Origin of the sequence: Streptomyces sp. NPDC001407 (assembly GCF_042895325.1) — a bacterium.
Taxonomy (GTDB): Bacteria; Actinomycetota; Actinomycetes; order Streptomycetales; family Streptomycetaceae; genus Streptomyces.
The window spans coordinates 1-55081 of the sequence record NZ_JBIAWF010000014.1 but is presented as its reverse complement, the minus strand read 5'-3'; the positions used below and the strand labels follow the sequence as shown (position 1 = coordinate 55081).

General features: G+C 70.6%; 61 protein-coding genes and 2 pseudogenes (1 of these 63 cut by a window edge). 4 read left to right on the top strand and 59 right to left on the bottom strand.

Translation table 11 applies throughout. From position 1 onward, the window contains the following. From ACFY1P_RS20115 to ACFY1P_RS20055, 13 genes are all read right to left on the bottom strand, one after another. Positions 1–1309 carry the 5' portion of a LysM peptidoglycan-binding domain-containing protein gene (locus ACFY1P_RS20115; RefSeq protein WP_390751362.1) on the bottom strand. Its footprint begins 2612 nt before the window's first position, so the window shows 1309 of its 3921 coding nt (coding positions 1–1309); the start codon lies at positions 1307–1309; its stop codon lies off the left edge, out of view. A 3-nt stretch (positions 1310–1312) separates the two neighbouring features. After that, entirely contained in the window at positions 1313–1759 is a 447-nt protein-coding gene (locus ACFY1P_RS20110; RefSeq protein WP_390751361.1) for a pilus assembly protein TadG-related protein, read from the bottom strand. A gap of 8 nt (positions 1760–1767) precedes the next feature. Beyond that, positions 1768–2223 carry a TadE/TadG family type IV pilus assembly protein gene (locus ACFY1P_RS20105; RefSeq protein ID WP_390751360.1) on the bottom strand — a complete coding sequence of 152 codons (456 nt, stop codon included), beginning with the start codon at positions 2221–2223 and terminating at the stop codon, positions 1768–1770. Beyond that, on the bottom strand, positions 2220–2633 hold the full coding sequence (locus ACFY1P_RS20100; protein WP_390751359.1) for a TadE/TadG family type IV pilus assembly protein: 414 nt from the start codon (positions 2631–2633) through the stop codon (positions 2220–2222). The genes ACFY1P_RS20105 and ACFY1P_RS20100 overlap by 4 nt, the downstream gene beginning before the upstream one ends. Then, complete coding sequence (locus ACFY1P_RS20095; RefSeq protein WP_390751358.1) at positions 2630–2830, bottom strand: hypothetical protein; 201 nt, start codon at positions 2828–2830, stop codon at positions 2630–2632. The genes ACFY1P_RS20100 and ACFY1P_RS20095 overlap by 4 nt, the downstream gene beginning before the upstream one ends. Positions 2831–2857: 27 nt before the next feature. Continuing rightward, positions 2858–3757 (bottom strand): type II secretion system F family protein, encoded by a 900-nt coding sequence (locus tag ACFY1P_RS20090; protein ID WP_390751357.1) that lies wholly within the window; start codon positions 3755–3757, stop codon positions 2858–2860. After that, positions 3754–4686 carry a type II secretion system F family protein gene (locus ACFY1P_RS20085; RefSeq protein ID WP_390751356.1) on the bottom strand — a complete coding sequence of 311 codons (933 nt, stop codon included), beginning with the start codon at positions 4684–4686 and terminating at the stop codon, positions 3754–3756. Before ACFY1P_RS20085 ends, ACFY1P_RS20090 begins: the two co-directional genes overlap by 4 nt. Further along, complete coding sequence (locus ACFY1P_RS20080) at positions 4683–6260, bottom strand: CpaF family protein (RefSeq protein WP_390751355.1); 1578 nt, start codon at positions 6258–6260, stop codon at positions 4683–4685. The genes ACFY1P_RS20085 and ACFY1P_RS20080 overlap by 4 nt, the downstream gene beginning before the upstream one ends. An 11-nt stretch (positions 6261–6271) precedes the next feature. Beyond that, entirely contained in the window at positions 6272–7078 is an 807-nt protein-coding gene (locus tag ACFY1P_RS20075; RefSeq protein WP_390751354.1) for a hypothetical protein, read from the bottom strand. A 1-nt stretch (position 7079) separates the two neighbouring features. After that, entirely contained in the window at positions 7080–7787 is a 708-nt protein-coding gene (locus tag ACFY1P_RS20070; RefSeq protein ID WP_390751353.1) for an SAF domain-containing protein, read from the bottom strand. Between the two features lie 17 nt (positions 7788–7804). Further along, positions 7805–8767: an ATP-binding protein gene (locus tag ACFY1P_RS20065; RefSeq protein ID WP_390751352.1), complete on the bottom strand. Its 963-nt coding sequence runs from the start codon at positions 8765–8767 to the stop codon at positions 7805–7807. Beyond that, the gene (locus ACFY1P_RS20060) at positions 8761–9387 is read right to left on the bottom strand and encodes a hypothetical protein (protein WP_390751351.1); all 627 of its coding nucleotides are present in this window, start codon (positions 9385–9387) and stop codon (positions 8761–8763) included. Before ACFY1P_RS20060 ends, ACFY1P_RS20065 begins: the two co-directional genes overlap by 7 nt. A gap of 163 nt (positions 9388–9550) precedes the next feature. Continuing rightward, entirely contained in the window at positions 9551–10003 is a 453-nt protein-coding gene (locus tag ACFY1P_RS20055; protein ID WP_390751350.1) for a helix-turn-helix domain-containing protein, read from the bottom strand. Between the two features lie 1220 nt (positions 10004–11223). On the opposite strand from ACFY1P_RS20055, the gene ACFY1P_RS20050 reads away from it, so the two are divergent. Continuing rightward, complete coding sequence (locus tag ACFY1P_RS20050) at positions 11224–11580, top strand: SH3 domain-containing protein (protein WP_390751349.1); 357 nt, start codon at positions 11224–11226, stop codon at positions 11578–11580. 221 nt (positions 11581–11801) lie between these two features. On the opposite strand, the gene ACFY1P_RS20045 is transcribed toward ACFY1P_RS20050, so the two are convergent. The 15 genes from ACFY1P_RS20045 to ACFY1P_RS19975 all read right to left on the bottom strand — a co-directional run bounded on the left by ACFY1P_RS20045 (position 11802) and on the right by ACFY1P_RS19975 (position 27370). Beyond that, entirely contained in the window at positions 11802–12119 is a 318-nt protein-coding gene (locus ACFY1P_RS20045) for a hypothetical protein (protein ID WP_390751348.1), read from the bottom strand. Next, positions 12109–13131: a hypothetical protein gene (locus ACFY1P_RS20040; RefSeq protein ID WP_390751347.1), complete on the bottom strand. Its 1023-nt coding sequence runs from the start codon at positions 13129–13131 to the stop codon at positions 12109–12111. Before ACFY1P_RS20040 ends, ACFY1P_RS20045 begins: the two co-directional genes overlap by 11 nt. After that, on the bottom strand, positions 13128–13853 hold the full coding sequence (locus ACFY1P_RS20035) for an HNH endonuclease family protein (RefSeq protein WP_390751346.1): 726 nt from the start codon (positions 13851–13853) through the stop codon (positions 13128–13130). The genes ACFY1P_RS20040 and ACFY1P_RS20035 overlap by 4 nt, the downstream gene beginning before the upstream one ends. A 306-nt stretch (positions 13854–14159) precedes the next feature. Further along, positions 14160–15152 (bottom strand): hypothetical protein, encoded by a 993-nt coding sequence (locus ACFY1P_RS20030; RefSeq protein WP_390751345.1) that lies wholly within the window; start codon positions 15150–15152, stop codon positions 14160–14162. A gap of 652 nt (positions 15153–15804) precedes the next feature. Then, a complete protein-coding gene (locus ACFY1P_RS20025; protein ID WP_390751344.1) occupies positions 15805–16785 on the bottom strand; it encodes a hypothetical protein in 981 nt (326 codons plus the stop codon). Positions 16786–16945: 160 nt separating this feature from the next. Further along, a complete protein-coding gene (locus ACFY1P_RS20020; protein ID WP_390751343.1) occupies positions 16946–17578 on the bottom strand; it encodes a TetR/AcrR family transcriptional regulator in 633 nt (210 codons plus the stop codon). A 181-nt stretch (positions 17579–17759) separates the two neighbouring features. Next, entirely contained in the window at positions 17760–19802 is a 2043-nt protein-coding gene (locus ACFY1P_RS20015) for a hypothetical protein (RefSeq protein WP_390751342.1), read from the bottom strand. Positions 19803–20072: 270 nt separating this feature from the next. Beyond that, positions 20073–20471: a hypothetical protein gene (locus ACFY1P_RS20010; protein WP_390751341.1), complete on the bottom strand. Its 399-nt coding sequence runs from the start codon at positions 20469–20471 to the stop codon at positions 20073–20075. A 220-nt stretch (positions 20472–20691) separates the two neighbouring features. Next, positions 20692–22419 (bottom strand): hypothetical protein, encoded by a 1728-nt coding sequence (locus tag ACFY1P_RS20005; RefSeq protein ID WP_390751340.1) that lies wholly within the window; start codon positions 22417–22419, stop codon positions 20692–20694. 352 nt (positions 22420–22771) lie between these two features. Continuing rightward, on the bottom strand, positions 22772–23659 hold the full coding sequence (locus ACFY1P_RS20000; RefSeq protein ID WP_390751339.1) for a hypothetical protein: 888 nt from the start codon (positions 23657–23659) through the stop codon (positions 22772–22774). Further along, positions 23656–24219 carry a hypothetical protein gene (locus ACFY1P_RS19995; RefSeq protein ID WP_390751338.1) on the bottom strand — a complete coding sequence of 188 codons (564 nt, stop codon included), beginning with the start codon at positions 24217–24219 and terminating at the stop codon, positions 23656–23658. Before ACFY1P_RS19995 ends, ACFY1P_RS20000 begins: the two co-directional genes overlap by 4 nt. 52 nt (positions 24220–24271) lie before the next feature. Further along, positions 24272–24637 carry a hypothetical protein gene (locus tag ACFY1P_RS19990; protein ID WP_390751337.1) on the bottom strand — a complete coding sequence of 122 codons (366 nt, stop codon included), beginning with the start codon at positions 24635–24637 and terminating at the stop codon, positions 24272–24274. A gap of 112 nt (positions 24638–24749) precedes the next feature. Next, complete coding sequence (locus tag ACFY1P_RS19985) at positions 24750–25676, bottom strand: hypothetical protein (protein ID WP_390751336.1); 927 nt, start codon at positions 25674–25676, stop codon at positions 24750–24752. A 14-nt stretch (positions 25677–25690) separates the two neighbouring features. Next, positions 25691–26488 (bottom strand): hypothetical protein, encoded by a 798-nt coding sequence (locus tag ACFY1P_RS19980; protein ID WP_390751335.1) that lies wholly within the window; start codon positions 26486–26488, stop codon positions 25691–25693. 141 nt (positions 26489–26629) lie between these two features. Continuing rightward, positions 26630–27370 carry a hypothetical protein gene (locus ACFY1P_RS19975; protein WP_390751334.1) on the bottom strand — a complete coding sequence of 247 codons (741 nt, stop codon included), beginning with the start codon at positions 27368–27370 and terminating at the stop codon, positions 26630–26632. A 293-nt stretch (positions 27371–27663) separates the two neighbouring features. On the opposite strand from ACFY1P_RS19975, the gene ACFY1P_RS19970 reads away from it, so the two are divergent. Beyond that, entirely contained in the window at positions 27664–28161 is a 498-nt protein-coding gene (locus ACFY1P_RS19970; RefSeq protein ID WP_390751333.1) for a hypothetical protein, read from the top strand. A 204-nt stretch (positions 28162–28365) separates the two neighbouring features. On the opposite strand, the gene ACFY1P_RS19965 is transcribed toward ACFY1P_RS19970, so the two are convergent. The 21 genes and pseudogenes from ACFY1P_RS19965 to ACFY1P_RS19865 form a co-directional block, all read right to left on the bottom strand. Then, on the bottom strand, positions 28366–29142 hold the full coding sequence (locus ACFY1P_RS19965; protein ID WP_390751332.1) for a hypothetical protein: 777 nt from the start codon (positions 29140–29142) through the stop codon (positions 28366–28368). Then, positions 29139–29768, bottom strand: coding sequence for a hypothetical protein (locus tag ACFY1P_RS19960; RefSeq protein ID WP_390751331.1), 630 nt, complete (start codon positions 29766–29768; stop codon positions 29139–29141). The genes ACFY1P_RS19965 and ACFY1P_RS19960 overlap by 4 nt, the downstream gene beginning before the upstream one ends. Before the next feature lie 131 nt (positions 29769–29899). Next, positions 29900–30049, bottom strand: coding sequence for a hypothetical protein (locus ACFY1P_RS19955; protein ID WP_390751330.1), 150 nt, complete (start codon positions 30047–30049; stop codon positions 29900–29902). Between the two features lie 20 nt (positions 30050–30069). Next, positions 30070–30564: a nucleoside 2-deoxyribosyltransferase domain-containing protein gene (locus ACFY1P_RS19950; protein WP_390751329.1), complete on the bottom strand. Its 495-nt coding sequence runs from the start codon at positions 30562–30564 to the stop codon at positions 30070–30072. Continuing rightward, positions 30561–30938, bottom strand: a complete 378-nt coding sequence (locus tag ACFY1P_RS19945) for an HIT family protein (protein ID WP_390751328.1) — start codon at positions 30936–30938, stop codon at positions 30561–30563. Before ACFY1P_RS19945 ends, ACFY1P_RS19950 begins: the two co-directional genes overlap by 4 nt. 1 nt (position 30939) lies before the next feature. Continuing rightward, on the bottom strand, positions 30940–31251 hold the full coding sequence (locus tag ACFY1P_RS19940) for an ATPase (protein WP_390751327.1): 312 nt from the start codon (positions 31249–31251) through the stop codon (positions 30940–30942). Positions 31252–31325: 74 nt separating this feature from the next. Continuing rightward, positions 31326–31607, bottom strand: coding sequence for a hypothetical protein (locus tag ACFY1P_RS19935; RefSeq protein WP_390751326.1), 282 nt, complete (start codon positions 31605–31607; stop codon positions 31326–31328). A gap of 9 nt (positions 31608–31616) precedes the next feature. Beyond that, positions 31617–32123, bottom strand: a complete 507-nt coding sequence (locus ACFY1P_RS19930; protein WP_390751325.1) for a hypothetical protein — start codon at positions 32121–32123, stop codon at positions 31617–31619. A gap of 41 nt (positions 32124–32164) precedes the next feature. Then, on the bottom strand, positions 32165–32806 hold the full coding sequence (locus tag ACFY1P_RS19925; protein ID WP_390751324.1) for a hypothetical protein: 642 nt from the start codon (positions 32804–32806) through the stop codon (positions 32165–32167). Positions 32807–32980: 174 nt separating this feature from the next. After that, positions 32981–33424: an NUDIX domain-containing protein gene (locus ACFY1P_RS19920; RefSeq protein WP_390751323.1), complete on the bottom strand. Its 444-nt coding sequence runs from the start codon at positions 33422–33424 to the stop codon at positions 32981–32983. A gap of 51 nt (positions 33425–33475) precedes the next feature. Further along, the gene (locus ACFY1P_RS19915) at positions 33476–33952 is read right to left on the bottom strand and encodes a transcriptional regulator (RefSeq protein WP_390751322.1); all 477 of its coding nucleotides are present in this window, start codon (positions 33950–33952) and stop codon (positions 33476–33478) included. A gap of 118 nt (positions 33953–34070) precedes the next feature. Then, positions 34071–35216 carry a hypothetical protein gene (locus tag ACFY1P_RS19910; protein ID WP_390751321.1) on the bottom strand — a complete coding sequence of 382 codons (1146 nt, stop codon included), beginning with the start codon at positions 35214–35216 and terminating at the stop codon, positions 34071–34073. Between the two features lie 314 nt (positions 35217–35530). Continuing rightward, positions 35531–36526: a DUF4007 family protein gene (locus tag ACFY1P_RS19905; protein ID WP_390751320.1), complete on the bottom strand. Its 996-nt coding sequence runs from the start codon at positions 36524–36526 to the stop codon at positions 35531–35533. Between the two features lie 302 nt (positions 36527–36828). After that, the gene (locus tag ACFY1P_RS19900; RefSeq protein WP_390751504.1) at positions 36829–37218 is read right to left on the bottom strand and encodes a PH domain-containing protein; all 390 of its coding nucleotides are present in this window, start codon (positions 37216–37218) and stop codon (positions 36829–36831) included. Positions 37219–37739: 521 nt separating this feature from the next. Beyond that, positions 37740–37949, bottom strand: a pseudogene (locus tag ACFY1P_RS19895) (PH domain-containing protein); the annotation flags it as partial. Between the two features lie 209 nt (positions 37950–38158). Beyond that, entirely contained in the window at positions 38159–38683 is a 525-nt protein-coding gene (locus ACFY1P_RS19890) for a PH domain-containing protein (protein ID WP_390751319.1), read from the bottom strand. Between the two features lie 216 nt (positions 38684–38899). Continuing rightward, positions 38900–39202, bottom strand: a complete 303-nt coding sequence (locus ACFY1P_RS19885; RefSeq protein WP_390751318.1) for a hypothetical protein — start codon at positions 39200–39202, stop codon at positions 38900–38902. Between the two features lie 100 nt (positions 39203–39302). Continuing rightward, entirely contained in the window at positions 39303–39767 is a 465-nt protein-coding gene (locus ACFY1P_RS19880; RefSeq protein WP_390751317.1) for a hypothetical protein, read from the bottom strand. Positions 39768–39921: 154 nt separating this feature from the next. Beyond that, on the bottom strand, positions 39922–41952 hold the full coding sequence (locus tag ACFY1P_RS19875) for a hypothetical protein (RefSeq protein ID WP_390751316.1): 2031 nt from the start codon (positions 41950–41952) through the stop codon (positions 39922–39924). Further along, the gene (locus ACFY1P_RS19870; protein WP_390751315.1) at positions 41949–43109 is read right to left on the bottom strand and encodes a hypothetical protein; all 1161 of its coding nucleotides are present in this window, start codon (positions 43107–43109) and stop codon (positions 41949–41951) included. The genes ACFY1P_RS19875 and ACFY1P_RS19870 overlap by 4 nt, the downstream gene beginning before the upstream one ends. Continuing rightward, complete coding sequence (locus tag ACFY1P_RS19865) at positions 43106–43318, bottom strand: hypothetical protein (RefSeq protein ID WP_390751314.1); 213 nt, start codon at positions 43316–43318, stop codon at positions 43106–43108. The genes ACFY1P_RS19870 and ACFY1P_RS19865 overlap by 4 nt, the downstream gene beginning before the upstream one ends. A 208-nt stretch (positions 43319–43526) precedes the next feature. Between ACFY1P_RS19865 and ACFY1P_RS19860 the strand changes: the two genes are divergently transcribed. Then, a complete protein-coding gene (locus ACFY1P_RS19860) occupies positions 43527–44849 on the top strand; it encodes a tetratricopeptide repeat protein (RefSeq protein WP_390751313.1) in 1323 nt (440 codons plus the stop codon). Positions 44850–45032: 183 nt separating this feature from the next. On the opposite strand, the gene ACFY1P_RS19855 is transcribed toward ACFY1P_RS19860, so the two are convergent. From ACFY1P_RS19855 to ACFY1P_RS19815, 9 genes and pseudogenes are all read right to left on the bottom strand, one after another. Continuing rightward, complete coding sequence (locus ACFY1P_RS19855; protein WP_390751312.1) at positions 45033–45542, bottom strand: hypothetical protein; 510 nt, start codon at positions 45540–45542, stop codon at positions 45033–45035. A gap of 109 nt (positions 45543–45651) precedes the next feature. Next, positions 45652–46116, bottom strand: a complete 465-nt coding sequence (locus tag ACFY1P_RS19850) for a hypothetical protein (protein WP_390751311.1) — start codon at positions 46114–46116, stop codon at positions 45652–45654. Next, entirely contained in the window at positions 46113–47093 is a 981-nt protein-coding gene (locus ACFY1P_RS19845) for a hypothetical protein (RefSeq protein WP_390751310.1), read from the bottom strand. The genes ACFY1P_RS19850 and ACFY1P_RS19845 overlap by 4 nt, the downstream gene beginning before the upstream one ends. A gap of 100 nt (positions 47094–47193) precedes the next feature. Further along, positions 47194–47355 (bottom strand): hypothetical protein, encoded by a 162-nt coding sequence (locus ACFY1P_RS19840; protein WP_390751309.1) that lies wholly within the window; start codon positions 47353–47355, stop codon positions 47194–47196. 437 nt (positions 47356–47792) lie between these two features. Continuing rightward, complete coding sequence (locus tag ACFY1P_RS19835; protein ID WP_390751308.1) at positions 47793–48320, bottom strand: hypothetical protein; 528 nt, start codon at positions 48318–48320, stop codon at positions 47793–47795. A 174-nt stretch (positions 48321–48494) separates the two neighbouring features. Then, the gene (locus ACFY1P_RS19830) at positions 48495–49277 is read right to left on the bottom strand and encodes a hypothetical protein (RefSeq protein ID WP_390751307.1); all 783 of its coding nucleotides are present in this window, start codon (positions 49275–49277) and stop codon (positions 48495–48497) included. A 40-nt stretch (positions 49278–49317) separates the two neighbouring features. Beyond that, entirely contained in the window at positions 49318–50145 is an 828-nt protein-coding gene (locus ACFY1P_RS19825) for a hypothetical protein (RefSeq protein WP_390751306.1), read from the bottom strand. A gap of 103 nt (positions 50146–50248) precedes the next feature. Further along, positions 50249–50602 (bottom strand): annotated as a pseudogene (locus ACFY1P_RS19820) (HU family DNA-binding protein); the annotation flags it as partial. Positions 50603–50674: 72 nt separating this feature from the next. Continuing rightward, positions 50675–51433: an RNA ligase family protein gene (locus ACFY1P_RS19815; RefSeq protein WP_390751305.1), complete on the bottom strand. Its 759-nt coding sequence runs from the start codon at positions 51431–51433 to the stop codon at positions 50675–50677. 290 nt (positions 51434–51723) lie between these two features. On the opposite strand from ACFY1P_RS19815, the gene ACFY1P_RS19810 reads away from it, so the two are divergent. Continuing rightward, positions 51724–53328 (top strand): ADP-ribosylglycohydrolase family protein, encoded by a 1605-nt coding sequence (locus ACFY1P_RS19810; protein ID WP_390751304.1) that lies wholly within the window; start codon positions 51724–51726, stop codon positions 53326–53328. A gap of 76 nt (positions 53329–53404) precedes the next feature. Here the strand turns inward: ACFY1P_RS19810 and ACFY1P_RS19805 are convergent, their stop codons facing one another. Beyond that, on the bottom strand, positions 53405–54748 hold the full coding sequence (locus ACFY1P_RS19805; protein WP_390751303.1) for a helix-turn-helix domain-containing protein: 1344 nt from the start codon (positions 54746–54748) through the stop codon (positions 53405–53407). Between the last annotated feature and the right edge of the window lie 333 nt (positions 54749–55081).

Sequence of the window (55081 nt, the reverse complement as noted above, 5' to 3'; positions counted from 1 at the left end):
CCAGGATGCTTCCGGCCGCCGCGGCCGTCTTCACGCTCTGATTGCTGCCCTCGGACGTCTCCTTCTGGGCGGGTGCCTGCTGGGCGGGTGCGCTGGTGGCCGGGGACTCATCGGGTGTGTGGGGCGCCGGTGTTGACGGCTGTTCGGCGGGCGTCTGCGGCCGGGCCGTCTGATCGCCGGTGCCGTCGGGTCCGTCTTCCTTGCCCTTGTCCTTGTTTTTGTCCTGGTCGTGCTGCTTGTCCGGGGCCGGGGTCTGGGTCCGGTCGTGCTGCTGGTCCTGCTGGCGCCCGTCGTGCTGTGGCTTCGGCGCGGGCTTCTCCTGCGACGGGGTCTTCGCGTCGCTCCGGTCGCTGCTGCCGTGCGCGGCCGGGAGCTTGAGCTGCCAGCCGGGGTAGATCTCGTCCGGATCGGTCAGCGCGCGGCCGTCACTCTGCTGCTTGTCCTTGTTGAGCTGGGCGATCTCCTGGTACGCGCCCGCGTCGCCGAGTTCGTCCTGGGCGATGGACGACAGGGACTCCCCCTCCTTGACGGTGTGGGAGCCATGCGGGGCAGCGGGGGCGTCGGCCGGCTTGGCCGCGAGCTGGGTGTGCGCGCCACCGGACTCGGCCGCGGCCGGGGCTGGGGCGGGCTTGGCGTCGGAGGGCAGGCGCAGCGTCCAGCCGGGCTGGAGGAACGCGGTGTCGGCGCTGATGACCGTGCCGTCGGCCTGGGGGATGCCTTCGTTGGCCGTGACGATGTCGTGCCAGCGGGTGCCCGAGCCCAGGCGCTGCTCGGCGATCTCCCACAGCGAATCGCCCTGCTTCACCTCGTGGACCGGTCCCGTGTAGGGGGTGGCGGCCTTCGTGGCGGTGGCGGACTGGGCCGTGGCGGAGGCGGCGGGGGTGCCGGTGGTCTGCGGGGCGGTCACGGCGGTGCTGGCGGCGGTGGCCGGGGTGGTGGCGGCGAACGCGGCGGAGGTGGGCAGGAGCAGGATGATGCCGCCGACGAGGGTGCCGGCCAGGCGCTGGGTGCCGCCGAGGACCTTGATGCGGGGTGCGCTGCGGTGGCGCAGGGCGGAGAAGAGCTCCAGGAGCACCGACGCGGCGAACGACACGTAGCCGTACCAGCCGATGAGGGTGATCGCGCCCAGGAACAGGGTGCCGTTGTCCGGGCTGGTCAACGCGGTGGTGACCTCGTCGAGCGACGGCACGTGGTGGGGCAGGACGCCGACCTGCCACAGCAGGACGGGCACGAGGACGAGCAGGGCGACGAGCACGGCGAGGCATATCAGCCCGCGCAGGATGGCGGCCGCTGTGGAGCGTGTTTTCATCGGCTATCCCCGGTAGACCAGATCGGCGCTGGCCCGGCCGGAGACGGACCAGTCTCCACCGGGCAGGAACTTGGGGCTGTATGTCTCGGACACGGTGACTTTCAGGGACGCCCCGTCGTCGCTGACCGTGACGGTGCCGCTGGCACCGGCGGCGGAGAGGTAGGAACGGGCCGCGGCCACAGCCGCGTTGCGGTCGACCGTGATGCCCTGGCCGGAGATGGCCTTGCCCGCGTCGATGGCCTGACCGCCAGCCCGGGCCGCTTCCTGGGCCACGCCTTCGGCGTGGCTGAGCGCGCGCAGCTTGCCGCCGCCGTCGATGACGAGCGCGGCAACAGCGAAGAGCCCGACGATGGTGACCAGGACGAAGAGCGACATCGCGCCGTCGTCACGCCGGGCGGCGGCAAGTACGCCCCGCAGACGGGACGGCACGGGAGGGCGGGCGTCGGTCATAGAGGTCCTCAGTTGCGCTGGCGGTACGTGTCAATGGGCGAGGTGAAGTTCGCCGTGATCGTCTTGCTCCCGGGCAGCCCCGGCATGCCGATGTCGGACAGGCGGACCGTGCAGCTGACCGTGGCGGTGGTGACCGACGGGTCGCCCAGGCGGGCGGAGAACCCGCCGGTGGAGATGCTGGTGGACACCGACGTGCACGGCAGGCCCTGCTGGCTCAGGACGTCCTGGGCCACCCTCTCCCCGGCGGCGCTCCCCGCCCCGCCGCTGCGCTCCAGGGAGGCGGCGCGGGCGGCGTTGCGGGCGGCGGTGTCCACCACGTTCCCGGCAGCCTGGATCCGCCCGAACGCGATGATCAGGCAGAGCACCAGGATCAGCACGGGGAAGAGGATGAGGGCCTCGAGCGAGAGGGACCCCTCGTCGCGGGCGGCGTGCTCGCGCCAGCGGAGCAGGTGTGGGTGGTTCACGGCGTGGTGATCCGTTCGGTTGCGGCCTCGGCGTGCTGGCTGACGGGCAAGGTCAGCCCGGGCACGACGGTGGCGACGTGCCCGGTGACCTCGATCCGCACGGTCTGGCCCCGGCTTCCGCTGACGTGGGTGCCGGAGATGCTCCCGCCCGCCCGCTCAAGAAAGCTCTGCGCCTCGGCCGTGCCGGCGCCGAGGCTGGCGCCGCGCACCCGCGCGCGCTCCACCCCTTGCTGGGCGGCGGCGAGCGCGACGTTGCGCGCGTGCCACCACAGCCCCACGTGGACGGCGATGAGGATCAGCATCAGGATGACCGGGAAGATCACCATGAGCTCGAGGCTCAGCGCGCCGCGGTCCCGCTCCCGGGCCGCACGGGCCAGGGAGCGGGACCAGCGGCGCAGCGCCGGCGTCACTTGATGGCGTCCTTCTTCTCATTGACCTTCGCGACCAGGAATGCCGCCGCGATGACGGCGCCGGCGACCAGGGCGCCGACGATGATCATCGTCTCGATGCTCACGGCTCCGCGGTCTTCCTCGCGGGCCTTCTTCAGCCGGGCCACCAGGTCCTGGGTGTGCACCGAAAGCACCGTCCAGATGGGGTCGTTGAACATGGTCTGCCTCTCTTGGGGTGGGTGGATTTAGCTGGCCATGATGCGCGTGAGCGCGGGATAGCCGATGTACGCCGTCATGAGCACGACCAGCATGGACACCGGCATGATCATGCGCTCCGAGGCGTCGTTCGCCTTGGCCTTCGCGGCGGTCAACAACGCACCACTTAGCGAGCGGGCCTGCGCGCCGAGGGTCTCGCCGACCGCGGCGCCTTCCTCGCCGGCGATCGAGATGATGTCGGCCGGTGCGCCGAGCTCGGGGACGTCCAGCTCGATGGAGAGCCGCTTGAGGCCTTCCCAGGGGCTGAGGCCTTCGAGTTCGGCGCGGGTGATCGCGTCGCGGATCTTGGAGAACACCCAGCCTTCCCCGACTTCGGCGGCGCGCTTGAGCGCCTGGGTGGGCGCGGCGTCCGCGGCCCGCTCCAGCTGGACCAGCCGCAGGTAGGCCTTGATGGCGAACCGGAAGTCCGCGCGCACCTCCGTGGCGCGCTGCTTGGCGTGGATGTCGGGGACGAACCAGAACAGGACGCCGAGGACCAGGCCGAGGGCCGCGGGCACGGGCAGCGGCAGCGGATAGCCGCCCAGCGCGGCCGCCGAGACCGCGAGGGTGGGCAGCAGCAGACCGTACAGGGCCAGCGCGACTTTCATCCCCACGTGCTTGGTGGGGGTGCGGCCGATCAGCTCGAGCTCCTGGCGCGGCAGGCGCAAGGTGCCCTCGCCGGCCGCGCGCAGCAGGGCCGCGCCGACGCGCTCGAGTCCGGTGGCCGGGGACCCGTCGGTGCGTACCGGCTGGAGGTTTTCCAGACGGGAGGCGTCCATGCGGGCCAGGACGTCGGTGACGTCCGGGCGGCCGGGCCGTATGCCCCGGTAGAAGATGACCAGGCCGAGTCCGACGGCGGCGCCGCCGATGACGGCGTACGGGGAGATCACCGTCCGGCCTCCTTCTCGGTGGGGGTGCGGTCGGCAGAGGAAAGGAACCGTGGCGAGGGCTCGATGACCGCCATCCGCCGCATCCAGATCTTGACCAGCACGAAGGCGATGCCCAGGCCGACGAGCACCAGCTGTCCCATGGGGGTGGTGTAGGGCTCCACGTAGGCTCCGGAGAGCATGCTCACCGCGAAGATGACGAGGCAGAAGATCGTCACCCAGCGGTCGTTGGTCCGTGGCTTCTGCCGGTCCGCCTCCACCTCACGGCGGGAGAGGACCTCACTCGAAAGCGCTGCGGCGAGGTCGTTCAGGGCCCGGCCCAGGCCGGCACCGCGGTCCTCGACGTGCAGGATCAGCAGGGCCGCGACCTCGTCGCAGATCGCGTCGTTCATCTCGTCGGCGAACGCCCGGTAGGCGTCCTGCGGCAGCCATCCGGCCTGCAACCGCGAGACCAGGCGCGTGACTTCACCGGCGATCGGCTTGGGCACCGTCTGCAGACTGCGCTGGATGCTCTGCTCCAGGCTCACACCCACGGTGTGGATGTCGGAGAGCCGTCGCACCCACTCCTCGACCGCCTCCAGACGCGCGATCTGCTCCTGCGCACCAGAGCCGGAGTTGAGCAGCCACGGCAGCCCGGCCACGATCACCGCGGCCACCACACCGCCCATCAGCCACCCGCTGAACAGCCACACCCCCAACCCGAGCACCAGCGCGCCGCCGAGACGGGAGCTGCGCCTGGCCCACCAGGTGGTCGGCTGGGAGGAGTTGGTCCCGCCGAGGCCGAGGGAGGCGCGCAGGCGCTGCTCGAGGCGGCTGCGGCGCCGGGGCGGCCCCGGTGCCCAGCCGATGCCGCCGGCCACGGCCATGACCAGCCCGGCGACCACCGCGACGGCGGCCACGGCGGCGACCAGGGACGAAAGGGTCATCGTCATACCGGCACCACCGTGCTCAGCGGTCCGGTCCACGCGCCCCACGGCTGCATCAGCAGGCCCCGGTCGAAGCCCACGCGCTCGATGTCGGCGAGGTAGGTACTGGACGGCATCATCTGCGGGACGGCCCGTGGTTCGCGGTGGCCGTCCTGCTCGCGCGGCGCGAAGATCATCTGGTGGGAGGGGCGGCCGTTCTCGCCGATCCCGGTGATCTCCATGACATGGGAGACGAACCGGTGCTTGCGGCCCGGCTTCCCGCTGGAGTCCACGAGTTCGGTCTCGTCGACCAGCCGGATGAAGACGACCAGATCGACGGCCTGGGCGATCAGGCGGAGCGCCAGCTGCTCGGACATGCCGATGCCCGCCTCCAGGCACAGCGTGGTCAGACGCTCGATGCTCAGCACCGCGCTGCGGGCGTGGAGCGTGCACATGCTTCCGCCTTCGCCTTCGTTCATCGCGTGCAGCATCGGCACGACTTCTTTCGACCGGACCTCGCCGACGATGATGCGGCGCAGCGACATACGCAGCAGCTGCGGGAACAGGTCGGAGAGGGTCAGCTCGCCCATCATCCGGCCGTCCGGGCCGCGTTCGCCGTTGGACTCGCGCCCCTCGTAGGCCACGACTTCGGGGCCGTCGGGGTCCTCGTGCAGGTACAGCTCGTACTCGGACTCCAGCGTGCCGACCCGCTCGGTGCGCGGGATCTCGCGGGCCATGGCGCGCAGGAGCGAGGTCTTGCCCACGCCCTGGGAGCCCACGATCACTATGTTCTTGCGGGCCTTGACCGAGGCCTTCAAGAACGCGGCGAGGGTGGAGTCGATCGAGCCCAGCTTCACGAGGTCGTCCAGGCCCTGGCCGCGGGTGCGGTGGCGTCGGATGACGACCTGCGGCCGCGGCGTGATCATGTACGACGCCGCGAGACGGGACCCGTCCCCCAGCCGCATGTTCAGGTTCGGGGTCGCCGGGGTCAGCGCGCGTTCCCCCTGGCCGCCCATCCGGGCGATGTGGTTGATCAGCCGCACCAGCTCGGGGTCGCTCGGGGCGATCGGCTCCCACATCTGCGACGGCCGGTCCGAATAGTCCACGCGGACCCGGTCCCCGTTGATCAGGATGTTCTCAACATTCGGGTCATCCAGCAGCGGCTGCAAGCGGCCGGCGCGGAAGAGTTCGTCGAAGACGGCTCGCCGCAGGATGGTCTCCTGCTCGACGGTCAGCGGCGGCTTTCCCTGTGCGGCGTACTTGATCGCCCACTCGCTGACGGTCTCGCTGATGACCTTGATGCCGTGCTGGCGGCGGTCCGCGTCGCTCATCGTGCCGTCGGCGGCGGAGGCTTGGCTGACTTTCAGGCTCGCCTGGTGCCGCAGCTCGGCGACGTCCGCGTAGTCCACCGGGAGCGTGCTGAAGTATCCGCCGGCCGCCGGTGCCTGCGTGGTGTCCGCGGCCGCGGGGGCCACGGGGGCGGGCACCGCCGTGGGCGAGGCCGCGCCGGGTGCCACCGTGCGGCTGCTCAGCGCCCTCGCGAACGCTGCGTCGATGTCGGTCGGATCGGGCAGGCCAGGGGCTGCCGTGCTCTGGGTCATGGTTCCTTCCTTCAGCCCTGGACCGGTGCGGGCCGCGCGAGATGGATACGCCGCCGGGTGACGATCTCGTTGATCCGGTCATGCGCGGAGCGCGCCGAGCGCAGCAGGCCCCTCCCGGACTTCTTGAACTGCCCGTGGGTGAGCACGTCCGCGGTGTCGGGGTCCCACTCCAGCGCCGCGTAGGCCGGGACCTGAAGACCCTGCTGGATGTGGCTGGACGTCAGCGAGCCCTCCTCCACGATCAGCAGCCCGAGGGCATCAGCACCGGTCCCGTTCTGCGCGAGCTCCTCCCGCAGCACCCGCACCGCCGGCGCCGCCGAGAGCACCGAGGCCTGCGTCGAGCGCACCACGAGCAGGACCACGTCGGCGGCGCGCAGCAGCGGCGCCGGGTAGACCGCGGTGCTCAGCCGCGTCTCGGACTGGGGCACGATCCGTCCGGCGTCGATGATGACGTCGTAGCCGTGCCCGTCCATGACGGCGATCAGCTCGGCGAGCGCATCCCAGGTCCGGGCCATCGACGGGGCCTGCGCCGGGTCGGTCAGCCCGGGCAGCAGCATGCGCTTGCCGGAGTGTTCCTGGTCCAGGGCGACCCAGTGGTGGCGGAACTCGCGGGCGAGCGTGCCCTGCCGGTCGGCCGCGGCCAGGCGGTGCAGCCCGACCTGAGCGGAGCCTTCGCCCTGCAGGTAGCCGGCCCTGATCGTGCCGCCGGCCGGGTCGGCCTCGATCAGCAGCGACGGGCGGGGCGAGGACAGCGTCAGGGCCAGGGCGGAGCAGGTCACACCGCTGGACTTTCCGGAGGCCAGAGCGATAACGGACATATCAGTGCTTCGCCTTCAGCACGATCGAGGCACTGTTGGTGGCCGCCCACGCCGCAAGCGTCGTGCTGGCGCCACCGGTGGTGGCGACGTCCACGACGCGCGCCCCGTTGGCGTCCGCATCTCCCACCCGGGTCACCACGGCCGGCTGGCTGTCGGGCCCGTTGTTCTTGCCATTGGCGCCCTGGGCCTGCGCGTTGCCATTGCCGCCGGTCGGGGTGTAGACGACGGTCACCTCGTCGCCCGGCTCCAGCGGCCGCGAGGGCAGCTGGCCGGGCTTGGCGAGGATGCCGGTGATGTCCTTGCCCTGGGTCAGGCTCGAGGTGTCCCGCACGGAGTCCTTGGTCACCAGGATCCCCGCCGGGATGTCCGCGGCCGCCGCCTTGCCGATGATCTTCGCCTTCTGCGACACCGGAACCGGGTGCAGCGCGGCATCGCGGGACACGTGAGCGATGACCAGGTCCGACGGCTTGATCACGGCACCGGCGGGTATCGCCTTCGCCGTGGCGATCACACTCACGCGGTCGCCGGCGTCGTTCACCATCCACACCGCGATCAGCGCACCCACAGCCGACAGGGCCAGCCCCGCGCCCATCACGACCGGACGGCGCCGCCGGCGCGGCGCATCCTGGGTGATCGGCAGCGGACCGGCAGGAGCCTCGGCGGCACCCCCGCCGGCCTTCTCACGCTTCGCGAACTTCGTCGTCGCCATGTCCCTTTGTTCCTTGCTTAGTTGACGACCTGCAGCTCGCCGACGCGCGCCTGGGTCTGTGCCGATCGGGTCTGATTGGGCAGCGACCCGGTCTCGCCGTTCGTCGCCGTCCACGTCACCACCCACGTCGTGGTGGCCGTGACCTGGTACTCGCCGACCTTCGTGTACCGGTAGCCGCAGTCCGGGCTGTCCTTCTTGCCCATGCTCGGGTCGTACGGCGTGCCCGGGCTGGTGCAGTTGACGGTGTTTCCGTCGCCCATGTTCCAGGTGATGCCGGTGACTTTCGCTGTCGCGGTGACCGACAGCCCGCCGGCCGATGCCGTCGTCGACTGCGGGCCCCACGTCGTCTCTGACTTCTCCACCCACATCCACACCGGCATCCCGATCAAACCCTTTGACCCGGGCGGCGGGGCACTGCCGAGCTTCGGCACGTCCAGCTTCATCTTGCTGAAGGCCTGCTGGGCGAGCTCGGCCGCCGTCGGCATCCGCGGAACTCCCGGGGGCGGGTTCTTCATCCAGATCGCCCCGGTACGGGAGTTGTCGTTCGGGAAGCCCGGCGTGGTGCCGTCGCCGCCGCAGTTGCGTTCGTAGATCGCGCCGTCGCCCGGCGAGTTCCCTTCCCAGGCCGGGTCGCCGGCGGGGGGCTGAGGGGAGGCCAGCTGGATGTAGCAGCCCTGGTAGTAGTCACCGGCGCCATCGATGTGGCACTTGGGTGTCGACGTCGTGGGGTTCTCGTCCGAGCAGTCGGTCCTCCGCGAGGAACCGTCACTGCTGTGCGAACTCGAGTCCCCGCTGTCCCCGGAGTTACCGCTGTGGGAGCTGTTCCCGTGGGTCTCCACCTTCGCGCAGACCCACATCTGGCACGAGCTGACGTCCGTGCCCCCGCCGTCGGCGAACGCCACGGTCGTGTCGAAGAACCGCATCGCGCCCAGGACGAGTACCAGAGCGAGGAGGGAGCCCAGGCGCCGGAGCGTCAGCATGTGCGGTCCGTTTGCTGGACGTCGACGACCATCCACCGCTCTCCGACGGTGCGGATGGAGACGTTCGTGATGAACTTGGTCAGCCGCTCCTTGGGCAGCTCGACAGGCTTACCGGACTTCTGGTTGACCAACTGCCACTTCGACACGTCGGTGCAGTCCGTGACCGCGGCAGTCTTGGGTGTTTCGCCGAGGTTGATCGACGTGACCTTAGGATCGATCTTGACCTCTCCCTTGAGCACGTTGCCCTTCTGCTGCATGGAGATCAGGTCGCCCTTGGTCTTGCTCAACGCCTTGTCGAACGCGTACTTGTTCAGGTCGGTGTCAGCAGGGCTCGCCTTGGCGTACGCCTTGAGCTGCTCGTCCCAGTACTTGCGGTAGACCGTGATGACCTCGGCCTTGGCCGCCTCCTGCGGGTCGGCCGACGCGCTGGCTGAAGCCGAGGCAGAGACCGTCGCGCTGGAGCCCGGCGTGGCGGGGTCGTCGCCCAGGGACTCGTCGTGCTTGCCGCTGCCGCTGCCGCAGCCGCTCAGCACCAGGGCGCAGGCCAGGGCCGCGGCGCCCCACGAGACTGCGCGCAGGCCACGACGGGTCTGTCCACGATCGGCCGTCGGTATCGCCATGGGCGGTTTCTCCTCAATGAGTGCTGTCCGGAGAGCGTGTCTGGTACATGAATCTGGCGAAGGTGCAGGGTGCGGTCTGCGACGGTGCAGCACCCTGGCCCGGGTAGAGCCCGGTGGGCACCTCGGTCCGCTCAGGGGCCGTGGCGCAGGGCGGGCTTCCCGCTCAGGAACGTGGTGCCGAACGCCGTGCGGTGGCCAGGGCCATGCGGAACTGAGACACCTTCACCCCGAGCAGCTTCGCGGCCAGGGGCACCTGTTGCTCGTCGAGCGTGGACTGGCCGCGCTCGATCCTGGACCAGCGGGCCTGGGCGATACCGAGTGCCGCGGCCAGGCCGCGCTGGCTCATGCCCTTGCGCATGCGCAGCCAGTACAGGCTGGGGGTGGGGTCGTCCTCCAGGAGTGCCGAGAGCGGCACGTCCAAGGCGGAGGCGAGGGCTGTGAGCGTCCGGAGCTCCGGGGTGCGCCTTCCCCGTTCGTACAGGCAGATGTGAGGGCCCGCCACTTGTGCGCCGTGCTCGCGGGCGTGGCCGGCGAGCTTGTGCTGTGAGAAGCCTGCAGCGGTGCGAAGGGCACGCAGTGCTTCGGCATCGAATCCGGCGACACCGCGACTGCTCACCGTGCCTCGCCCTCCCCCGGACAGCTTCTGCGTGACGCGCCGCCAGGCGGCGGCATGCAGCCGCGGTGAACGCCGTCGCGCCCGCGGCGACCGCGGGCCGCGCCGTGGTGATCACGTTGCTGACGACGGGGAGGATAACGGCCGGCCGGACGGTCTGCCGTACGCGGACAGCCTGCAGGGAAGCACAAAACGTCTCGAAATGAACTTGCGGGGCACGCGGGGCAATGTCGACCGGCGGCAGGCTGATGCGCATAAGGTCCCCTCCCCATGTTCCCCCGACCGTACTGAAGTCGGCCGATTCAGACTGAATCTGATCGGTAACTTACCCGACCTTGACACTCCCGTTTATGCACGTCAAGGAGGATTTCGATCGCCGGTCTTCCCTCCTGGGCATTTTGTCCGATCTTGTCGAATGGAGCTAAAAATCATGCTTGTTGCGTCTCCTCCCCAGGGGTGATCTCACGACCTCACGCCTGTTGGCCCGTCAGAAACCTGATGGAATCGGCCGATACGGGTGAGTTGGGCAAACCAATCGACCCTGCCCCGCCGAGCGTACGCAGGGGAAACGTGTTGGCTGGACCTGTCGTGGCCGACACTCCGCGCGGGCTGCTGTGGTGCACCTCACGGAGGGTGTGTCAGTGCGTACGGCCTGATGGCCTCCGGGAGGGGTTCGTCAACCGGCCGCGGTGCGGTGGGGGGCGTACGCGAAAGCCCCCGACCCAAGTTGCGTCTCGGGGCCAGGGGCGAATTCAGCCTACGAAGCACGGAGCCGGCACCGCAAACGCGCCGGTACGGCCGAGGCCGGGCCGCCCAGGCCGCGATGAACCCGCCGGCTCAGAGGCATGCCTCACCTGGCGCCGCATCTCATGGCGGTCACTGAGGCCACGGCGCCTGCCGGACCAGGCGGTCCCACTCCTGGTCACTTCTACCGGGGACGGCTCGCCCGGCGGCAGCCCAGCGGGCCACCACGGCGTCGAAGACAGGGGTATCGCCCGTCGAGGGCCGTGCCGTCTTCCGCCCCGGAGCGATGAGCGGCATGGGCCGTACTGCCGTCGTCGTCATGCAGATCCAACGCCTCACCCGGCAGTCAGGTCACCGCCGCGCCGAGAGTAAAGCGCAGCACCAGGAGGGCCTGGCATATGCCAAAGGCATGCCCAAGTTAAGGTCATGGCAAGCGTGGGGGGATTGCGGACCCTCCGTTTTTATGAAGGAGGAGACAGATGAACATGCGTCAGAAGGCCGTCACGACCCTGGTTACGGCGGCCCTGGCACTGGGCGGAGCCGTAGCGATGGCCCCCACCGCGTCGGCGGCCGGCGGCCCCGGCCGCGAGGCATGCAACGCCGGCTCGTTCGACCGTGTCGAGTCGGTCAGCACCGGCGACGGCGTCAACTTCCGCACCGGCCCGGGCACGGGCTACACCTCCCGTGGCCTGCTGTACAACGGCACCAAGATCTACGTCGGCTGCTTCTCCAGCAAGGGGTTCGCCTACGTCCAGGTGCGCTCCGGTGCGCACTCCGGACAGTACGGCTGGGTCTCGACGGACTACATCACTGGGCTCTGGAACCTCGACAACTGACCGAGCGGGTGAGCGGCGGGTTCCGGCAACTGGCCGGGGAGCTCCCGTACCAGAGGCGGTGGAGCGCAGCGGCATCGCTGGCTCCATCGCCTCTCGCCGTTGGGGCGCCAGTGCCGCGGGTGGAACGACGCCCAAGTCGAGCGGGTCCGTTGGCCGCGTAGCCGCACCTGGGCGGGCGGCTACCCGTGGCCCTTCCCGTCCGTCGCGCGGCTGCCGCCTCGTCATGGGTGCTGGGGTGAGCGGCGGCGCGTACGGAAGACCGCCCGGACTGTCCGCCACATCGCCCGCAGCACCCGCCACAGGGCGAGGGCGCCGCACCCCACTGCCCCCAGGCTCGCGGCCAGGCGCACCGCCGACTCCATCCACCCCGGCAGGTTCAGGAAGCCGACGGTCAGGGTCGTTCCGATCAGGCTCATGCTCAGCACCATCAGCACGCTGCTGTGCCCGATCACCCCGTACAGGCGCTTGAGTTCCGCGAAGGCCTCAGGATGGGCCTCCTGCCACCGCACCGGCCGCTGCTGTGCCCTCTCACCGCGCATGACCGTCCTCCGCCCTTTCCTTGCTCGATTCGCCATCGTCTTCGCCACCCAGCACGTGCCGGGCGTGCCGGAGTCCCTGCTGCAGTTCGCCCATCTCACGTCGCGCCTCCTCCAGCGCGTCGAGGGACAGCAGGCCGTCGGGAAGCGCCGTCAGGGGAACGGCAGTCGCCGGGGAGGGATCGTCGAGGATCGCCGACTCCACCGCGGCGTCCTCCCGCTCCACCTCGAGGGCCTGGCCGACGAGGGCCGCGAGCGACTCCTCGTAGCCGAGCAGGAGTTCACGGGCCTGCTCGTCGTCCTCAGCGAGCGGCACCAGCCCGGCCGCATCCCACAGGAGTTGGGGGACCAGCGCCGCCGCCCGGTCCACCTCGCCACGCCCACTGCGCTGGGCGAGCGCGCGCAACTGCTGCTCGTACGCCAGCAGCCGGAAGAAGACCATCGCGTACGCCGCGCCGTCACCAACGATGCGCACCCGCCGACGTGTGGCGCGCCGCAGGCCCGCCGGAATGCCCTGGGCCACCGCGGCGCCGGCCAAAGCGGCCGCGAGGAGACCGGCCACGCCCGGCAGCACGGCGGTCACCGGCACCAGGGCGGCGAAGGCCGCCAGGGTGAACACGGTGGCACGGGTCGCCGGGATGGGCCGGGGCACGTCGACGCCCGCCAGGCTCAGGATGTACAGGGGAGGCCGACGCCCCCACACCGCGCGGCAGGCCCACCGCCCGGCGCTCCCCTGGCCGGGGTCGAGGACACCCGCTTCGCGCACCAGGCCGGGGACCTCACCGCCGGCTTCTGCCGTGGTGGGGAGCGCCTCCCAGCGCAACCAGCCGTAGCGTGTGCGCTCCGGTATCAGGCGCAGCGCGTCGACGACAGAGCGGAGGGCCGGCTGCTGCGCAGGTCGCACGACCAGCTCGACCGCAGCGTCGTGGTAACGCCGGGCCGTCTCCCGCAGGGCGCCGGACCAGCGCCCCTGGTCGCCGTCGAAGGGCACCGGCTCGATCGTGCTCGTGCTCACCGCGTGCCTTCCGCATCCGCGTCCTGGCCGGAGGCGGGGCAGGACTGCAGCACGCGGCGCAGCGCCATCTTCTCCGCCGAGGACACCGACAGCTTGTACTTGGTCTTGACGCGCACTTGGGCGGCTGCGTACCAGCAGTGGGCGTCGGTACGCGGTGGCATCCAGTCGGAGGCGTCCTTGGCTCCCTTGGCGGCGTTCGCCGGGCCGTCGGCGGCCACCAGGTTCCCGGGGTCGTTGGCGAGGTTCAGCCGCTGTCCCGCGGTCAGCTCCCGGGCCCCGGACTGCCAGGCGAGTCCCAGCGGCACGATGTGATCGATCTGCACCGCGAGTGAAGTCCGGGGGCCTCGCTGGAAGCGGATGGTCTTGCCGGTGTACCGGTCGTGCAGGGTGCCGGAGGCGACGGTGCAGCCGTCCTTGGCGCGCACGACGTCCTCCAGGTCGCGGGCCAGGATGTCGTCGCGGGTCGGGCAGTGGTTGTGTGACAGCTCGACGGTGCCCTCGTCGCTCCAGGCCGGTCCGAAGGCCTCGCGGCTGTAGCCGGAGAGGGAGGTGTGCGCCCGCACCGGCAGCGCGTCCAGCTGCTCCAGGGCGGGCGCGGCCGCGGTGGATCCGTGCGCGGGCCGGGCCTTCGCGCTGGAGGGCGGGCTCGCGGCGGGGCCGCAGGCGGAGCAGGCCAGCGCGCCGGCGAGAGCGAGGCCGGCGGCCAGGAGGCGAGGGGCCATGGCGATTCCTGTTCGTGTCGGAGAAGCCGTCACCTGCTATAGGTGCCGGGACCCTTCTCCGTGTGACACTCCGCCCCAAGATTCTTGAGAGCGGCCCCAGGGCCGGGTTGGCGGTCCAGCGCCACGCTCTGGGGTCACCGGACTTGATGCCGGTTCAGAGACCCTTGCAGCCGTAGCCGCAGCAGGTCGCCATCGTGCCGCGCTGATCGTGAAGGCCCAGCCGGACACACGCCCTGCGGCAACGGCTCACCCGACCGCCGCTCCACGCCCATGGGCGATCGGCCCGGTACCTGGGGGCAGCGGACATCAGCCGAGCGTGCCCTGGAAGGAGACGGGCGAGCCGTCCGCGCCGACGGCCTCGATGGTGACCGGGCCACCGACGGCCGACTGCGGAACGCGGAAGGTGACGGTCTGGGTGGCGGTACGGTGCGGGGCGATGGCAGCATCGCGGTAGCCGTACACCGGGTGAATGGTGGAGGCCAAGTGCAGGTTGCGGCCGGTGAAGACGCGCAGCGTGGTCCCCAGGCCGCGCAGCGGCCCGTCACCGCGGTTGGCCACGCTCAACTCCAGGCGCGCCGTCCGCTCATCACCCTCCCCGGCCACGGTGACCGTGGACAGGCGCAGCCCGGCGTTCCACTGCCCCAACGGCGTGACCCCCTGCCGGCTGTCCCCTCCTCCTCCCGGTCCCTGCGCCTCGGGCGCGGCAGGGGAGCGGCCGGGCAGGGGGCTTTCGAAGAAGAGGAGCTCCGGCTGGGCCAGGCCCTCCGGCGTCGCCTCCACGGTCACGGTGACCGGCTGGCCCTGGGCCTGCTCCGGGAACACCACCCGCACCTCCTGGGTGACCGAGCCGTTCGGCCCGACCTTCACCGGCTCACGGCTCGGGGACGGCTGGGCCGCAGCCTCCTGCACCGGCTCGGCCTGGCGGCCGAGTGCTCCGTAGCGGGCGGTCACCTCGGTCCGCGGCGCCGTGGCGATGCGCGGGCGCGTGTTCTTCATGGTCATACGGGCCACGTAGGCACGTGATCCCGTGGGCACCTCTCCGGATGTCTGGGCCGGCAGCTGCTCGAAGCCCTGCAGCGCCACCGTCCACGCCCCGTCGCTCACCGGCAGCGCCGACCCCGGCTTCGCGATGCCGTCGGGCAGTGCGGCGGAAGGCCGGGCCGCCGGTGAGCTGCTGCTCGGGCCAGTCTCCTCGCCGGAGTCGGACTGGTGGTCAGATCCGGCGCAGCCGGCGATCAGAAAGGACGCGGCGAGCAGCACGGCCGGAAGGGCTCGGCGCAAGGACGACGGCGTAGGCATGGTTCCCCCCATGGCAGGTACCGGATTCTCGGTCGAGAAGGATCATGCCAAAACACCTTCGGCTGGCCCTGCGCCCGTCGGCGTGGCCGGTGGCAGAGCCGTGCGCCCTCGCGCGTCCGCGCCGTGCGGCTGGCCAGTTCATTGCGTGATGGGGATGGGGGCGAGGACGTACTCCTCGTCCCGACGCGCATGCGCCGCGGGCGGCCCCGAGAGGGAGCGAACAGCCGCTCTCGTACGGTCTCGGGAGCGTCGCGGGGAGAGAGGGCGGGTTCAAGGGCGGTGCGCACAGCGGCGCGGGAGGTGTCGGCCAGGGGGCGGCGCTGTGCCTTCTTCGCGCACGCGCCGAGCTGGGCGTCCGTCAGTCCGGACCCTGGCCGTTGTGGAGGGCTTCGAGGGCGACGGCCGGGACGGGGATGGCCCGGTTGTGGTCACGGCAGACGTGGCCGGGCGTCCGTGGGGCTGGAAGTGGCGGGCGGTGCCGGTGGACCCCATGCGTGCTCCAGGGTCTGGCTGACAGGACAAGGCCGCCCCGGTGGCGGGGCGGCCTTGTCCGTGATCAGGCGGGGGCGTTGAACCGGGTCAGGTGCCGGGAGTTGGTGCTGGCGGTGTCGGTGGAGGCGTGGGCGGACTGGCGGCCTCGGGCCGGGCGAGGTCAGGCGGACTGGGTGTCACGGGCGGCGATCCACGCGTCGGCCTGCTTCTTGAACCACGGCAGCACCGGGCCGTCGGCCATGTCGCCGGGGCGCTCCAGGAAACGGCAGTCGCTTACGACGGCGGCCGGGCGGTCGCTGTCGGGGCTGTACACGTAAGCGTAGGGCTGGCCGCACCACACGAAGTTCCAGCGCTGCCCGTCGGCCGTCTCGCGCTCGTACGTCAACGGCCGCGCGTCGCTGACGTACTGGACGGGGATACCGGCGTTGCGCCACGCCTCCGGGCCGTCGGGAAGGGCCCACAGGTCGCGGACCTGGCCGTGGAACCAGGTCCGCCAAGCCGCGCTGATGCTGGAGGTGGCACCCCTTAGGGGCAGATGCGTGGTGGTCCACTGCATGGTCTGGTCGTGCGCGTCCCAGCCGTAGCGGGTCGGATCGGGGGCGCCCTGCGGTGTGACGACGCCCAGCCGCTCGAACACGCCGATCACCCAGCCGTGGATGCGGCCCATCAGCCAGGCCGCGGTGACATCGTCCGCGGTGTGTCCGTCGGCGGCCAGGTCGACGACGGGCCGCCAGTCGCCACGTCCGGCCGGACTCGCCTCGATGGACGGCCCGCCGGTGTAGCGGACGTCGAAAGCGCACACGGAGTGTCCGGTCATGCCCTTGATCAGCATGGGGTTCTTGGCGAAGTCGCGCCCCGTGGGGACGTCACGGCCCTCCCACCAGGCATTGCACACCTCTTCGAAGGGTTCCTGCGTGGCGGGGACCATCACGACATCGAGCCCGCGGGGGAACTCGGGGCGCTCGGCCTCCGGCAGAAGATCGCTGCGCCACAGCTCGGGTTCGCGGATGTCGAAGCGGTCGGGGACGACGCCCCAACCGGGGCAGGTGCGGCCCGGGCGGATCTTGATCTGACAGCCGCCGTCCCACGTGAAGGTGAGGTCGGCACGGTCGTGGTGGTAGGTGAGCCTGTTGGTCATCATGGACCTTTTCCATGCAGAAGGAATGGGCTTGCTCATGGCGGGCCGCATCCCGTGATCGGAGGAACGGGCGGCCGCGCCCGGCGGCGGGAGCGCGGTCACGGCTCCGGCCGGTGGGACGCGGCGGCCGGAGCCGTGCGGGACTCCCGAGAAGAGAGGCGCCCTAATACGCGATGACGGTGGTCACCGAGGTGTACACAATGTGCGAAAGCCCCTCGCGCCGCGCCCACTTCTCGTAGCTGTCGATGGAGTCCGCGCCCTTATGCGCAGCCGCTGAGGCGAGCATCGTCACGAGGCTGTGGGCCATGGCTGCGCACATATCCGGGGACGGCATGTTCGGCTCGGCAGCAGACCTGAGCGCGCGGACCACGGGATCCGTGACAAGGCGGTACGCCTGGACGAAGCGAGGGTCGTTCTCGGCCGCGACGGCCATGAGGATGCGCATGACCACTCGGTGGTCGCTCCAGGCATGCCGCACGGCCTCGACAAACCGGGTGGCGCCATACACCCCCTCGGAGGCCCAGGAACCGTCGGCGAAGTCGGCGAGTTGTTCAGCCGTCTTGTCGGCCAGCGGCCCGACAACGTCGAGTACGACCTCGTCGACGCTCTCGAAGTACTCGTAGAAGGTTGCGGGGGAGGTGCCTGCCGCACGGGCGACTTGCATCACGGTGACGCTGCGGTAGGGGTTCTCGGCAAGCAGTTCGATCACCGCGCCCACAAGCTGCTGGCGGGTCTGGAGCGCCCGCTGGCCGGGGATTCGGCGTCCGACCGTACGGGTCAGGGAGGGTATGCGCACGACGGTCTCCTGGGTCTGGATAAGAGGGGGTGGGGGGGCTCCGGCGCCCCCGACGTACAATCAATCTACAGGTAAGGACCGAGATAAGCAACACCCCTCTCTGGGTTGTCCCGGCACGGGATGAGGCTCGTGCCCACCCATCGACGTCGGACAACGTCCGGGACACCGCGCCGACTTGCCGCTACATCACCAGCACGAGCTGTTCGCTGCGCGTCCCGCTGACCGGATGCCGACGCGACGGAGGGTTGCCCGGTACGGCCTCCGCGACCGTGCCCCGAGGGGCGGCTTCGAGCTGGAGACGGCGGGGAGCGGCTTCGAGGGCCAGACGAACCGGGGCGGCTTCGAGGACCGGGCGCCCGTGCGGCGCCATCTGCACGGATGCGCACAGCACCGCATCGGCCAGGGCCTGTTCCATGCGCGCCTGGGCCGTACCCATGCGCCGCTGCGCGGAGATCAGGCCGCTCCAAGCTGTGGAGTGCTCCTTCGCGGTCTGGGGAGCGGAGGGATGTCCGGGAACGTGAGGTCGGTTGAGACGGTGCACGTATGCGCGGGTCTGCGGCTCCCACGTGCGGCCCAAAATGTGCCCGATCCACGCGGCAGCCACCGCAGGGTTCACTGTGTCGGCGATGAGCTGGGTCATGTTGCGGATGCCCGCGCCGCGGCCGACGTGGGTCCACGGGAAGTCCGCGCGGAATCCGGAGGCGCGGCCGAGGTCCGCATGGGAGTGCTTGAGGCCGTCCGCCTCGCGCGCCCATCCGTAGGCGGTGCCGGTCACGGTCGTCCCTGGCGCGTCTGCGGAGAAGGCGTTGCCGCCCTTGGGCCGTCCGGTCTTCGGGTTGATGCCTCGCACGCCGCGCGTGTTGACCTTGTGGCCCTTCTCCCAGCCCATGCAGGCCGCCCAGGTGGTGACCGGGAACGGCTCGCTGGGCCGGTAGTCGACGAACGGCCGGGTGTAGCGCATGCACACCAGGAAGGTGCGGTTCTTCCGGGCAGCGATGCCGTAGTCGACCGCGTCGACCAGGGCGAACTTCGCGTACTCCCAGCCGGCGCCGTAGAACTCGCTGGTGATCGCCTCGACCACGTACTTGGCGGCCTTGGACTTGAGCAAGTTCGAGGACTGCTCCATGGCCACCCAGCGGATGTTGCCGAACTTCGCCTGCAAAGCCAGCGGCCAGATCACGCACTCAGCCATCAGCCCTGTGCGCTGGTCCTCCAATGCTGCCAGCGGAGCGCGGACTTCGTCCCATGTCGCGCCCGTGGGCGGGGCGTAGCCTTCCATGCCGTCGCCGGCGTCGTCGACCATAATGAAGCCAGCGGCCGCTCCGGCCTCGGTGATCACATCCTCGACGATGCTCATGGCTGCTTCGGCCAGACCTGCCCGCTTGCCCCCAGGAGAGAGGGTCTGGCACGGAGGCGAGAGGATGACCGCGACCACATACCTCAGCGCCGGGTGCTCAGGGTCCAGCTCCGTGACCGACGCGCAGATCCGCCGGTACCCCGCTGCCTCCGCAGTAACGCACGCGGCCGGCGAGGTGTCCACGCCGACCATGTCGACCGGCTCGCCCAACACGCGGGCAATGCCCTCACACCAGCCCCCGGGCCCGGCGAACAAGTTGACGATGCGGATGGGGGCACCCTGCTTGGGGCTGAACAGCCACTCGACCGGCCACGGCCCGGCGAGCTTCGCACGCTCCTCGTCCGTCAGCCCTGCGATGTACGCGTCGCGCTGCTCGTCGGTCAGCAGATCGAGCTCGTCCACCGGCAGGCCCATGGCCGACTGGACGCGGGCCACCGTGGCCCGGGCGCTGTCCCTGACCCAGTAGGCCCGGTGCACGCGCGCCCAGATCGCGTGACTGTCCTCCTCGGCCCCGTGCACGAAGGCCCAGCCCTCGTCCTCCACGGACATGGGCAGACGCCAGCGCCGCACCTGATCAAGCGCCTCGTATCCGGCGGAGATCTTCTCCGAGTGCGCCTCACCGATCTCCCGGGCCGCAGCATGCCGGGCAACCGCGCGAGCGTGCTGCCGCTCGGCCTCCGCGAGCGGGCACGGCGCATCCACCGGCGCGCCGCCCTCGCCGTCCATGACGTCGGGCGAACCGGGGTCGGACACCACGTCGGCCAGGTGCGAAGCGGCAACGTCCGGTACGGCGGGGGGCGGGGTATGCGTGGGAAGGCCGGGCCCGGGCCAGGCGTGGGAGGCGCCGGAGGGAGGGGAGTCGAACATCGGGATCCTGTTGCATGTGGTGCGTCGGGCGGACTGAAAGCGGGGGAGGGGCTGCGGTGACCCCGCGAGACGGCGGGGAGTTACGAATGGCGCGCGGCAGTTGCGGGGCCGCCTGCCGGCGGGCACCGAGTGAGCGCCGGCGGCCGTGCACGCCGGGCCCTGCGGGCACGGCTGGTGGTGGCTCCGGGGCCGCGTTCTTCCGGCGCTGCGCCGCGCCCCGTAGACGGGGCGCAGCGGGCGGATGAGGAGGGCGGCGGTTGAGCGCGGCCGTCAGGAGTTCGCGGCCTTGCCGACAGCGGGGCGGACAGCCTCCCGGTGGGCATAGGTGTGCGCGACAACGATCGCGAGGCAGATCGCCAGTGCCACGTAGTCGGAGGCGGACCCTCGCGGGACGAAGTCGCCGCGCGGGTTGGTCAGAAGGGCAGCCCAGACGAGGAGAGCGCACACGAGCAGCAGCCCGTCCAGGGCGACGGCGACGCATCCCCAGCCCCGGTGGGGCACAAGCGCGGGCTCTTGGGCGTCCTCGTCCTGCCGGGTGACCTCGGTGGCCGACTTGCCGTGGTTGACCAAACGGAAGATGGCCGCCCCAAGGATGCTCAGAGGCACCGCGAACAGGAAGATCACCGGTTGTTCAAGGATGACTCCGGCTACGGCGAACAGCGTTGCCACGCCGTGCACCGTGTGCAGCGGACGGCAAAACCGGTGCGGGTGGACGCGGGTAGGACAGAAATCGGACATGAGAGGACCTCGGGTGGTGATGGGTTCTTGAGGCCCCGCGCTCAGATGACGGGGCGTGAGGGAGAGGGGCGGCCGGGGAGAGTGACACCCGGACCGCCAGCCCCACTTAAACTACAGTGAAGAATTGAGATATGCAACGCCAGGCGTATGGTTAAGCACGCTCGTCCGCCCCGGAGCCCCGGCTCCGGCCGCGAAGCATCCGGTCGGACCACGGCGCCCCCGCCGGACCCATGACGTGCTCCGGAATGGTGATCTCGTAGTGCGGGCAGCCGCCCGTCGCCTCGCGGGCCGCATGCTCATGGGAGTTCGGGCACTGGTCCCGCTCATGCTCGCGCCGCCAGGTCCGCACGGTCCAGCTGTGGCCGGAGGCACTCGCATTGCGCCGCTGCGCCCGGTGGCGCTCTCCCGCATCCGGGTCGACCCACACGTTCGTCACCTGCCCCGAGTCGGTGATCCCCCTGCGCCGGTCGGAACGCTGCTCGCGCGGCTTGGCCTCGTGCACTTCCATGGCGAGCACCCGCACGGAGGAGCGCTCGTGCTGCGTCAGCAGCTCCCAGAGGCTGCGCACGTGCCGGGTCATCAGCTCATGACGCCCCAGGCGGTCAGAACCGCTCCGGTACCGGTCGGGGTTCTCCGGGTCGCGCAGCCGGGTCTCCGGCTCCAGGACGTCGCCTGGGCGCAGCAGCAGCGTGCTGTAGGGCGAGAACGGGAGCGACAGCAGCGACTGATCGCACGTCAGGGGAGTCACCCAGGTCCAGGTCGTGCCGTCCGGGGGGATCTCCGACGGCTCCAGCTCTCCGTCGGCCCCCCGGCTCATCCATCCCTCTTCCTCGCCCGGGGTCCAAGGGCCCCACGTGTAACCGACGATGCGACGGCCGGTAGGCAGCAGAAAGGGCGTGTCCAGAAACAGCATCCCCCGGGCCGACGGGAGATGGCGCGGGTCGAAGGGCGTCGTAGCCCGGTCGGCGCGCCGCTGTACGCGGCGTAGCGTCATCTGGGCCAGCGAATCGTGGATCTGCCACAGCCGGGCGGACTCCGTGCGCTCCGCCTCCTGCCGGAGCTGGGCCACCACCCCCGCCTCCAAGCCCTCGGGGTGCCGATAGGGCGCCAGCGGCTCACGTCCCTTGCGGTACCCGCTGGCCTTCGTCATGGCCCAGTCGATGCTCCGCCTGTGCGCCGCGACGTAGCGACGCCGCCAGCTCCGGATGCGGGACCAGTCCGGCGTGTCCCAGGCCGTGCTCTCGGTCATGGTGAGGCACTGCCCGGACGGTTTGCCCTGCTCGGCGTCCAGGTTGAGCAGCGTCCGGAACCGGACCGCCTCGTCCAGGGGCTCGTCAACGACCCTGGTGGCGTCCACGGGCGTGATCCGGTGGACGTCATAGGGGTCAAGCGCCCATTCCATGCCCGCCACTTGAGTCAGGACCGCACGCATGGTCTCTTCGTCCGCAGTATCCACAAAGTCCGCGACGAGGTTCTGGACGTTGCCGACCAGGGTGTCGGCCGCCGCGAACCGGAGCAAGCGCTTCAGGAAGGAGGAGCCTGGCCCGTGCTGCACGCTGGACCGCGCGAGCAGCTCATCGGCCACGCGCGGATCCTCCAGTGCTGCATTCGCCAGGTGGGCGTAGGCCTGACAGAGAACGCTCAACTCCTCGGAGTGATCGAGGACGTCCTGGATCGCACGTGACAGCCACGCGAAGGCTGTGGCGCGCGCACCGGGGCGGACCGCGCTCCCCGAGGCGGCGTGCAGCTCCCGGTACAGCTGAAACTGGAGTGCCGTGAGGATGGTGAACTCGCCGGGGGCCGGGCGCAGCCGCTTGGCGGCCGCCGCCGCGCTCGCCAGCAGCTCGGAGTCGGTCACCTTGGGCAGATGCGGGAACATGGCAAACCTCGCCTGGGAAAATAGGGTTCGGGAAGACGACCCGGGGATACTCCGCACCGGGTGACACGACGAAGATACGCATAAGAATCGAGAGATGCAACGGCATTTCTCCGGGTCCTCCCAAGCAGCGAGCCCGACCACCTGCCCACTCTTGGGCAGGTCACTGGCCGGACCTCCCTGAACCACACCGCCGGCGCCCCCTGCACGTTTAAGCCCCCGGACGAGCGAGGAGCTCATCGCTTCCGCCACGAAGCCGGCTCTGGCGAGGCACTCCGTCCGGACGCCCCGGCTCCCCCCGCCCGTACGGCACCGTGCGGTAGCCGCCGCAGGGCGGGGAGGCCCGGACCGGGCGTCAGATCGGCCAGTACGGAGGGCGAGTTCGGGTCGGGTACAGCACCGGCTGTTCCTTCTGCCGAGCGATCGCCCGCGTCGCACGCTCGTGCACCTGCTCCTCGAGCAGCCGCGGCTGCCGAAGGGCGTCGCCGATGGACACCGTCACCTGCCGCCCGAGCCGCCACAACTGAGCGTTGACCGCGCAGCAGGCCACATTCAGGGCGTCGACGTCGTTCAGCCACCACCGGTAGCTGGCGGGGTCCATGCCGTAGACCCGCAAGGCCGCGGCGGCGGCCCGAGCCATCGTGCCGGTACCGGCGGCGGGCTCGAGGAACAGACTGCCAGGTTCCCGGTCCGTGGCGAACACGGTCTCCCCGACATGGTCCGCGGCCATCGAGGGGGTAAAGAACTCCCCGGTGCTCTGCCGTTCCGCGTAGGTGCGCATCCGGGCGATCAGTCGGCCAAGGATGTCGTCGGACTCGGCGCGGGCCGTGTCCGAGCAGTACTCCAGCAGCCCCGCCCGCACGAGGATGCGGGCGTAGTCGGCAAGGCCCCGGATCTCGTTCCCGCTCGGGTGGGAGAGCCATTCGTGCAGGGGGCGCGCAGCTTCGGCGAGGTCCGGGTCGTAGGACCAGAAGGAATTCCACCCTGCTCTCAGCGCGTCCACCAGGCCTTCGTCGCCAAGCGGAATCAGCAGCGTCCCGTAGTCGGGGCCGTCGGGCCGGCTGGGAGCTGACAGGGCCAGCCCCGCCAGGGTTCCGACCGCGATGGCACGGTCACCGGACCCGCCCCGATGGGTCACCCACCAGGCGTGCGCGGCGTCGACGATGGCGCGGGCATGCTCCTGCCCGTCTTCGGGCGCCAGGAAGCGGCGCATTCCGGCGGGCGGGATCCCGTACAGCGTCACAGCGCACTCCGTTCCACCTGCGCGGCGAGGCGGTTGAGTTCGGCGGCGACTGGGGGAAGCACGGTTCGGTTGCGGCCGCCCCGGGCGGAGCCGAAGGGCCGCTGTGCGGCCGGAATGCCGCTGGGCTGGAAGTCCGCGTCGATGATCCAGCCCTTGTCCGTCGGCATGCGGGAGAGGCGGAAGGCGGCCTTGTTCGCCAGGCCGCCATGCTCCAGCAGCATCAGCTCGGCGTACTGGCCCGTGACGGCACCTGCGGTGTGCTCGGTGAAGACGGGCACGATGCCGGTGTGGTGAACGGGCGCGTCGTCGATGGTGAGGGTGACGGAGAAGGACGCGGCGTCGGCGAGCGGAAGCAGGGCCGACTCAACGGCCTGCTGGGCCTCGGGCGTGAGGCGGCCGGAGGCGAGCACGGCCCAGCGTGCGCAGCTGAGAGGGTCGTGGGTGAGAGAGGTCGGGACCAGGGTGCCGAGCTGGGACAGTTGCTGTAGCAGTGCTGTGCGGCCCAGGGTGGCCAGGTACCAGATCTTTTGTTTTTCGCTGCTGGGGACGGTGGTGCTCAAGGGAAGGCCTTCCTGGGCGTGAGTTGGGGGCGAATAGCGGTGCGCGCGGCCGTCAGGCCGTGGTGGGCTCGGCGCAGCGCCGGGGCCGCCCCTGGTGGAGTTCGATCACGGCGCCGACCTCGAAGCCGCGGGCCAGGCCGAAGACCTCGCGCATGCGCTTACGGGTCTCGGTGGTCTGCCGTTCCCGGTGCGGTTGGTACCAGCCGCACCGGGTGAGGCGGCTGATGATCTGTTCGGTGACCTGTGTGCGCTTGATGTCGAGTTCGGCGACGCGTCCGCGGGTGGTGTGCCGGTCGGAGGTGATGCCGACGAAGGCGTCGTCGGTTCCGATCGTGAGGACCTCGCCGGGGTCGGTCCAGCTGTAATCCCTGTCGGACACGTGATAGTTCGCTGCGGAGGCGGGGACAACCAGCTTCATGGCGTGCTTCCTTGGCGTGGAGGGTGCGGCAAGGACCGCAGAAGGAGGAGGGGAGGCGTGACCTCAACCGCACCGTGAATATACAGTCAACGGTGGGGAAATGCAACGCTGGTTACGTGTGAGCGCTGAACGGGCGCCTGTCGGCCTCCCACTTCGGGTACGGGAGTGAAGGCATCCCGAAGACGGCTCTCGACCGTTCACTCCTCGTGCGGCCCGCCGTCAGCAGGTAGCGCAGATTCCCCGGGTGGCGGACCGCTCGGGCGCCGATCGCGGGCAACACCTCGGTGAGCCATGCGGCAGGATCCTCGTCCGGGAGCCGCGGCCGTGCCCCCAGGAGTTCCAGCCTGCGCGTCACCGCGCTCCCGCCGACCTCGCCACCGGTGATCTTGGCTCTCGACCGCGCACTGAGCACGGAGCCGTCCGGGAGGAAGCACAGTGACCTCGCCGTGCTCCGGCCGGCGAACCGGGCACCCAGCGCCTGGTACACGATGCCAAGATGGCCAGGGGAGGCGACAACCGCACCGTCACCCGTCAGCCGCCGCCGGGGCATCGGATCTGCGAACGAGACGACCCCGCGGATCCCGCGCTCGGCGGCCAGCCTCAGGGCGCGCGAAACCAGGAACGTCTCCCCGTTGGCCGGAACGGACTCCCCGACTACTAGGCGCGCAAGTTCGACGCTCTCAGCGTACGGCCGAAGTCGAGGGAAGGGGCTTGTCAGAACGCGCTCATTCATGGGAGAGGCCAGCACCGCCACGCCCACCAGGACCTGTCCCGCGACCGTCTGGTCGCGGGGGCCGGGCTCCGCCTCGGTATCCAGCAGCCCGAAGCGGTGGATGGCAGCTGGCCACCCTGAGAGGTAATGGTGCCCCGTTACGTAGCGGCGGGCCGCCTCCTCCTCGAGTCGCACGACCTCGTACCGGTCCCTGCGGAATCCGCCTTCGGAGACGTGACGCCAGGTGGGCACGCCGAACGTCCACCGCTGCGTGTAGCCCTTGGAGTTGCCGGAGACAATGGCGCGCAGGTCGCCCGCGCTGGGCACGATCCGCCTCCCGTTCATGCCCGGCCCCGGATGTCAGCGAGGTGGTCCAGGAGGTCCTGTCGCCACCACAGGGCGTGGTCAAGGCAGTTGGCCTCGCTCTTGTGCGTGCCGCAGGTGCGTTCGTACCGCCCGCCCTTCGACCACGCCATGCTGTCGGCCGACACCACATGGGGCCACGACCTGGCCAGGCCGCTCTTCTTGTAGCCGAAGGCGTGGAGCCTCAGGCCCGCTGCATGGAGGTCCTCCAGGATCCAGCTGGCCACGTACGTGTTCGGCCGCCGGCAGATGCTGCCGACACCGACGAGCGGCTCCTCGGCCAGGTCGACGCCGGCGGCCAGGAACTTCTCGACGCAGCGCAAGTAGTGCGGCCGGAGCCACCCCTGCAGGACCGGCACGATGGGTAGGTCAGGCGCCAGCTCCCGCAGCGTCAGGAAGTTGGCAACGGTCAGGTCCTGGTGCTCGTCGATCGTGAGCCCGGTCATGCGAAGCGCTTGCTCCTCGCACATGAAGTCCTGCTGGCTCGCCCAGGCCATCTGGCCGACCTCGTCGCGGTATCGCCGGATCAACGCCACGTACTGCCGCGGGCTGGTGTGCCATGCGCCGTACTGGGTGATCTCGGTGAATCCACCGCTGTCGAGCGCCCACGGGCCCTGTGCCCGAGGCAGGGCCTTGAGGCCGGCCAGGCGACGGTTCGACACGAACATCGGGACGTCGGTGCGCCCGAGCCAGTGGGGGCGGTGGACACCGAGCCAGAAGGCCGGCAGCTCTGGTTGTGCCTTCCGGGCGGAGGAGAGGTGGTTGGGGTCGGGCATGTGGTGCCTCCAGGAAGAGGGACGTGGCGGGGGCATGGACGCGGGGTCGGAGGGCGCGTCCGTCCCACTCGCGGACAGGGGAGAGAGGGACTGGCCCCGGCGCGCCTCCGTAGGTGCGCCGGGGGTATCGCGGTGTAGCGGTCACCAGTCGACGAGGCCCTTGTGGTCGGCTGCGGCGAGCTGTGCCAGATGGGTGCGGAGTCGGGTCATGTCGGCTTCGCTGTAGCCGTACCGGTCGAAGACTGCGCGGGCGGCGACGGCACGGGCTCCGGCGAGTGCCAGGCGCTGTCGTTCGCCGGCGAGAAGGCCCAGGGCCCGCATGCCCGCGACGTGCCGTGCGGCGTCGATGACGGGCTCCAGACCTCTTCGGTGGCCGGGGTCGTGCACCAGCGCGGTGACCTGCTCGCCCACCGGGCCCTTCATGGTCTTGGCGGACGCGAGTCGGCTCTTGTCCGACGTGGTGAGGGCCAGGGACCAGGTGGCTCCGCGGTCGGTGCTGACCAGGCCGCACATGAACGTCAGATCGACCCGGTTCCTCAAGAGCACCGTGGCCCGGATGTCCAGGTGCTCGCCGTGCGCCAGGCCGCTCTTGGCAAGACCCGGGGTGAAGCGGACCTGGGCGGCTCGGTCGGCGATGGTGGTCTCTACCACGTATGCGGCCCGGACCAGGGCGTCGGTGTCGAGTGACCCGGTCTCGGTCCGTGCGTGGGGAGCGGGGCTCGCTTCGCGGAGTAGTCCGGCGCCGAGTTGCTGGATCAGGTGCGTGGAGATGTCATCCACCGAGCACGACCCGGTCTTGCGCCGGATTGCTTGGATGCCGTGGTGTAGCGAGGCCAGGATCTGCTCTTCGGCCAGCTGGAAGCGAATGTCGGATGAAGGCATTGCGGACGCTCCAGTGAAAGGTGGGTGCGCCTCGTGTACGAGCTGCGCGGCCCGTGCTTCAGCCTCCGTGCTGTGCGGTCAAGGCACCCAGAGGCGGCGCGGGCTCCGAAGACTCCTCGGGCAGCGCGGAGTGAGGCGGTGAACTGACAATCAAGATACATGCAGGCTTCCCTATCTGCAACGCGTCGGTGTGTGGAGCCTGCGCCGGTGTTCGCCCACATGGTGAACAGACCGGGGCGAGTTGGCGTGGCTTGGCAGATCGAGGGCTGCTGGAGCCGCTAGGGTCGCGGGTCGTGACGGAGAAGAGGGCGCGGCGCTGTTTCTGCGGGTGCGGCGAGAACGCAGGGGTGGCCGGGTGGTTCGTTCAGGGCCACGACGTCACCGCGGCCGCCGCCCTGCGCGCTGTGGAGGACCTGCGCCTGCCGCACCAGCTGATGTCGTTGGGGTTCGGCCCGGGACGCTCGGTGGTCGAGGCGGCTGTCTGGGAGGCGGGCTGGGTGCGCTGCCCGGGGTGCGCGTACGTCGGGCCGGCGGCTACCCACACTTGCACCCTCGCCTCACCCGAATTCGGGCCGGAGCAGGTGCAGGAACCCGCGCCCACGCGCGCGGCAGCGGAGGGCACTGTCGGACTGACGTACGTCTACGGGCTGCAGTACAGGGGCGGGACCACCTACCGCTGGAAACACGGTTCGGCCCTGCCTGTCGATGACGAGCATGTGAGTCCGCTGCACCGGCTCGACGATCCGGCCCCGGGCCGCTGGCTGGCCTTTTCGGCCAACGGCAGGAACTGAGGCAGCACGGACGAAGGACGAAGCGCTCCTTCCGGTCGGCCATAACCGACAAGAGAAGCGCTTCGTCAGGTTGCAGAGCCTGGCCGTGTAACGACCGTCAGGCGAAGTGCCGGATCAGTACGGCGCCGAGGACGATGAAGGGGCCGAAGATGCCCAGGAGGTTGATGGCATCCATGACAGGCTCGCGTCGCATTCCGTATTTGCTCATCGTGTGTCCTTCGTGACGACGGTGTGGTCTGCACGCCGCAAGAGCCGATCGATGAATCTATGCCACCAGGCTGTCCACCGCCACTCGTGGAGTGACCGGGCGCCATTGGCAGGCTCTATCTCCGCGGCAGGTGACTGCGAGGCCGGGGCGGTCGGCGGACCGGCGGGGACCTCGGTGTGGGGCCGGGTGTCGGCGGCGTGGGCCGTACGCATCGCCTCCGGCCAGTACGCGGGGTGGATCCCTGCATCCGCCAGGGCCTGGGCGATGAAGTCCCAGCCGGCGGTCGGGTCCTCGGTTTCCATGGAGTGGTACCAGGGGGCGGGTTCCGGTCCGATCACGACGGCCCATCGTCCATGGAGGAGGTCTCGCTCGGCCGCCCAGTACCGTCCGCCCCAGGAGTCCAGCGACCCGCCGTACTGCGGTGGTTGGGGCAGATGGCTGCGCAGCCACCAGGCGGCAAGCCCGTGGGTCCAGGCACGTGCCATGGCGACCGTGGGGAATGCGACCCAGGTGGAGGTGTCCCGACCGAACCACTCCTCGTTGAGGACCGCGAAGGCACCGCCGGGGGACGGGTGGACGGTCAGGTGTTCGCCGCGGTACCGGATGTCGTCAACCGCCGGCGTTGCTTCGACGAGTTCACGGATCCACGCGTCCTGGTGGAACCGGCCCGAGCGCAGGCCCTGCAGGTAGTTGTCGTTGAAGTACCAGTCGTCGTATTCGACGGCGTCCGTCCAGTCGCCGTCGAGTTCCTGTGAGAGCTCGGTGCCCGTCATGCCTCCCCCTCCGTGCTCACCGAAGCAGCGGTTTGTGTCAGCGGGATGCCCGTGAGCTCGCTGATCCGGTGTGCGGACAGTTCGCAGTGCTCGATCATTGCGCCCGCAAGCCTCTGCACCCGCGGCCAGTACATGTCCAGCCAGAAGTCGGCCTCGTCTTGCAGGGCCTGGTAGTGGGCGACCCCCTGCTGCGGTTGTGCGCCTGCCGGTAGCGCCCCGAAGATGACGACGGAGGGTTCGGGGACCGTCTCGGCGACCTTGCGCCGGTCGGAGTCGCAGCCCCGCTCCGCTATCCAGGCCCGCTGCGCTGTCCACAGGTCGGCTTCGCGCAGCCATCGGTCGCCGGCCCGGTCCCCTGCGGCCATCATGATCGCGTAGGACCACCAGGGTCCGGACCACGGGCCGAATTCCACGTGAGCGCTGTGCAGGTCGTTGGGCTCCAGCGTCGCCCGCCGCACGGGCATCCCCTTGAGAAGGCCGAGCACAGCATGACCGGCCTCGTGATGGGCGTCGTAGCGAGTCACTTCCTCCGCGGTCAGCCCCAGGTCCAGGGCGCCGCGGAGCGGATGGCCCGGGGGCTGCGCGTGGCGGGTATAGACGCCGTCATCGTTGCGGTGCCAGGTCACGATGGCGCTCCTTCCGCTGGCGCCGCACCGGCGCGTGCCGGGCCGACAGATCTGGTGGTGACCGGTGGGGTGCAGGGGGCGGGGCAGGTCCTCATGTGTCCGTTCGTCTCGTGGGGTGGGCGGGTGGTGGGTCAGCGTTCGACGACAGGCTTGTCAAGGTCGCGGTGGGGCAGCGTGACGCTCAGACCGCGGTTCCGGTACGGAACCGCGAGGTCGGCGACGCCGAGCTCAGCGGCTGTGGGGAGGTCGCCGCTGAAGACGGCGTTCAGAGCCAGGGCCACGGTGGCCGCGCTTCACCGGACTACCGGGCGCCAGCAGCGGCGACCACGGCGAGGGCTGCGGCCGCGGTGTCAGTCAGCGTGGTACACACCGGGACGCCGTGGCGGCGAGCCACGTAGATCAGATACCGGTTGCGCTCGGGGTTAGGGCAGTCGGGCGGGCAGCCGAGGACGGCCCGGCCTGTCGCGACGTCCAGGCCGAATTCGACGTTCGTCGTCATCCCGGGAAGGGTGCGCAGGTCGCGGGGGATCCAGAACAGGATCGCCGTCGCCGCCGCGCGGGCGTCGGTCTCCCAGTTGACCTGTGTCTCGTAGCGGTCGGCGCGTTGGCCCTTGCGGGACTCGGGGCTCAGGACGGTCAGCGGCTTCTCACCGGTCCACTGCGCGGCCAAGGCCCGAACGGCCTCGGGCCGCCAGGACGGTACGGGCACGCTCTTGTCGGGGGTGGGCCCGGCGAGGAAGACGGACGGGCCGGCCGGGATGGGCTCACGGGCCATGACCAGGCTGATGGTGCTCATGAGACGGCTCCGTTCTGCGCAGCGGTGCGGGCAGTGTGCTGCGGGGTCCAGGGCAGCGGCAGGTTGTCGCCCTCCTGGCGGGGCACCACGTGGACGTGGAGGTGGAAGACGCTCTGGGTCGCCGCCTCCCCCTTGCTGGTGATGATGTTCGCGGCGGGATGCTCGGCCATCAGCTCGGCGGCCCGGCGCATCACCGCGGCGGTCACGTCCGGATCGGTGCTGGCGTCCTCAACGTGGACACGAGGCAGGACGAAGACGTGCCCGTCGTTCACACCGCCACTGCGGGGCCGTACCGCGAGGGCGTCGGGCCACTCCCGAACGACGACGGCCGAGGCTTCCCCGGCGGCGATAGCGCAGAAGACACAGTGCTTCACGTCAGGACTCCTTGGTCCGGTCAACGGCTCGGTGCCGGCCGCCCGCACATCCGGCCGCGATCGTCACGGGAACGTCGCCGCCGCTGGGCCCCGCCAGGCACGCCTCGGTGTGGAGCACGGTGCCGGCGACGAGCTGCTTGATGCCGGGCGTGCGCATCACGGCGGCGCGGACGGGGGCGTCGTGGGCGGTCGGGCAGCGCAGGGTGCGGTTGACGTGCGGGTCGAGGAAATGGCGGGGGAGGTCGAGCGTGACGGTCGCGGCCGGCGGCTGCCCACGGAGGTAGCCGAAGGAGACGAGCTCGATGACGGTCATGGCGTCCACCTTTCTGGCCGTTGGCCGGCGGCGGTAGGGATTCGCATCTGTTTCCGGTTGCCGGTCCGTCGGTCTCAGTCGGCAGCGGCGGCCTGGCGGCCTTCGTCGGTGATGCGGAAGAGGTGCGGACAGCCGCGGTGCGGGGCCCCGTACGGGGCGGGGCCGGTGTTGACGTGGCCGTGCTCGCACAGGGAGGCCGCGTAGCCGAGCTCCTCGAGGGCGGCCTCGTCCGATGCCTTGAGGAAGACCTTGCGGCCGTCGGCCTCCAGCCGCAGGAGCGGGCTGATGTTGCCGTGGGGGTGCTCGGCGGCCAGACGGAGCGCGGCGAGCCGGTCGGAGGTCAGGCGGGCCGCCATCGAACCTGCTCAGCTCTCGATCGCGGGGTGGGCAACGGGGATGCCGTTGAGCGTCTGCATCGCCCGTGCACGGCCCTTGAGCGCGTGAAGGCGGCTGAGCAGCTGTCGGGCGGCTGCCAGGTCCTGCTGCGGGGCGTGCTGCTGCACCATGGTCGTCAGGTGCCCGTCCAGGTCGACGATCTCGTCCTCGAACAGCGGGACGGCCAGCGCGGGCGCGCCGGTGACGCTGGCAGCGCCGATGCGCTCGTACAGGCGGGCGATGAAGGCCTCGTGGTCCATGTAGGCGTCGGGCCGGTTGCGGTTCCAGGCCGCGTCGGCGGCCCGGACGAGGGACTCGACCGCCTTCACGTCCTCGCCGGTGATCTCCACGGCGAGCCGGGGCGGCCGGGGCTGGCTGCGCAGTTCCCTGGTGCGGAGATTGAAGGCACGCAGGTCGTTCCACTCCTGGATGCGGGTCTTGCCGTAGCGCCAGCCGCGCTTGCGGGGGCGGATAAGAGCCCAGACGGCGAGCGGCATGGAGTCCTCCATCTTCTCAGCGGGGCGAGGGTGGGGTGGTGTCAGGACGGTGTGCTGCGGGCCGCCGGGAGCCGTGGCCATGGTGCCTGCCGTGCCAGGAAGTTGACGCGGTGCCCGCTGGGCAGTAGGCCGACGGCGCTGCGCATGCCGGGGAGGGCCTGCTCGGACCGTTCGCCGGCGGGCAGGTCGTCGAGGAGGCGGTCGATTCGGTCACCCGCGTCTTGCCAGTCCAGGTAGACGGTGGCCTGCAGCCGGAGGCTGACCTCGTCGATGGAGACGCCATAGACGTTCTCCGTGCCGGCCCGGCCGAGCAGCCCGGTGAGTTCTCGGACCGCGGCGAGGGTGTCGGCCATGGTGGCGGGCCGGTCGAGTCCGTCGGGAGGGGTGGGCGAGCAGGTGGCCTGGGAGCGGACCCTGACGCCCTGGATCTCCGCCTCGGCCCGCATGTAGAGGAAGGAGTGGAACGTGACGGGTTCTACTTCAGTGCCGAAGGCGTCGGCGAAGGCGTCGACGACGGCCATCTGCTCCTTGTAGGCCCGGCGTTCGCTTCCGTCGACGCTGAGGGGAAGGGCAGGGTCGCCGCCTCCGGCGAAGACGTGTGCCGGGGCGGGCTGCGGGCCCAGGGCTTCGACGATATCTCCCGCTACGGAAAGGAGGGTGACGAGGTCGGGCTGATCAGTCATTGCGCTGGCTCCTCGGGCGGTGTCTTTCAAGGGGCGTTCGCAGAGGTGGTTCTCTCGCCGCTGGTGCGAGGTATGTGACAGGGCGAGGGGCTCGAGGGCCTGGGCAGCGGGTGCTCGCGCGCAGTTCCCCGCGCAACCGGGAAGCGTCAGGTTCGGCGACGGGATCGGGCGTGGTCAGCGCACGGGGCTGATGCGGGGCATGACCTTGTCCTTTGCTGCCTCGATGATGTCGGCGTGGTCGAACGCAAGCGGTGCGGGCAGAGCGCCCAGAGGCCACCAACGGACGGCGCGAGCATCGCTCCCCGCCACGAGGGTCGTTCCCGCGGGAACAACTGCAAAGTAGGCGACGGTGACGTACCTGCCGCGCGGGTCGCGGCCGGGCTTGTCCCAGACGCCGAGCTGGTGCAGGTCCCCGGCGGCCACAGGCACGCCGGCCTCCTCCCCCAACTCACGGGCGGCCGCGTCGAGGCTGGTCTCCTCGATGTCGACGTGCCCGCCGGGCAGCGCCCAGTGCCCTTCATAGGGCTCCCAGCCGCGCTCGACCAGCAGCACGTGTCCGTCGGGGGTAAAGATCACGCTGTCTGCGGTGTAGCGGATGGTCTCGAAGGTCTCGGTCATGGCGGATCTCTCCTGGTCTGGGGCGATGGAGGCGGAACGGCACAGGGGCCGTCAGGCAGCGGCGATGACGAGGGCCGCGACCAGCAGCCACAGGTGGTGGAAGGACTGGTCAAGTGCGTAGGCGCCGGTCCCGAGGTGTTTGCCGGTGATGTCGTCCTCCGCGGTGGTGGTGTGCAGCGTGTCGGAACCCAGCTGGTAGAACTCATGCTTTCTGGCGAGCACGGCGAGACGCTCGAGCGTGGTGCGGCGGTCGGCCCACCAGTGCGATGCGGCGTCCAGTCCCAGGCCGAGAAGAACACCGGCGACGCTGAGGCGCAGGTCCAGGACGCCAGCGCCGAGGGCGAGCAGGATGAACTTGGTGACGGTCAAGGCCAGCACGTGACGGGTGTCGGCGAGGCGGCCGGCCCGGCCCGGCTTTCCTTTCGCTGCGCTCTGGGCGGAGGTCTGCACCCAGTGATCGCCTAATGAGTGGGCGACCCAGAGGATGACGAAGACCGCGGCGAACGTGGCAGCAGCGGTGTGGGGCATGATGACGGGTACCTCCTGGTGGCGTCAGTGGATGTCCGGAGGCCCGGGGCGGCCGAGTCTGCTTGCCGGCGATGCGGCCGCCCCGGGGCGCTTCATCGTCGTGTGTTCTCCTGGGCTTTCATGAAGCCTCGCGCGACTTGGCGGGGTTTCCGCCCCACAGGCCGGTGAGCAGGTCATCGAGCAGCTCGTAGACGTCGGTGTACTCCGTGGTCCGGGCCTCGGTCAGGTGGGCGGGGGTCATACGCGCGGCGGTAAAGCGGAATCCGTACGGGTGGGGTTCGCGGCCCTCGGGGCGGGGGTCGTACGTGAACGTGGCGAGGATGTCGAAGGTACGGCCTTCGTTCTCGGTGCGGGCCTCGACGATGGCGGTGATGGTCTCCCGGCTCTCGCACCCGAACTGTGCCGACCGCTGGGTGAAGTTGGGCAGGCGGGTGGTCTTGGGGAACAGTAGGGCGGCGTCGCCGGCGGTGTATGCGCGCTCCTCGTTGTCGTCGAACGTGATGCGGATCGTGCTCTCGCCCCTGTCGAGCTCCTTGCGCAGCCAGCCGGGGAAGACGAACTGGTCATGGGTGTAGGCCTTCCACAGCGGCGCGGCCCGGCCGGGCTCGCTGACGTCCCGGGCGCACCTCAGGCATGCCGGATCGAAGTCGTGGACCAGGACGGAGGGGAAGGCGCCGCCGCAGACCGCGCACATGAAGTCGTGCTCGTCTCGGACCCAGGCGCCGATGGGTTTGGTGCCCAGCACCAGGTTGTCCCAGGAACCGACCGACAGGCCGGAACGGGCGACCTCCAGCTGGCGGTCCTTGGCGTAGGCGGAGTAGACGCCGGCGGCGCGTGACAGGCCGTGCAGGGAGATCAGCGCATCCGTCCACGCCCTCTGCATCGTCTTCTCGTGGTCGGTCATGTCCGGGCGGCCGTTGTACTCGACGAGCACGCCCAGGCCGCGATCGTCGTCGAACAGGGTCTTCATCTTCCGCAGCAGGAGGCTGCGGGCGGACTGGGACGTCAAGGCGGCAGGGGACACGGGGGGCTCCTTCTTCGCTTCGGGGTCGGTGGGCTCGATGCCGTGGCTGCGCAAGTCTGCGTAGATGACGTCGCGGGTGACGTCGGCGACGTGGGCCAGCTCGGCGATGTTGCGGTTGCCGGTCCTCCATGCGGCTGCCACCAGAGCGGCGCGGTCGGCCGGGAGGTTGTCGCGGCGGATCGGCCAGTTGCCCAGCTTCAGCAGGGCTCGGGTGCGCCCGGTCGGGTCGTTCTCGGTCACACCGTCAGCATGTGTCGAGTCACTCGACATGTCGAGTGACTCGACACATGCTGACCGGAAAAGCCGATCACATGGCTGGAATGCTCTCTGACCCGGGAGGGGACACCCTGAGGTTGAGCTAGGCCCGCCGTCGGGGCGGACGAACTCTCGGCGAGTCCGATAGACAGGTCCTGACCCGCGCAATCAACCATCGGTGAGACGAACCCGCATCCGTTCACCTTCGGTGAGAATCGCTCAACCTCCGCTGAGACGGGTCACTCTCGAGCCCGGCACCGTTCCAGGGCTTCGGGCGGCAAGGGCACGCGCCGGCCACATCAGCCGTGTCCGCGCACGGCCTCAACGGCATCTCGATGGCCATCGGCCGGCTCGCAGCCGGGGAACGCGGCCGCCAGGACCTGCTCGGCGAGACGGGCCGGACGGTCCGAGTAGAACAGAAGCTCTTCACCATCTGCCGACCCGGCGATGGCCAGGCCCGGGTGGCAGGCGGCGACTTGGCACAGGGCGCGGCGAAGCCCGGTGGTGCCGGTCAGCAGAAGCCGGCCGGGCCCAAGAGGGTCGGAGGCGAGCGCGGCGAGGCTGATGGAGCCGGGAGCGGGGCCGGCGCTGCGGGCGGCGAAGTCCAAACTGGCATACGCCTGGATCAGGGCGGGACAGCGCCGCCCGGCTCCTCGCCGGATGGTCACACGGTGGCTGCGGTCCGGCGTATGGGCGGCCGGCGGCCCGGGCTCGAGCAGGTGCAGGGTGCGGAAGGGGTTGGCCAGCTCGTCTTCGATGCTGGCCGTCGCCGGGTCTCCGGGCGCGTACATGCTGATGAGGCAGCCGAGGTCGGCGGCGAGGACAGAAGCGGACGGGGGCTTCCAGCCCGCGGTCTCCGCGGCATCCGCCAGGCGGCCCTGCAGCTCCGCGCGGCTGTAGCGGCTCAACGCGGCGTGTCCGAAGAGGTAGTGCCAGCTGGGCACCAGGCAGGGGGATGCGCTCAGCAGCCACCAGTGCAGCAGCCACAAACTGGCGTCGAGTTCGAGGAACGGGTCCGCGCCCCGGACGTCGTCCAGAAGCCAGTGTGCCCGGTGCGTGGGGACGAGGCCGTTGCCGTCGCGGCGGGCCAGCCCGAACGCCTGGGACCAAAAGCCCATCGCGGGCACCATGCTCTTGCCCACACCGAGAACGACGGGTGCATCGGGCCGGCTCATACAGGCGGGGTCGTGGAGCAGCGCCGCGTGGACCTTGTAGGGCCACCCGTAGCGGGGAGGGTATCCGCGGTGCCGGCCGAAGGCCGGAAGACAGTTGGTCAGCGGGAGCAGGGTTCGCACGAGAGTCCCTTCCTGGGGGTGAGGGGCGCCGGGAGCACGGCCGTGCTCCCGGCGCCTGGGTGCGCGCTGCGCACCCAGGCGTGGTTCTTCGCGGGGCCGGCCCGCCGTGGGAATCGGCCCTGGAATGTCGGCAACCGGCCGTGGTTGAGCGGGCACGGGAGCCGGTCGGTCGTCCGTGTCCGGCGGGGAAGGCGGTCATCGCACGACGCGGGGTCCGGTACCAGGTCGGCCTTGCTTCCGGGCGAGGGGCATTGCGCTCCGTGTCACCGTGTGCGAGGGCAGGGGGCCCTGCGCGCGGGCGGTCAGCCCGCCTCCGCTGCCTGGTCCGCCAGCGGCGTGGACGCGCCGGGGCATGGAGTCGGGGTGGACCGGGTGCGAAGGTTGTCGGCGATCGCGGCGGCCTCGGCCGCGTGCCGGTGACGCGCGACCAGGGGATGTCCCCCGGCAAGGTGGATGACGACGCTGGCCAGGCGCAGCCGCCGCTGCCATGGCCCCTGCACGGCGTCCACCCGCTGGATCTTGCCGGTCGGCGCCACGTGGACGGCGTTGCGCCAGAACAGCCCGCTTCCCACGGCGAGGTGGTCGTCTCCGGTGGTGTACGACAGCGCGTGGCTGGTGAGGCTGGCCAGACGGGCCCGGCGCGGCGCCCGTCCCTCGGAGCGCAGCACGGCGACCGCATCCGGCCCGTACATATCGGCCACGAGCTGCTCGGCCTCCGCACGGTGGCCACAGGGGCGATCAACTCGGGCTTGTGGCTGCCGGCCGTGACCAGCCGCACGCGTACCCAGTCCCGGCGCCGCCACAGCAGCGGCTGCTCCAGGACGACGGCATGGGTGCGGGCGTGGCGGAACGTCTGGTGCCGGGTGTCGAACAGTCCGGAGTCCGCGCAGTAGCCGCCGGCTTCACGGCGCAGCGTCCACCCGTGCCACCGTGGCCACAGCGAGCCGGTCAGGCGCCAGGCAGGGCCGAGGGCGCCGCCCACGGACAACAGGGCCATCGGTTCCCCCAGCAGCGCGTAGGGCACCAGGCCGATGCCCAGCACGGCGGCCGCCCGCAGCATGCGGTGCGCGTCCAGGAGCAGCGACTGCGCCAGCATCCCCGGCCGGACGGCCAGCAGCGTCGCGCCGCCATCATCAGCCGGCACCCGCGCTTCGCCGCTCTGTGCCGGGACCGGCGTGTCCCCGGCCATCCGTGCCACCAAGGCCGCGCGCAGCACCTCGGCCTGGCGGGAGCTCAGGTAGGCCAGGGTGCTGTGCTGCCCGGACAGCGACAGGCGCAGCGTGCACACGCCGATCAGCCGCCCGAGCAAGGGGCGGTGGATGTCGGCCGCCTGCAAGTGCGCGAGCTCGAAGCGCCGACGACGCTGGAAGAGGAGCCCGGTGCGGTAGTGCAGCGCGTCGTCCGTCACCCGGTACTGCGTCACCCGCCACGACGCGTAGCCGTATCCGGCAGCCGCGAGCGAGGTGCCGGCGGCCGCCAGGACCAGGGCCCAGCGGGGCCAGGTATGTGCCCTGTGCAGCCACTCCGGCAGGTCACGGAAGACGAAGACCACGATGGCGCAGGTGACGGCCCAGGCCCGGCGCCACGGTGTGACGGGATGCAGCCGGCCCTCGATCACACCGCTCTCGGGGGTCACAGGGAGACCTGCCGTTCGGTCGCCAGGCTGGTGAGGACGTCCCGGATGCGCTCCGCCTCCGCGGTGCTGACGTCGTGGACCCTCAAGTGGTGAAACGTCCCCGTGGCCACCGTGACCGTGGCCACGCCGAAACGGCGCTGCAACGGGCCGGAGGAGACCTCCACGCTCTGAATCCGCCCGTACGGCAGAGCCTCCAATCGGCGGCGGAACATTCCGCTACGGAAGAGGAGTTCGTTCCCGGTGAGGCTGTAGCCGCACCGCTGCCACGCAGCCCCCAGGCGCCACCAGCGGAAGGCGCCCCAGGCCGCCAGCAGGCCCGCCAGGCCCCATCCGGGCCACGACGGCACGATCGATACGCATCGCGGGAGCAGGAAGCCGACGAGACCGGCGACGGCCGCGGACGACAGCGCAGCGCCCAGCGCGAGGTCGACGCGCCACAGGGAGAGCGCGGGGCGGGGCAGGCGGGTGAAGGCCATGCCCGGAGGCGCGAACAGGCGGTCGGGGACAGTGGAGCAGGTCACAACAACTCCCGGGGCAGGTGGGAAGGTTGGGGCGTTCCCGGCGCCGCAGCTGCCGGGCACACGCGATGCCGGAAGGGCGCGGGGACGTGGCGCCCGAGCCGCGGGCGGGTTTGGCTCACCCCGCGGGGAGCCGAGGGCGCGGGGCCCGCCGCGGTGAGGCGGCGGGCGGAGCGGACGGCCGACAGCGCGGGGTGTGGGTGCCGCGGCCGGACGGGATCAGGCGCCGGACTGAGGGGGCACGGGCGTCGAGTACTTCGTGCAAGCGGGCGTGGTGTCACGGAGGTCAGGCCCCCGCAGCCCGCGGCTGCCGCGGGGCAGGAGCCCGCACTTGAGGCGTTCCCCGCCGTCGCGGTGCTGCTTGATGACGCTGTGCGCGCAGTCCCCGCAGAAGGCGGGCGGTTTGAGGAGATTGGTGTCGAGCAGCGGGGCGCGGGTCGCCGGGTGAAGACCCAGGTCGAGGAACTGGCGTATCGAGCCGCGGCCCGATCGGGCCGGTGCGGGGGAGAGAGCAGTGCTCATGATCGGGAGTTCCTTCCGGAGTAAATAGGGGAAATGGGGGGCTGTTGGCGGGTCGGCGCTGGTTGGGTGGGCGGCTGCGGAGCGGCCGGGCCTGGGGTGGTTACTGAGCCTTGCGCTTGTCGACCTGGTACGACTTCCTGGCCGAACGGGTGATGTCGGCGAAGTCGAGGCCGAGCAAGTCGGCATAGGCCCGCAGATCGGCCAGCAGCTTGGTCAAAGCAGCCGAAAACGTGATGTGGGTGTCCTCGGCTGTGTGCACGCGGAGAACCGCGGCCGCGTCGCTGGCGTGCACGTAGCCGTCGAAGCAGTGGTCGACGGAGGCCGCGTCGTCGGGGTTGGCGAGCGGGCGTACGGACTTGTGGACGTTCGGCATGGCGGACAGTGCCCGTTCGTCCAGTCGCGCGCCGGTTTCGCCGCTGAGGCAACGGTCGATGTCGGTGTGCATGTAGCTGGCCAGGTGCATCAGGTCGCACGTGAGGTCGGCCAGCGTCAGCCAGGTGCCGCCGGGCTTCTTGCGATAGGCGATGAGCGCGGCGGTGACGTCGTGGGCAGCGGCAGTTGACATGGGCGAACTCCTGGGAGAACGAGCGGAAGTGATTCGGGGGGCCGAGATGCGGCGCCGCGCGATACGTCTAAAGTACATTCAGGAGTCGCGATATGCAACAGCGGGACCATGGTTGAGCCGGACGCCCCGTCAAGGGCACCCGGCTCCGCACTGGTCAGGTGGTGATCTGCTGGAGGAAGTCGGTGTTGGCCTTCACGTCGTGGCTTAGCGTCAGGGACCGCCGAGGCAGTTTGCTCAGAAGGTCCAGCAGAGGCCCGTTCCCGGTGGTGATGGCGGGAAGGAGGCCGAAGACGTCGGGGTAGCGGTCTTCGGTGCCCGGAGTGAAGAAGTCGCTGGCTGCCACGGTGCGATCGGAGTGCGCCAGGGCGGGATTGGAACCCGGGGTGATCTGGGGGAAGAGGATGCGGGTGGCGATCCCTTCGGTGGCCAGGGTGAGACCGAGCCAGGTGTGGAGCTGGTCGGGGAAGAACTGGGGCTTGAGCTCCTTGCCGGTCTCCTTCCACAGGGGTGTGCGGCTGCCCGCGTTGAGGGCATCGGTGACCTTCTGGTGCTGCGTGGGGTGGAGTTGTTCGCCGCTCTGAAGGCGTGCGCGAACGGTCTCGTACCAGTCGAGGGCGTCCAGCAGACCGAAGCCAATGGCCGCTGCGGAGGGCCAGGGCAGGACGCGCAGGCGGTCACGGTCGGGGCGGATGAAGACGCGGTCGTTGGCCAGCAGCTGCCAGCCAGCGCGGGCAAGAAGGAAGGCGGTGGTGGTTTTCCCGGCTCCCTTGTCGCCCAGGGTCAGCACGGTCTGACCGTCACGGACGACGGCGGAGGCGTGCAGGATCGACCAGCCGTCCGCCAGCAGCTGCCCGCGGACGGCTTCGCGGGCGAGTCGGGCGGCGGCCAGGGCGACGGGGACGTCCTCGCAGCCGTAAATGTGCAGGGGGCCACCGGGCTCGGCCCGGTAGGCGAGCTTGTCGTCGGGCTGTGAGGCGAGGACGGCGCCGTCGTCGTCCCGGTCGACGTGCATGGCCGAGTTCGCGTAGACGGTCTCCTCGTGGGGGTGGTCGGCTACGCGCTGGGCGATCTCGGTGACCCGGTCGGGGCTGACATCGGCGATCACCGCTGCGTCGGCGTCCGCAGTGGTGCTGGTGGCGTTCCACCAGGGGCCGAAGTAGCGGAGGGCCCAGTCGGTGACCACCTTGCTGTTGCTGGTGACGGTCGCGGCCTTGCTGGCCGTGGCGATGCGGGTAGCGGTCCTGGTCACTGCGGTTTTCTCCTTCCATGAGGGATGTACGGGGACGTGCAGGCGGGCCAGCGGCTCGTAGGTGTCGCGGAGCTTGATGTCCGCGGCCACCAGTTGGCGGGCCTCGACGGCATCGAGCCGGGGGAGGCACACGCTTGGGGTTCCGGCGGTGAAGCGCAACGGGATTCCCATCCACCGGCCCGCGTGGTTGACGGTCAGCTCCACCACGCGGTCCTCCAAGCCGAGGCCGGCGCGGAGGGCGGCGATGACGGCGCCGGCCGGGCCGCAGCGGGTGCGGCCGATTCCGGCGTTGATCCGGGCCGGGCGGTCGGCCAGCTCGCGGCGGACCTGTCCGACCGGCACCTCGGCCGGGCGGCCGTTGACGCGGGTGGCCGACGCGCACACCACCGCCTGGTCGCCGTGCTCGCCGATCACATGCCCCTCCACGTCCTCGACAGGCACGTGGAGGAGGCGGGCGAGGGTGAGGCGGTAGCGGGCGGTATCGGTGTTCGAGCCGACCCCGTAGACGCGCGGGCAGCCGGAGACCTCGGCGAACAGGCGGGTGAGAACGTCGACGGGGTTGGTCACCATGACCACCAGCCCCTGGTAGTGGGCCAACGCCCGGGCCAGGGCGGCGATGACGGGGGCGTTCGCGTTCAGCCCGGCCATCCGCACGTTGGTACGGCTGGTGTTGATGAACTCGGCCCTCGGGCAGACCACCACCGCCTCGCAGGACACCAGCTGCCCCGGGTGGGCGGCGTGAACCGCCCGGACGGGGGAACCGATCACCTGACTCATGTCCTCCAGGTCGGTCACCAGGGCCCGGGCTGAGAGGCCCGTTCGGGAGACGACGCGGACGGACTCGCACCAGCCGCCGGCCGCCAGCAGCATGGCGACGCTCTGGCCGACGGCCCCGGCGCCGATCACCCCGATCGCCCCGGTCTTCGGCCGCGTCACCGGTTCGCCGCCTTCACCACGTCGGCCAGCGCGCGCCGCCACACGGCCCGCGGGTCCGCCCCGGCGAGCAGAGACGCGGTCGTGGTCTCCAGCAGGCTGCATACCGTCTCCGCCCGAGCAGTGAGCTTTCCAGCGTGCTCAGGCAGGGGCAAGTCGGCCGGGCAGGTCAGGTAGGTGCTGAGGATGTTGGTGGTGTCCATCAGCCAGAGCACCACCAGGTGCCGCAGCCACTGGGCCCGCTCGTCGGGGGCGAGGTCGTCGGTGAGGGCGTCGGCGAACTCCTCGATCCCGGTCGCCGTCGCGTCGGCCGCGACCAGGTCCGGGGACGAGGCGATCAGGCCGAGTACGGTCCGGGAGATCAGCTTGGCCGCATCGGTCTGCGGCCGTCCCCGGCCCAGGCCCGGGTCGAGGAAGACCGGCCGCCCGTCGGCGCCGTCGGGAAAGACGACGTGGTCCGGCTTGAGGTCGCCGTAGATCACCGGCCGGTGCCCTGCCGCCGGGGCGGGCCGAAGCCGACGCAGCCGCAGGACCACCGTGCTCAGGACCTCCCCGGTCTGTCCGGCTTTGCACAGGTAGGTGGGGCCGCTGATGCCGTTGAACTTGCGGTCGAAGGTGGAGCCGATGCCCCGCTCGGTGATGGCCGCCTCGTCGACGGCGCGGGCGACGGCGGGCTGCTGGAGTCCGGCGAGCTCGACCACTGCGCGGGTCATCAGCTCGCCGGTCTGGTGCGGGTCCTTGGCCAGCAGGTCGGCCAGCGTCGGCCCCGTCACCGGCTCGGTGAACAGCACCCCGCCGCTGAAGCCGGCCACCAGGCAGGCCCGCACTCCGGCCTCCTGGAGGATGGCCAGGCCCCTGGCCTCCCGCTCCAGCAGGGTCCCCGGCGATCCCTGGTAGGCGGCCTGGGCCGCCCTCACCTGGGCCCAGTCCCCGGCCGTGCCCCGCAGCACCGAGACCAGCGACATGCCCAGCAGCGAGACCTTCGCGTACAGCGGGCGGCCGTCCACCGTCAGGCGGCGGACATAGGCGGTGACGCTCGGCATGTGCTGGCCGAGCCGCACGGTGCCGCCCGGCCACATTTCGGCGGCGGCCTGCTTGATCTTTTCGTCCGCGTAGCCGAAGACCTCGGCGGCGGCGATAGCCCTGGAACCGGCGGTCATCGCCAGCCTCCCGTCGTGGTGGTCGCCGCGTCCGGCAGGGACATGGCGGCGGGGGCCTGCTCGGGGCGGTCGAGGTCGTGGTGGACGACGGCGGCCAGGCTGCTGGCCGCGGCGATGGTGCCCAGGGCCCAGATCCAGCCGAGCACGGGCCCGAGCCAGTCACCGCAGGGCCTCCTGCCGCCGCCGGTCGTACGGCACGTGTACGTCACCGTCGTCTCCTTCTCGTCCCAGGGGTTGGAGGCAGCGGGCCGCTGACGTGGGGAGGAGACGGTGATCAGGCGCCGGCGGTCCGCTGCCGCTTCATCCGCCCACGCAGGTCGGGCGGTGAGCTTCAGTCAACGGCCGTACGGACAAGGCGGGGAGGGGCCAGGATGTAGGGCAGCTGTAGGCCCGTGTAGGCCAGGAGGCGACGGCACCGTGGCGACCAAACAGGAACTCGCCGAACTCATCCGACACGCGTGCGAGAAGCGCGGCTGGGGCCCTACCAAGCTCGCCCGTGAAGTCAGCATCGCCGCCGGACGGCCCCCGGACACCCTTGAGCGTCAGTACGCCCGCCGGTGGTTGAAGGGGGAGCGGGCACCGACGCACTGGCTCCCGTACGTCGTGCAGGTCCTCGACTTGGGCTTAGAGCCCTCCGGAGAGACGCGAACCGGCGGGTCCGAGGAGGAGGCCACCGATACCGTGGCATCAGTCATCCAGTTGGGGGTGCGAGACGTGAACCGCCGTAACTTCCTGGCCGCCACGAGCGGTTACGCCCTGAGCGCCCTTGCGCTGCCCGATCTCGACAGCATTACCCGCCGCATCGCGACCGCCCCAGCTGGAGCCGTACGCGTCGGAGCTGGGGAGGTCGCTGCCGTCCAGCAGATGGTCAAGGGCCTCGGTGATGCCGCCGCCGAGCTCGGCGGCGGACACGCCCGCCATCTCGCCGTGCGCTACCTCACCGACGACGTCGCCCCCTGGCTCAACGGCAAGTACACCGAGGCCACCGGCCGCGAGCTGTTCGCCGCCACCTCCCAGCTCGTCCACCTCGCCGGCTGGATGGCCCAGGACGAAGGCAACGACCCTGAACACCAAGGCCGGGCCCAGCAGTACTACGCGCACGCCTACCGCCTCGCCGCCGAAGCCCGCGACCCAGAGCTCTCCGCCACCGCCCTGCGCGGCCTGGCCGTCCAGGCCACCGATCTCGGTTTCCGGGCCGAAGCCGTCCAGCTCGCCGAGGCATGCGTGCGCTACGGCAAGGACCTGGACAACCCCCGGGCCGTCGCCTACTACCAGGCGACCCTCGCCAACGCCGCCGCCCAGGACAACGACCGAAAGCTCGCCACCCGCCACCTCACCCTCTCCGAGACCGCCATCGCCCACTCCGGCGCCACCGCAGGCGAGTCCTGGGCCGCCCACTACTCGCCCGGCCGATGGGCCCATGAATCCGGCATGATCCTTGCCCGCCTCGGTGACCTCGACGCTGCTGAAGAACACCTGCGCCTCTCCCTCGACATCCACGGCCTCGACCGCCGCCGCACCCGCGCGATCGTCTTGGCCGACCTCGGCGGTGTCCGCCTCCGCCAGGGCGACCTCGACGGCGCCCTGACCACCTGGAACGACTTCGCCGACTGCGCGGCCGGCATCCGCTCCATCAAGGTCCACACGGCGGCCGACGACATGTGCACCCGGCTCAACCGGTTCCGCGGCATGCCCGAGGCGGATCAACTGCGACAGAAAGTCGTCGGACTCGTCTCGTAGCAGGTCGAAGGCCCCGAACGGGCTGCTGCGGGCTGCACGGGCCCGCAGCAGCTGGGGGAGGAGGGTTCTTTCGCGTCGGGGAGGCACGACGTGGCGAAAGGAGGCGTGATGCAGACGGCACGCTGCGCACTGTTGGGAGAGGCTAGGTGTCCAGGCCGAGGTTGACGACCCGGGCGGAGAATCTCAGGCCTTGGGCGTCCGCCACGTCTGCGTGAGTTTCCGCCGGAGGTCGGACTCGTACTCGTCGGCCTTCGCCCCGTAGACCCTCTCGTAGGCATCGAGGTCGGTGGGGCTGGCGATGAGCTGGTGGAAGTCCTCCGGGAACGCCTGGGCGAACAGGTGCATGTAGAGGTGGGCAGCGGCTGAATTGAGCGGGGCGGGCAGGCTGCTCTCCATGAGGACGGAGATCATCTCGGCGGCCGTCGCGGGCTGGGTATTCCTGCCCTCGGCGACCCGGTCGAGCACCTCCGCGGCGTGGGTCCGGTAGAGCCGCTCCGAGGTGTGAAGACGGCCGTGGGTCGGCTTGATGAGAGGAAAGGCGCGCCAGATCGGTCCCCGGCCGGTCTCCTGGTGACGCTGCTGGGCTGCCTGGATCTCCTCTTCTCCCCATTCCAGCACGGCGAAGGTCGGGGCCAGCTTCAATTCGAGGTTGTGCCAGATGTCGTCAACGGTCTGTTCGGCAGCGGTGGTCACTGTATGTCCGTTCTGCTGTTCGCGGGGACCGGCCTGTCCCACGCCCACCGGGGGTCTCTGATCTCCGGTGGGGTGCCCAGCGCCGGGGAAGCCGTGTGGGGGTACGTGGTCAGGCCGTCGGCCGGGCGGCGCGCGCGGCTTCGATGCCAGCCCGGGTGAGCCAGGGACGGTGCTTGGGGCCCGTGCGGCCGTCGTCGCCGTCCGTGGGACGTACAGCGCCTGCTGAGTCCCGGTATTCGGCGAGCCGAAGCCGGACGAGCGCGTCTGCGGTCGGCCAGGCGGTCTTCGGCCCCAGGGCGCCGCGGTCGTCGGCGGAGTCGATGGCGGCGCGCTGGGAGTCAGGCAGGAGTGCGCGGCGCCCTGCGCCGGTGATGATGTACGGCTGGCCACCGGTGTCGGACTGGGCGATATCCGCGGGAAGGACGAAGCCATCGGCGTCATTGCGATAGACCAGGCCATCGTCCAGGTAGACCTGGAGAGTCGTACGGCTGACGCGGGTCGGGACGTGCCCTTTGGGGTGCGCGCATGCGGCACGGAGGTGGTGGGCGGCGGGAGGGTAGGCCTGCTTGCTCATCGCGGTCCCTCCAGCGCGGGCACCGAAGCCGACGCGAGGAAGCTCTGCGCCGACGCGGTCGCCGGCGGCTGCGGCGTGCGGCAGCCGCGGCCCTCGCAGCCCGTCGCTGCGCGCGGGTTGGCCCACTGGCACGCGGGGCAGCGCCACATCAGGCCCGTGGAGAGCGCCGCCGCAGTGATTGCCGCCTTCTGCGCGGTGTCGGCACCGCCCAGCAGTTCCTCCAGCACGGTCGGATGCGGTGCGCCTGCCTGGCTGTCGTCGAGCACCACGGTGTCCTCGACCTGCACGCGCAGCGGCACGGTGCCGTCGGGCCGGACGATGTGCTCCGGGTCTGCACCGTCGAGGTGGACCGAGATCCGCAAGACGCCGTCCTCAGGATCCAGGTAGGCGAAGGTGAGAACTCCGACCACCTCCATGCACTGGGGGCCGTCGTTGTCGGCCGGGTGGAAGACCGCAGCGCGATTGAGGGCCGCAGCCTCGGCGCCCTCGGGGAAGGCGAAGTGGACCGGCACGATGCGGCCACGCTGGGGCCGGATGACGTCTTCGGCGACCAAGTCGTAGCCCTCGTCCGGCATCGCGGTGCCCGACGGCCCGTAGTAGAGCTCCACGGTCTCGGAGTCATCGGCTGGCGGGCGCTCGGGCACTCCGTCCCGGCCGGACAGGTTGTCCCAGCATTCGCGCACGTAGGCGGCGAGCTCGGACAGGGCCCCGGTCCGCGTGGAGTAGATGTAGGTGGTGTCCTCGTGGCGGTTCCAGATCCGCAGCCGCCAGACCTGTTCACCCGGCCGCGCCCCCCACACAGCGGAGACGGCCGGGGACGGGTTGCCGGTGGCCTCGGCCAGCACGGCCTCGCGGGCCCGGCCGGCCAGCTCGCGATAGGGCTGGGACAGGTCGGCAGCGGAAGGGGAATCGGCCAGGGCACCGGCGATACGGACCAGGGACTCGATCTCGGACGGACGGAAGCGTGTAGCGATCATGATGTCCTCGTCGGTGACGGAGGCTCGGCGGGCGGGGCTAAACGGCCCGCCCGCCGGGCGGGTGGAGGCGCCGCCGGGCATGGCCCGGGGCGCGGGGAGGTCACAGGCCCAGGGCCTGGAGGGCCGCGACCATCTGGAGTGCTCGTTCGCGTTCGGGCGAGAGCCGGATGCGGCGGATACGGAGCGGCCGGGACGGCAGTTCGATCCCGACGGCCGCGCCGCCGGCATCCCGGCGGAGCTGGTACTTCTCCAGCGGCAGCATCCAGGCATCCCAGTCGGGTGCCGGGCTGGCCGCTCGGTCCGGGCCTCGTGGTACGAACCGGCCGATGGAGCAGAAGCAGTCAGGGTCGTCGCAGCGCCTGAGGGAGGCGTGCGACGCAATTCCGCCCTCGCGGTATGTCCCCGCCGTCCCGTTCAGGATGGGACACGCTTGTTCGGCGTACCGGAGGCACTGCGGGTGCAACCCTGGCTCAGGTCCGTATCCGGCACCCACGTCCTGAGGGCGCACCACGATGAAGAACCGCTCATCCAGGGGGCGTTCGCAGAGCTGACACAGGCGGCGCTCGAATGCGATGGCGCACTTGCGAGGGTCGAGCCCGCCGAAAGCCACTGTTCCCTTGTGCTCGAAGGACACATACGGTACGACCAGGCCGCCCAGCCGAGGCCGGTGGGCACACACCTGCGGGATCGCGGGCACGCTCACCGCGCATCACCCCCGAGGGGAGCGATCGACGCGGCATCGGCGGAACGCAGTCGGCGCAGCAGCTGCCGGATGCGGCTGGAGCGCCCGTACTCGTCGCCAGGCAAGGTGGTTTCGAACAAGGCCCGGGCCAGGTCGATGTCCACCGCGTCGGTGTCGACCCCGTACAGCGGCAGCACCGCGCGGATCAACCGGTTGTGCTCTTCGACGGGGTGCCCGACTTCGTCGGTCAAGGCCCGGTAACTCGCCAGCGCTTGGACACGTGTGGAGCGCTCGCTCATAGCGTCCGGAGACCAGGCGAGTCGGCCGGTGTCGTCGGCCAGTGCGAGAGCTGCTTTGAGGGTGCTGTCACCGTTGTACGAGCGGAACATCACCGCGGCGAGCCACATGTGATGCTCGGGCAGGCCCTTGGGCGAGATCCAACCCGCGAGAGCGGTCTCTGCGTTCTCGGTGACGGTGGAGCGAGTGAAGCGCTGGAGAACGCCAGGGTCGAGCGCTTCGGCGTACTTCTCGGCATAGTCGGTCATCGGTGGTCCTTGCGCGGGAGGGCGGGGCCTGTCGGGCGCGGGGGCACCCGGTGTGGAGGCCGGATGAAGAGGTGTCGAGGCGGAAGGGGCACACGTGGAGTGCTCCTCGCCGGGCAAAAAGGAAGGCTGGTTCATACGGACGGTGGTGACGCTCACCAACCAGCAAGAAATAGATTACACGCAAGAATCGCGGTATGCAACGCCCGGGATGTGCAGCACACCTCCATCTGCCTCGATCGTGGTGAACGAGGCAGACAACAGGGACTTGCAGAGCTGCCGGATGCCACCGTGCTCCCACAGGGCGCGGGTCCCGGGCAACGCGGCTGGCCACCACTGCACCGAGACCGTCTCCTCGACGACGTCGACGGCGACCCCGTATCCCTCGTCCCGGCTCCAGTCGGCCATCAGCACGTGAGGGGCCAGGACTTCGACAACCCGCCCACGCAGGCGGACCGTCTCCTCGTTGGTGCTCCGGGCGGCGATCTGCACCGCCCGGGCTTCCGCCTCGGACACCGGCCGGTAGACGGTGCTGCGGATCTCGTCCTCGGCGACGACGAGCGCTCCGCCCTGCGCCCGCAGGACCCGCTCCCGGCCGGCCGCCACAGCCAGCTCGAGCACCTGGGTGGCGGAGACGACGGTGTCGCGCTCGTCCCCGGGGACGGACGTTGCCCGGTAGTGCCTGTGCCGGACCAGATCCACGGCGTGACGCACGTCCAGCATGGTGCGAGCGAGCTCATGAGCACCCGGCTGGCAGTTGGCGGCGTACTGCACAAGGCGCCGGTGGATCTGGGCAGCCTCGTGGTCAGAAGGGCACTTGAACTCGCTTCCTGTCACGTCCCGGACCACGAAGTCGATCACCTGCGGCAGGTAGGCGGCGGTGAAGGAGGACCGGCGCAGCAGCCGGAGTTCCAGCTGGCTGTACGAGCGTGGAGCGAGGGCCTCGGCGATCTCGGGCATGGGAAAGGCGTCCCTTCTGTGCGTGCGTCGGCAGCGAGGGTCAGGGGCCGGGTGGCGACGGGGCGTTAAGGAAGTCCATCCAGGCGTCGTGTTCGGCCACTGTGAGGACGGGGGTCGGGACGATGGGCGCTCGCCCGAAGCACCGGTCGCACTGGCGGACGTCGTCCTGGCGCGTGCCGACGTCGGAAAGCCGTTCCGGGACCTGGGCACCGCAAAGGGCCGCGACCTCGTCCGCGGGCGGTTGCAGCGTCAGGTGCAGGTGCCGACCGTCGGGCACCGGTCGGACCCGGACAACTCCCGGGGGCTCGGATTCGGGGGCGAAGTGACGGGCCAGAAAGCGCACGACGAGATCCTGGGCGGCCTGGCGCCGGGCACGGGGTGTGCGGGTGTCGGCGGGCTGTTCCTCGACGACGCGGAGCACGGGTCTCAGCTCCGTGGCCAGCTGGGCGATGAGCGCCTGTGCCTCGGTGCGGAAGGCGGGGCTGTCCCCGCGAGGATCATCGTCGCGCAGCCCGCACCAGAGCCAGGCCGACGGCACGAAGCTGGCGAGCTCGCCGAGCAGGTCGTAGGAACGGCTGACGGCCCAGACGGCGTAGTGCGCACACGGGCGGTGGGCACAGGTTCCGGCGGGTGCCTGGCACATGCGCAGCTCGAAGCGAACCCCGAGGTCGGTCGCCTGGGTGCGGACGATGCCGATCTCCGCGGCTCCGTCGTCCGGCCGGTTCCTGCACCACCAGGCGGGTACCCGCGCCAGCGCCGGGCCGGCCTCGCGGCTGGGGCCGAGACCGGGCGGCTCTGCCACGCGGGCGGCGTACAGGGAGGTGTGGGCCGAGATGACACGGCCGTTGTCGAGCACGAGATAGGTCATGCGAGGCCTCTCAGCATCAGCCGGGCGCGGGAAGTACCCGGCTGAGTGGCGTGGAGGCCGGGCCCTGCGCGGGCCCGGCACAGAATGGTCAGGCGGACAGCTGCTCGGCGGCCGTATCCGTGTTGCCGGACAGACTGCCCTTGGGCGCCTTCCTGATGGCGATGCCATCCTCCGGAAGCTGCTTCGAACCACTGATCAGGTTCTTGAAGCCCCGGCCGGGGCGGAAGCGAAGCGCCGAATGCCTCTTGACCAGAATGCGGTCACCGGTCTGGGGGTTGCGGGCGTACCGGGCCGGGCGGTCGACCTTCTCCAGGGAACCGAAGCCGGTGACCGAGACGCGCTCACCCGCGACGACGGCGCGGACCATGGCGTCCAGGACCGCATCAACCGCAGCGGCGGCCTCACGCCGTCCGCCGAGCTTGTCCGCGATCGCTTCCACGAGCTGGGCCTTGTTCATGTCGGGAACTCCTGACTGATACGGGAAGGGGGAAAGACAGCGGGAGCGCGCCGGGGCGCTCCCGCTGTGGATTCAGAGACGGGCGTAGTGCCGGAGGGTCCTCTCGTAGTCCGCCAGACGGGCCTTGGCGATCACGGTGCGGTCCTGCGTGCGCAGCACGATGCCTTCGGGACGGCGGCCACCGTCGGCGTCCAGTGCCACCTGGGTCTCCGGCAGCCGGGAGATGAGGAAGTCGCGCATCTCCTCGATGCCGGTCGGAACCTCGGCGGCCGGGATCAGCCCGAGACGCGGGGTGAGTTCGATGCCTTCCCACGCGGAGAGGCCGCGCAGCTGCTTCTCCGGCCAGAAGGCCTGGCCACCGCGCTCACGCCAAGCGGAGACCTCGGCGGGTGTGCGGTTGAGGATGTCCTCGGGGATCGTGGCAGCGTCGAACATACGGAAACCGACCCGGCCCTGGCCGGTGTACTGACGGGCATTCGAGCCGATCTTCCCGCCGTAGACCTCCAGGTAGAGCACCCGGACGCCGCTGTCGGGGGCGGCCAGGCCGTCCGCGACAGGCCGAAGGGCAGCGATCGCTTCCTCCTTCGGGTTCGCGATCAAGTCACCCCGTGCGTAGAGCAGTTCCTCGCGGGAGCCGATGATGTAGGACCCGTCCGGGAACACGATGATCCGGGAATTGGTGCCATCCACCTTCTCCGTGAGCACGACGTCGCCTTCGAAGGGGGTGGCGGTGTCGAGGAGAACCCCTCCCTTCGGAGCGCGCTCGTGGAACGTGAGGATCGAGGGGTACTTCGTGGCCGAGTTGAGCGATTCGAGATCGATGCTGCGCATGTCAACCATGTCTGTACGAACTCCAGTTCAGATGAATGAGCCCCGCTGAACGCGATGACCGGAGGGAGGGGGAGTCGGTCGTCGACGCGAGGTCTCTCCGACCCGACGACAACGACAATACACTTAGAGATAGGTATCTGCAACGCATGTCGTCGTGTTGACGTAATCTCAGCGTTGTGTCAGGCTGACATAACGACAGCGGGTCGGAGTGCCAGGCCAGTTCACGCCGCCTCCCCGCCGTGCCCATCCCAGACTTCCCCGAATGCCCCAACTCCCGGGAGAAACCCGTGATGCCGACATCCGTCGCCTCCTCCGCCGACACCAAGCCGACCGCCGCGTTCCTCGGCACCCGAGTGCTGGACACCCACGCCATGGACCGGGCCGCCGGTGTCCTCCTCGGCGCCGCATGCGGCGACGCGCTCGGCGTGCCCTACGAATTCGGCCGTCGGCTCACCGACGACCAGCAGCCCGCCATGATCGGCGGCGGTCTGGGCCCCTACCAGCCGGGCGAGTACTCCGACGACACCCAGATGCACCTCTGCATCGCTGCCGTCGCGGCGAGCGGAGCCGACCTGACCAGCCCCGCCGCCCTCGACCAGATCGCCCGCAACTTCCAGACCTGGCGCAAGGAAGGGGCCAGTGACATCGGGTCCCAGACCCGCAACGTGCTGAGCACTGCCGAGAACAGCCAGACGGGCACGCCCGGGCAGGCCATGACGGCGGCGGCCGACGCCTACACGGCGCGCACCCGCTACAGCGCGGGCAACGGCTCGCTGATGCGTACCGGAATCGTGGCCCTCGCCTACCTCGACGACATCGACGGCATGGTGACAGCGGCCACCCGGGTCAGCTCCCTGACCCACAGCGACCCCGAGTGCGTTGAAGCATGCATCCTGTGGTGCTCGGGTATCCGCACCGCCGTCCTGGAAGGCACCTTCGACGGCGTCCGGCAGGGCGTGCAGCTCCTGCCCGCCGACCGCCAGAGCGTGTGGAACGCACGGCTGGACGAGGCCGAAGCCAACCCGCCGCACCACTGGTCCCGCAACGGATACGTCGTCACGGCCCTTCAGGCCGCCTGGTCAGCCATCACCCGCACACCGGTCCCTGAGCACGCGCCGCACCACGGATCGTTCCGCGCACAGCACTTCCAGCTCGCCACGGAGGCCGCCGTCCGCGCGGGCGACGACACCGACACCGTTGCCGCGATCGCGGGCGCCCTCCTGGGCGCGCGCTGGGGCGTCTCCGCCATCCCGCTGAACTGGCAGCAGGCCGTGAAGGGGTGGCCAAATCTGACGGCCCCCGACCTCGTCCGCCTGGCCGTCCTGACGGCCCGAAAGGGGTTCGATGACCCCGACGGCTGGCCCTCGGCCCGCCGCGTACCGATCCCCGCCTACGCGGGCGAAGCCTTCACCGTCGCCCACCCGGAAGACCCCGGTCTGCTGCTGGGCAACCTCCCGCTCACCCAGTACCGGGGCAAGGCCCCGGTCGACGCGGTGGTATCCCTGTGCCGCGTGGGCCAGGACCCCATCCTCTCCGGCACCGATGTCGAGCACGTACGCGTATGGCTGGTGGACAAGCAGGGCGCGAACACCAACCTCCACTACGTCCTCGACCAGGCCGCCCGCGAAGTCGCCCGGCTGCGCCAGGAAGGCAAGCGAGTACTGCTGCACTGCTTCGCGGGCCGCTCGCGCACCCCGGCCGTCGCCGCCGCCTACAGCACACTGCTCGGTACGCACCCGCACACGGTGCTGACGGCGATCTACCAGGCCCTGGGCCAGCGGTGGACCCTGTTTGCGCACTTGCAGCTGCACGACGCCGTATACGAGCTTGCCGGATACCAGCCGCACCGCCCCCGGTTGTGGAACCTCAGCCGCGTCGTGCGCAAGCACCGGTAGAACCTGTCCACGAATACACACCGGGTATGAGTCGGCCCCGCCCTCTAAGCAGAGGGCGGGGCCGACTCATACCCGACTACCTGGGCTCGAAGTTCCCTTTGCCGCGCCGGCTACGGATGAACTCGTACACCGTCTCCCGGTACCAGTGATAGGCAAAGACCGTGGGGCTGCCGCCGTCGTCCGGAGCCCGGTCAGCAAACGGGATCTGCCCACGGCTGTGATAAGCGTGCATCGTGCTGCGGGAATTAGGTTCACCGTTGGTGGCTTCCGCCCAGATCATGGCGAAGTCGTCCACGTCCAGCAGGTCCCGCGGGTTGCCTTCAGGCAACAGCGGCCCCGTGCCGGTAAAGGACGCCCACACGTGCGGACGGGCCGCCATCACCCAGGCGTCGACGTCGTCCTGATCCCATGTGCGAGGCCGTTCTCTGCGGAGCGACTCAGGGAAGGCCGGACGGACGACCTTGCCGCCCTCCCGCTTCTCCTCGGTCCGCGCCCAGTACCCCACTGTTGAGAGCGGCTGGTCGAACCGCTTGGCGATCCCCTCGAGGTCCAGCTCGACGCGCTGCTTGCGCCGTGAGCGGCCCTTGGCCCCTGCGGGCCGGGCGGCCGACGCGTTGGAGCCCTCGGCCGGCGTGATCGCAGCGGCGCCGGGCGCTGCCTGCGCCATCTGTTCCTGGGCCGCGGCCCAGGCCCGCTTCTTGTGCTCCCGAACCCACCTGTCCACCGCGGCCGCGTTGTAGGTCTTGGTCTTCGGGTGCATCGCAGGAAAGCCGTCAAGCTTGGCCCAGTTGCGGACCGTGGCCTCGCTGACGAGGTACTTCGAGGCGATCTGGCGAACCCCCAGGCTCTTGGGCTCGTTCGCTGTGCTGACCGTCGGCTCCTCGCCGGCACCGCCTGCAGGGGCCGGCGCCGCGGACGGCGTGCTGCTCTTCGACGACCTCCTGGCACGGCGCGGCCGTTGAAGCCACTGGTACACCGTCGCCCGGTACCACTTCCGGTCGGTGACCTCGGGCTCGCCTTCCTTGCGGTCCCCCGGTGTCCGGTCAGGCCCGGGCATCGTCCCCTTGGAGATGTAGCCCCGCAGGGTGGTGGCCGGCACGGGCTCCTCCCGGCCGATCACCTGCGCCTCGAGCCTGCCGATGTCCGCGAGCGACAGCAGGTCCTTGTCCCCGCCCTCCGGCAGACCCAGGGGGTTGTCCGAGTCCTGTCCCTGCGCCCAGTAGACACGGAAGTTCTTCTCCAGCCAGGCGTCCACGGCTTCGGCGTTGCGCACCAGGAGGGTGCCAAGAACACCGGCCGGCCTTCCCGGGGGGAAACCTTCCATGGAGGTCCAGTTATGTACCTGGGTGACCGCGACCTTGTAGATCGCCGCGATGTCCTCGACGGTCAGGTCCTTGTTCTCGGCGTCGGCGGGGATCACCGTTGTCACTCCTTGTCGGCCTGGCGGCGAGGGTGCAGGCCTGGTCGGTGGCCCTGTGGCCGGAGCAGGTTCTGGGGGCTGGCGTCTGGACGGGGTGTTGCCGGCCTGGCTGGCTTCTCTAACGCGCCAGCCTCGGATCGTGCAGGGGCAGGCGCGCCTAAAGTACATCTAATCTTCGAGGTATGCAACAAGGGGGTGTTCCGGGGGCGGCCGGCTACCAGGAGGTTGAGCGCCGAAGAGGGTGTTGGGGGGGGGGGGGGGCGGCCGGGCCCCCCCCCCCCCGCGGCGCGGGGTTTTTTTTAATAGGGGGCCCCCCCACCCCCCCCCTCGCGC

Bases quoted from the DNA above. Each gene is read 5' to 3' on its own strand.
- ACFY1P_RS19870 (WP_390751315.1), bottom strand. From the start codon at position 43,109: ATGACCGCCGGTTCCAGGGCTATCGCCGCCGCCGAGGTCTTCGGCTAC.
- ACFY1P_RS19925 (WP_390751324.1), bottom strand. From the start codon at position 32,806: ATGACTGATCAGCCCGACCTCGTCACCCTCCTTTCCGTAGCGGGAGAT.
- ACFY1P_RS20070 (WP_390751353.1), bottom strand. From the start codon at position 7,787: ATGGCGACGACGAAGTTCGCGAAGCGTGAGAAGGCCGGCGGGGGTGCC.
- ACFY1P_RS20015 (WP_390751342.1), bottom strand. From the start codon at position 19,802: ATGTTCGACTCCCCTCCCTCCGGCGCCTCCCACGCCTGGCCCGGGCCC.
- ACFY1P_RS19940 (WP_390751327.1), bottom strand. From the start codon at position 31,251: ATGACCGTCATCGAGCTCGTCTCCTTCGGCTACCTCCGTGGGCAGCCG.
- ACFY1P_RS19835 (WP_390751308.1), bottom strand. From the start codon at position 48,320: ATGACCGACTATGCCGAGAAGTACGCCGAAGCGCTCGACCCTGGCGTT.
- ACFY1P_RS19880 (WP_390751317.1), bottom strand. From the start codon at position 39,767: ATGTCAACTGCCGCTGCCCACGACGTCACCGCCGCGCTCATCGCCTAT.
- ACFY1P_RS19850 (WP_390751311.1), bottom strand. From the start codon at position 46,116: ATGAGCAAGCAGGCCTACCCTCCCGCCGCCCACCACCTCCGTGCCGCA.
- ACFY1P_RS19980 (WP_390751335.1), bottom strand. From the start codon at position 26,488: ATGCCCGACCCCAACCACCTCTCCTCCGCCCGGAAGGCACAACCAGAG.
- ACFY1P_RS20075 (WP_390751354.1), bottom strand. From the start codon at position 7,078: ATGTCCGTTATCGCTCTGGCCTCCGGAAAGTCCAGCGGTGTGACCTGC.
- ACFY1P_RS19935 (WP_390751326.1), bottom strand. From the start codon at position 31,607: ATGGCGGCCCGCCTGACCTCCGACCGGCTCGCCGCGCTCCGTCTGGCC.
- ACFY1P_RS19840 (WP_390751309.1), bottom strand. From the start codon at position 47,355: ATGCTGCCGCTGGAGAAGTACCAGCTCCGCCGGGATGCCGGCGGCGCG.
- ACFY1P_RS20030 (WP_390751345.1), bottom strand. From the start codon at position 15,152: ATGCCTACGCCGTCGTCCTTGCGCCGAGCCCTTCCGGCCGTGCTGCTC.
- ACFY1P_RS19885 (WP_390751318.1), bottom strand. From the start codon at position 39,202: ATGAGCACTGCTCTCTCCCCCGCACCGGCCCGATCGGGCCGCGGCTCG.
- ACFY1P_RS20085 (WP_390751356.1), bottom strand. From the start codon at position 4,686: ATGACGATGACCCTTTCGTCCCTGGTCGCCGCCGTGGCCGCCGTCGCG.
- ACFY1P_RS19990 (WP_390751337.1), bottom strand. From the start codon at position 24,637: ATGAAGCTGGTTGTCCCCGCCTCCGCAGCGAACTATCACGTGTCCGAC.
- ACFY1P_RS20095 (WP_390751358.1), bottom strand. From the start codon at position 2,830: ATGTTCAACGACCCCATCTGGACGGTGCTTTCGGTGCACACCCAGGAC.
- ACFY1P_RS19845 (WP_390751310.1), bottom strand. From the start codon at position 47,093: ATGATCGCTACACGCTTCCGTCCGTCCGAGATCGAGTCCCTGGTCCGT.
- ACFY1P_RS20035 (WP_390751346.1), bottom strand. From the start codon at position 13,853: ATGGCCCCTCGCCTCCTGGCCGCCGGCCTCGCTCTCGCCGGCGCGCTG.
- ACFY1P_RS19930 (WP_390751325.1), bottom strand. From the start codon at position 32,123: ATGCCGCTCGCCGTCTGGGCTCTTATCCGCCCCCGCAAGCGCGGCTGG.
- ACFY1P_RS19815 (WP_390751305.1), bottom strand. From the start codon at position 51,433: ATGCGCAGCATCGATCTCGAATCGCTCAACTCGGCCACGAAGTACCCC.
- ACFY1P_RS20045 (WP_390751348.1), bottom strand. From the start codon at position 12,119: ATGCGCGGTGAGAGGGCACAGCAGCGGCCGGTGCGGTGGCAGGAGGCC.
- ACFY1P_RS20080 (WP_390751355.1), bottom strand. From the start codon at position 6,260: ATGACCCAGAGCACGGCAGCCCCTGGCCTGCCCGATCCGACCGACATC.
- ACFY1P_RS19830 (WP_390751307.1), bottom strand. From the start codon at position 49,277: ATGCCCGAGATCGCCGAGGCCCTCGCTCCACGCTCGTACAGCCAGCTG.
- ACFY1P_RS19825 (WP_390751306.1), bottom strand. From the start codon at position 50,145: ATGACCTATCTCGTGCTCGACAACGGCCGTGTCATCTCGGCCCACACC.
- ACFY1P_RS19965 (WP_390751332.1), bottom strand. From the start codon at position 29,142: ATGACGGGCACCGAGCTCTCACAGGAACTCGACGGCGACTGGACGGAC.
- ACFY1P_RS19920 (WP_390751323.1), bottom strand. From the start codon at position 33,424: ATGACCGAGACCTTCGAGACCATCCGCTACACCGCAGACAGCGTGATC.
- ACFY1P_RS19915 (WP_390751322.1), bottom strand. From the start codon at position 33,952: ATGCCCCACACCGCTGCTGCCACGTTCGCCGCGGTCTTCGTCATCCTC.
- ACFY1P_RS19950 (WP_390751329.1), bottom strand. From the start codon at position 30,564: ATGAGCACCATCAGCCTGGTCATGGCCCGTGAGCCCATCCCGGCCGGC.
- ACFY1P_RS20060 (WP_390751351.1), bottom strand. From the start codon at position 9,387: ATGGCGATACCGACGGCCGATCGTGGACAGACCCGTCGTGGCCTGCGC.
- ACFY1P_RS20005 (WP_390751340.1), bottom strand. From the start codon at position 22,419: ATGTTCCCGCATCTGCCCAAGGTGACCGACTCCGAGCTGCTGGCGAGC.
- ACFY1P_RS19900 (WP_390751504.1), bottom strand. From the start codon at position 37,218: ATGTACGGGCCGGATGCGGTCGCCGTGCTGCGCTCCGAGGGACGGGCG.
- ACFY1P_RS20110 (WP_390751361.1), bottom strand. From the start codon at position 1,759: ATGACCGACGCCCGCCCTCCCGTGCCGTCCCGTCTGCGGGGCGTACTT.
- ACFY1P_RS20025 (WP_390751344.1), bottom strand. From the start codon at position 16,785: ATGATGACCAACAGGCTCACCTACCACCACGACCGTGCCGACCTCACC.
- ACFY1P_RS20065 (WP_390751352.1), bottom strand. From the start codon at position 8,767: ATGCTGACGCTCCGGCGCCTGGGCTCCCTCCTCGCTCTGGTACTCGTC.
- ACFY1P_RS19975 (WP_390751334.1), bottom strand. From the start codon at position 27,370: ATGCCTTCATCCGACATTCGCTTCCAGCTGGCCGAAGAGCAGATCCTG.
- ACFY1P_RS19810 (WP_390751304.1), top strand. From the start codon at position 51,724: ATGCCGACATCCGTCGCCTCCTCCGCCGACACCAAGCCGACCGCCGCG.
- ACFY1P_RS20050 (WP_390751349.1), top strand. From the start codon at position 11,224: ATGAACATGCGTCAGAAGGCCGTCACGACCCTGGTTACGGCGGCCCTG.